At 57.1% G+C, this 57,263-nt stretch carries 52 protein-coding genes (1 of these 52 only partly in view); 27 read left to right on the top strand and 25 right to left on the bottom strand.

Annotation, left to right across the window (positions count from 1 at the left end; genetic code table 11):
* The 4 genes from ppx to purM form a co-directional block, all read right to left on the bottom strand.
* Positions 1-911 carry the 5' portion of an exopolyphosphatase gene (ppx, locus tag HB664_RS19735; RefSeq protein WP_023308773.1) on the bottom strand. It extends 628 nt beyond the left edge of the window, so only the first 911 of its 1,539 coding nucleotides appear in the window; it begins with the start codon at positions 909-911; the stop codon falls past the left edge of the window.
* A 3-nt stretch (positions 912-914) separates the two neighbouring features.
* Entirely contained in the window at positions 915-2,975 is a 2,061-nt protein-coding gene (gene ppk1 / locus HB664_RS19730) for a polyphosphate kinase 1 (RefSeq protein ID WP_033146179.1), read from the bottom strand.
* 207 nt (positions 2,976-3,182) lie between these two features.
* Positions 3,183-3,824 (bottom strand): phosphoribosylglycinamide formyltransferase, encoded by a 642-nt coding sequence (purN, locus tag HB664_RS19725; protein ID WP_023308771.1) that lies wholly within the window; start codon positions 3,822-3,824, stop codon positions 3,183-3,185.
* The gene (gene purM / locus HB664_RS19720) at positions 3,821-4,858 is read right to left on the bottom strand and encodes a phosphoribosylformylglycinamidine cyclo-ligase (protein WP_008501643.1); all 1,038 of its coding nucleotides are present in this window, start codon (positions 4,856-4,858) and stop codon (positions 3,821-3,823) included. The genes purN and purM overlap by 4 nt, the downstream gene beginning before the upstream one ends.
* A gap of 266 nt (positions 4,859-5,124) precedes the next feature.
* On the opposite strand from purM, the gene HB664_RS19715 reads away from it, so the two are divergent.
* The 4 genes from HB664_RS19715 to HB664_RS19700 all read left to right on the top strand — a co-directional run bounded on the left by HB664_RS19715 (position 5,125) and on the right by HB664_RS19700 (position 9,580).
* Entirely contained in the window at positions 5,125-6,555 is a 1,431-nt protein-coding gene (locus tag HB664_RS19715; RefSeq protein WP_219940074.1) for a 6-phospho-beta-glucosidase, read from the top strand.
* 227 nt (positions 6,556-6,782) lie between these two features.
* Positions 6,783-7,409 carry a uracil phosphoribosyltransferase gene (gene upp / locus HB664_RS19710; RefSeq protein ID WP_023308769.1) on the top strand — a complete coding sequence of 209 codons (627 nt, stop codon included), beginning with the start codon at positions 6,783-6,785 and terminating at the stop codon, positions 7,407-7,409.
* Between the two features lie 83 nt (positions 7,410-7,492).
* Positions 7,493-8,782: a uracil permease gene (gene uraA / locus HB664_RS19705; protein WP_023308768.1), complete on the top strand. Its 1,290-nt coding sequence runs from the start codon at positions 7,493-7,495 to the stop codon at positions 8,780-8,782.
* Between the two features lie 96 nt (positions 8,783-8,878).
* The gene (locus HB664_RS19700) at positions 8,879-9,580 is read left to right on the top strand and encodes a DnaA inactivator Hda (protein ID WP_211438414.1); all 702 of its coding nucleotides are present in this window, start codon (positions 8,879-8,881) and stop codon (positions 9,578-9,580) included.
* A gap of 41 nt (positions 9,581-9,621) precedes the next feature.
* Here HB664_RS19700 and HB664_RS19695 read toward each other — a convergent pair whose 3' ends face one another.
* From HB664_RS19695 to celB, 3 genes are read right to left on the bottom strand one after another with little or no spacing between them, the layout of a single operon-like run.
* The gene (locus HB664_RS19695) at positions 9,622-11,043 is read right to left on the bottom strand and encodes a M17 family metallopeptidase (RefSeq protein ID WP_219940852.1); all 1,422 of its coding nucleotides are present in this window, start codon (positions 11,041-11,043) and stop codon (positions 9,622-9,624) included.
* Positions 11,043-11,999 carry a N(4)-(beta-N-acetylglucosaminyl)-L-asparaginase gene (locus HB664_RS19690; protein ID WP_039263716.1) on the bottom strand — a complete coding sequence of 319 codons (957 nt, stop codon included), beginning with the start codon at positions 11,997-11,999 and terminating at the stop codon, positions 11,043-11,045. The genes HB664_RS19695 and HB664_RS19690 overlap by 1 nt, the downstream gene beginning before the upstream one ends.
* Before the next feature lie 3 nt (positions 12,000-12,002).
* Positions 12,003-13,322 (bottom strand): PTS cellobiose transporter subunit IIC, encoded by a 1,320-nt coding sequence (gene celB / locus HB664_RS19685; RefSeq protein WP_219940073.1) that lies wholly within the window; start codon positions 13,320-13,322, stop codon positions 12,003-12,005.
* Positions 13,323-13,468: 146 nt separating this feature from the next.
* Between celB and HB664_RS19680 the strand changes: the two genes are divergently transcribed.
* Positions 13,469-14,293 carry a helix-turn-helix domain-containing protein gene (locus HB664_RS19680; protein ID WP_219940072.1) on the top strand — a complete coding sequence of 275 codons (825 nt, stop codon included), beginning with the start codon at positions 13,469-13,471 and terminating at the stop codon, positions 14,291-14,293.
* Here the strand turns inward: HB664_RS19680 and arsC are convergent.
* Positions 14,290-14,646, bottom strand: coding sequence for an arsenate reductase (glutaredoxin) (arsC, locus tag HB664_RS19675; protein ID WP_219940071.1), 357 nt, complete (start codon positions 14,644-14,646; stop codon positions 14,290-14,292). The genes HB664_RS19680 and arsC overlap by 4 nt on opposite strands.
* Positions 14,647-14,664: 18 nt before the next feature.
* Complete coding sequence (gene bepA, locus HB664_RS19670) at positions 14,665-16,128, bottom strand: beta-barrel assembly-enhancing protease (protein WP_033146173.1); 1,464 nt, start codon at positions 16,126-16,128, stop codon at positions 14,665-14,667.
* A 221-nt stretch (positions 16,129-16,349) separates the two neighbouring features.
* Here bepA and HB664_RS19665 point away from each other — a divergent pair, with 221 nt between their 5' ends.
* Positions 16,350-17,414: an AI-2E family transporter gene (locus HB664_RS19665; protein ID WP_033146172.1), complete on the top strand. Its 1,065-nt coding sequence runs from the start codon at positions 16,350-16,352 to the stop codon at positions 17,412-17,414.
* 96 nt (positions 17,415-17,510) lie between these two features.
* On the opposite strand, the gene bcp is transcribed toward HB664_RS19665, so the two are convergent.
* Together bcp and HB664_RS19655 are read right to left on the bottom strand one after the other, a co-directional pair.
* Positions 17,511-17,981 carry a thioredoxin-dependent thiol peroxidase gene (gene bcp, locus HB664_RS19660; RefSeq protein ID WP_032659360.1) on the bottom strand — a complete coding sequence of 157 codons (471 nt, stop codon included), beginning with the start codon at positions 17,979-17,981 and terminating at the stop codon, positions 17,511-17,513.
* Positions 17,981-18,550, bottom strand: coding sequence for a glycine cleavage system transcriptional repressor (locus HB664_RS19655; protein WP_045888584.1), 570 nt, complete (start codon positions 18,548-18,550; stop codon positions 17,981-17,983). Before HB664_RS19655 ends, bcp begins: the two co-directional genes overlap by 1 nt.
* 145 nt (positions 18,551-18,695) lie before the next feature.
* Between HB664_RS19655 and dapA the strand changes: the two genes are divergently transcribed.
* The 6 genes from dapA (at position 18,696) to ypfH (ending at position 25,153) form a co-directional block, all read left to right on the top strand.
* Positions 18,696-19,574 carry a 4-hydroxy-tetrahydrodipicolinate synthase gene (dapA, locus tag HB664_RS19650; RefSeq protein WP_033146170.1) on the top strand — a complete coding sequence of 293 codons (879 nt, stop codon included), beginning with the start codon at positions 18,696-18,698 and terminating at the stop codon, positions 19,572-19,574.
* 16 nt (positions 19,575-19,590) lie between these two features.
* Positions 19,591-20,625 (top strand): outer membrane protein assembly factor BamC, encoded by a 1,035-nt coding sequence (bamC, locus tag HB664_RS19645; protein WP_033146169.1) that lies wholly within the window; start codon positions 19,591-19,593, stop codon positions 20,623-20,625.
* A gap of 109 nt (positions 20,626-20,734) precedes the next feature.
* Positions 20,735-21,448 (top strand): phosphoribosylaminoimidazolesuccinocarboxamide synthase, encoded by a 714-nt coding sequence (gene purC, locus HB664_RS19640; protein WP_023332985.1) that lies wholly within the window; start codon positions 20,735-20,737, stop codon positions 21,446-21,448.
* A gap of 120 nt (positions 21,449-21,568) precedes the next feature.
* On the top strand, positions 21,569-22,438 hold the full coding sequence (locus tag HB664_RS19635; RefSeq protein WP_196354953.1) for a neutral zinc metallopeptidase: 870 nt from the start codon (positions 21,569-21,571) through the stop codon (positions 22,436-22,438).
* Positions 22,438-24,384, top strand: a complete 1,947-nt coding sequence (locus HB664_RS19630) for a tRNA(Met) cytidine acetyltransferase TmcA (protein ID WP_219940070.1) — start codon at positions 22,438-22,440, stop codon at positions 24,382-24,384. Before HB664_RS19635 ends, HB664_RS19630 begins: the two co-directional genes overlap by 1 nt.
* Before the next feature lie 73 nt (positions 24,385-24,457).
* Positions 24,458-25,153 carry an esterase gene (gene ypfH, locus HB664_RS19625; protein WP_033146166.1) on the top strand — a complete coding sequence of 232 codons (696 nt, stop codon included), beginning with the start codon at positions 24,458-24,460 and terminating at the stop codon, positions 25,151-25,153.
* Positions 25,154-25,231: 78 nt separating this feature from the next.
* Here the strand turns inward: ypfH and HB664_RS19620 are convergent, their stop codons facing one another.
* The 3 genes from HB664_RS19620 to HB664_RS19610 are packed head-to-tail and all read right to left on the bottom strand — an operon-like array spanning position 25,232 to position 26,942.
* Positions 25,232-25,429 (bottom strand): YpfN family protein, encoded by a 198-nt coding sequence (locus HB664_RS19620; RefSeq protein WP_014171111.1) that lies wholly within the window; start codon positions 25,427-25,429, stop codon positions 25,232-25,234.
* A gap of 24 nt (positions 25,430-25,453) precedes the next feature.
* Positions 25,454-26,581: a succinyl-diaminopimelate desuccinylase gene (dapE, locus tag HB664_RS19615; RefSeq protein WP_033146165.1), complete on the bottom strand. Its 1,128-nt coding sequence runs from the start codon at positions 26,579-26,581 to the stop codon at positions 25,454-25,456.
* Between the two features lie 10 nt (positions 26,582-26,591).
* Positions 26,592-26,942: an ArsC family reductase gene (locus HB664_RS19610; RefSeq protein ID WP_033146164.1), complete on the bottom strand. Its 351-nt coding sequence runs from the start codon at positions 26,940-26,942 to the stop codon at positions 26,592-26,594.
* A 387-nt stretch (positions 26,943-27,329) separates the two neighbouring features.
* Between HB664_RS19610 and ypfM the strand changes: the two genes are divergently transcribed.
* The gene (gene ypfM, locus HB664_RS19605) at positions 27,330-27,389 is read left to right on the top strand and encodes a protein YpfM (protein ID WP_015572204.1); all 60 of its coding nucleotides are present in this window, start codon (positions 27,330-27,332) and stop codon (positions 27,387-27,389) included.
* A gap of 109 nt (positions 27,390-27,498) precedes the next feature.
* Here the strand turns inward: ypfM and acrD are convergent, their stop codons facing one another.
* On the bottom strand, positions 27,499-30,612 hold the full coding sequence (gene acrD, locus HB664_RS19600; RefSeq protein WP_219940069.1) for a multidrug efflux RND transporter permease AcrD: 3,114 nt from the start codon (positions 30,610-30,612) through the stop codon (positions 27,499-27,501).
* A gap of 142 nt (positions 30,613-30,754) precedes the next feature.
* Positions 30,755-32,449: a nitrate/nitrite two-component system sensor histidine kinase NarQ gene (narQ, locus tag HB664_RS19595; RefSeq protein WP_094934575.1), complete on the bottom strand. Its 1,695-nt coding sequence runs from the start codon at positions 32,447-32,449 to the stop codon at positions 30,755-30,757.
* Between the two features lie 152 nt (positions 32,450-32,601).
* Here narQ and aegA point away from each other — a divergent pair, with 152 nt between their 5' ends.
* The 3 genes from aegA to HB664_RS19580 all read left to right on the top strand — a co-directional run bounded on the left by aegA (position 32,602) and on the right by HB664_RS19580 (position 36,383).
* Positions 32,602-34,578 carry a formate-dependent uric acid utilization protein AegA gene (gene aegA / locus HB664_RS19590; RefSeq protein ID WP_094934574.1) on the top strand — a complete coding sequence of 659 codons (1,977 nt, stop codon included), beginning with the start codon at positions 32,602-32,604 and terminating at the stop codon, positions 34,576-34,578.
* 66 nt (positions 34,579-34,644) lie between these two features.
* Positions 34,645-35,238 (top strand): GDP-mannose pyrophosphatase NudK, encoded by a 594-nt coding sequence (gene nudK, locus HB664_RS19585; protein WP_033146160.1) that lies wholly within the window; start codon positions 34,645-34,647, stop codon positions 35,236-35,238.
* Between the two features lie 101 nt (positions 35,239-35,339).
* A complete protein-coding gene (locus tag HB664_RS19580) occupies positions 35,340-36,383 on the top strand; it encodes a DUF1176 domain-containing protein (protein WP_087823079.1) in 1,044 nt (347 codons plus the stop codon).
* 4 nt (positions 36,384-36,387) lie between these two features.
* Here HB664_RS19580 and tkt read toward each other — a convergent pair whose 3' ends face one another.
* Positions 36,388-38,376 (bottom strand): transketolase, encoded by a 1,989-nt coding sequence (gene tkt, locus HB664_RS19575; RefSeq protein ID WP_219940068.1) that lies wholly within the window; start codon positions 38,374-38,376, stop codon positions 36,388-36,390.
* A 19-nt stretch (positions 38,377-38,395) separates the two neighbouring features.
* Positions 38,396-39,346 carry a transaldolase gene (gene tal / locus HB664_RS19570; protein WP_033146157.1) on the bottom strand — a complete coding sequence of 317 codons (951 nt, stop codon included), beginning with the start codon at positions 39,344-39,346 and terminating at the stop codon, positions 38,396-38,398.
* Between the two features lie 289 nt (positions 39,347-39,635).
* On the opposite strand from tal, the gene maeB reads away from it, so the two are divergent.
* The gene (gene maeB, locus HB664_RS19565) at positions 39,636-41,915 is read left to right on the top strand and encodes an NADP-dependent oxaloacetate-decarboxylating malate dehydrogenase (protein WP_023308741.1); all 2,280 of its coding nucleotides are present in this window, start codon (positions 39,636-39,638) and stop codon (positions 41,913-41,915) included.
* Between the two features lie 35 nt (positions 41,916-41,950).
* On the opposite strand, the gene hemF is transcribed toward maeB, so the two are convergent.
* Positions 41,951-42,850 (bottom strand): oxygen-dependent coproporphyrinogen oxidase, encoded by a 900-nt coding sequence (gene hemF, locus HB664_RS19560; protein ID WP_219940067.1) that lies wholly within the window; start codon positions 42,848-42,850, stop codon positions 41,951-41,953.
* Positions 42,850-43,725 (bottom strand): N-acetylmuramoyl-L-alanine amidase AmiA, encoded by an 876-nt coding sequence (amiA, locus tag HB664_RS19555; protein WP_023308739.1) that lies wholly within the window; start codon positions 43,723-43,725, stop codon positions 42,850-42,852. Before amiA ends, hemF begins: the two co-directional genes overlap by 1 nt.
* A 212-nt stretch (positions 43,726-43,937) precedes the next feature.
* On the opposite strand from amiA, the gene HB664_RS19550 reads away from it, so the two are divergent.
* The 10 genes from HB664_RS19550 (at position 43,938) to pdxK (ending at position 52,275) form a co-directional block, all read left to right on the top strand.
* Positions 43,938-44,363: a GNAT family acetyltransferase gene (locus HB664_RS19550; protein WP_023308738.1), complete on the top strand. Its 426-nt coding sequence runs from the start codon at positions 43,938-43,940 to the stop codon at positions 44,361-44,363.
* A complete protein-coding gene (locus HB664_RS19545; protein ID WP_039263703.1) occupies positions 44,350-44,799 on the top strand; it encodes a DUF2919 domain-containing protein in 450 nt (149 codons plus the stop codon). The genes HB664_RS19550 and HB664_RS19545 overlap by 14 nt, the downstream gene beginning before the upstream one ends.
* Before the next feature lie 63 nt (positions 44,800-44,862).
* A complete protein-coding gene (locus HB664_RS19540) occupies positions 44,863-45,438 on the top strand; it encodes an RpoE-regulated lipoprotein (RefSeq protein WP_219940066.1) in 576 nt (191 codons plus the stop codon).
* Between the two features lie 92 nt (positions 45,439-45,530).
* Positions 45,531-46,430 (top strand): Dyp-type peroxidase, encoded by a 900-nt coding sequence (locus HB664_RS19535; RefSeq protein WP_181593602.1) that lies wholly within the window; start codon positions 45,531-45,533, stop codon positions 46,428-46,430.
* A gap of 172 nt (positions 46,431-46,602) precedes the next feature.
* Positions 46,603-47,616 (top strand): sulfate ABC transporter substrate-binding protein, encoded by a 1,014-nt coding sequence (locus tag HB664_RS19530; RefSeq protein ID WP_087823076.1) that lies wholly within the window; start codon positions 46,603-46,605, stop codon positions 47,614-47,616.
* Positions 47,616-48,449 (top strand): sulfate/thiosulfate ABC transporter permease CysT, encoded by an 834-nt coding sequence (gene cysT / locus HB664_RS19525; protein ID WP_004123378.1) that lies wholly within the window; start codon positions 47,616-47,618, stop codon positions 48,447-48,449. The genes HB664_RS19530 and cysT overlap by 1 nt, the downstream gene beginning before the upstream one ends.
* Positions 48,449-49,324 carry a sulfate/thiosulfate ABC transporter permease CysW gene (cysW, locus tag HB664_RS19520; protein ID WP_219940065.1) on the top strand — a complete coding sequence of 292 codons (876 nt, stop codon included), beginning with the start codon at positions 48,449-48,451 and terminating at the stop codon, positions 49,322-49,324. The genes cysT and cysW overlap by 1 nt, the downstream gene beginning before the upstream one ends.
* Entirely contained in the window at positions 49,314-50,408 is a 1,095-nt protein-coding gene (gene cysA, locus HB664_RS19515; RefSeq protein WP_219940064.1) for a sulfate/thiosulfate ABC transporter ATP-binding protein CysA, read from the top strand. The genes cysW and cysA overlap by 11 nt, the downstream gene beginning before the upstream one ends.
* Positions 50,409-50,521: 113 nt before the next feature.
* On the top strand, positions 50,522-51,433 hold the full coding sequence (gene cysM / locus HB664_RS19510; protein ID WP_094934566.1) for a cysteine synthase CysM: 912 nt from the start codon (positions 50,522-50,524) through the stop codon (positions 51,431-51,433).
* A 5-nt stretch (positions 51,434-51,438) separates the two neighbouring features.
* On the top strand, positions 51,439-52,275 hold the full coding sequence (gene pdxK, locus HB664_RS19505; RefSeq protein ID WP_219940063.1) for a pyridoxine/pyridoxal/pyridoxamine kinase: 837 nt from the start codon (positions 51,439-51,441) through the stop codon (positions 52,273-52,275).
* Positions 52,276-52,319: 44 nt separating this feature from the next.
* Here pdxK and crr read toward each other — a convergent pair whose 3' ends face one another.
* The 5 genes from crr to cysZ form a co-directional block, all read right to left on the bottom strand.
* Positions 52,320-52,829, bottom strand: coding sequence for a PTS glucose transporter subunit IIA (gene crr / locus HB664_RS19500; protein WP_219940062.1), 510 nt, complete (start codon positions 52,827-52,829; stop codon positions 52,320-52,322).
* Positions 52,830-52,869: 40 nt separating this feature from the next.
* Positions 52,870-54,597, bottom strand: a complete 1,728-nt coding sequence (gene ptsI / locus HB664_RS19495) for a phosphoenolpyruvate-protein phosphotransferase PtsI (RefSeq protein WP_023332954.1) — start codon at positions 54,595-54,597, stop codon at positions 52,870-52,872.
* A 44-nt stretch (positions 54,598-54,641) separates the two neighbouring features.
* Entirely contained in the window at positions 54,642-54,899 is a 258-nt protein-coding gene (gene ptsH, locus HB664_RS19490; RefSeq protein ID WP_000487600.1) for a phosphocarrier protein Hpr, read from the bottom strand.
* Between the two features lie 317 nt (positions 54,900-55,216).
* A complete protein-coding gene (gene cysK / locus HB664_RS19485) occupies positions 55,217-56,188 on the bottom strand; it encodes a cysteine synthase A (RefSeq protein WP_014884739.1) in 972 nt (323 codons plus the stop codon).
* Between the two features lie 163 nt (positions 56,189-56,351).
* Positions 56,352-57,113, bottom strand: coding sequence for a sulfate transporter CysZ (gene cysZ / locus HB664_RS19480; RefSeq protein WP_219940061.1), 762 nt, complete (start codon positions 57,111-57,113; stop codon positions 56,352-56,354).
* Positions 57,114-57,263: the final 150 nt, after the last annotated feature.

Genomic DNA, 57,263 nt, shown 5'->3' with positions numbered 1-57,263 from the left:
TCATACAGCACGCCTTCACGCAGCGCGCCGTCCGACAGACGCAGCTCTTTTATGGCGAGGGCATCAAACACGCCGCAGAGAATAGCCAGCCCCGGCACGAATACCGCTTTACGCTCGTCGGAAAGACCCGGCAGGCTTAAGGCGTCAAAGCTTTTATGCTTCAGCACTTCTTCGGTCAGCAACGTCAGGCGTTCGGGCGTGATAAACCCGTCTTTTTCACCCATCGCCAGCAGCACTTCATGCGCCGCCTTGATGGTGCCCGACGCGCCCAGCGCCACGTTCCAGCCCTGAATACGGTACTGCCAGGCCAGATTTTCCAGCTTCTGGACAGCGGCCATACGCGCGCGCTGGAAGTTCTCGCGGGTGATGGTGCCGCCAGGGAAATACATCTGCGCGAAGCTGACGCAGCCCATACGGCGGCTTTCCACCAGGCGCGGCTCAAAGTCTTCGCCGATCACCAGCTCCGTTGAGCCACCGCCGATATCGATAACCAGCTTGCGTCCTTTTTCCGGCTGGGTGTGCTCAACGCCCATGAAAATCAGACGCGCTTCCTCGTTACCGGAGATGATCTCAATCGGGTAGGGGATCACTTTTTCGGCCCGCTTGAGGAACTCCGGGGCGTTCAGGGCCTGGCGCAGGGTGTGAGTGCCCACGATGCACACGCTGGAGGGCGAGAAGCCCTGCAGGCGTTCAGCAAACAGCGACAGGCAGTTTAACCCGCGCTCCATCGCCTCTTCGCTGAGCATGCTGCGTTCATCAAGACCATCCGCCAGGTGTACGCGCTGCTTCAGACGACCGATGATCTGCAGCGCGCCATCCACCTCACGGGCGATGACCATGTGGAAACTGTTAGAGCCAAGGTCGACCGCGGCGAATTCCTGCGGGCGTGGGGTCTTATCATTTATCGGCATAGGTTAATCGGGTTGCTCGAGTGATTTGATATAGTCGTAAATCGCCAGTTGCGACCGCACTTTGCGGCGGTTGCCGCGCGGTACATAGCGGTTACTGAGTTCTTTGTCGATATAGCGTGCTTTCACGGTATCGCTGAACAGAATCTCGATGATGTCGAGGATCTGCTGCTTCAGACGCGGATCCAGCAGCGGTGCCGCGACTTCAATACGGTAGTCAATATTGCGCGTCATCCAGTCTGCCGAAGAGAGATAGACCTGTTTATCACCCGCATTATCAAAAATATAGATCCGATCGTGTTCCAGGTAACGGTCAACGATGCTGATCACACGAATATTGTCGCTGATGCCTTCCAGTTCCGGGATCAGCGAGCACATGCCGCGGATCAGCAGGTTAACCGGCACGCCTGAGCTGGACGCTGCATACAGCCTGTCCACCAGCCCTTTGTCGACAAGGTTGTTAAGCTTCAGCGTGATGCCGGACGACAGCCCTTTCTGGGCATTGGCGATCTCTTTATCGATCATATCGTACAGCAGGCGGCGCGAGTTCTGCGGCGAGACCAGCAGATAGTCAAAGCTCACCGGACGGTACGGGTTTTCGATAAAGTTAAAGACCCGGCGCACTTCGTTAGTGATGCGGGCGTCGGCGGTTAAGAGCGAGTAGTCGGTATAAATTCGCGCCGTTTTCTCGTTAAAGTTCCCGGTACCGATGTGGGCATAGCGCACTACATCGTCGCCCTCTTTACGGGAAATCAGGAACAGCTTGGCGTGAATTTTCAGCCCCGGCGCGGAGAAGATGACGTGCACACCGGCTTCCGTCAGACGGCGCGCCCAGTGGATGTTGGCCTCTTCGTCGAAGCGCGCCTGCAGCTCAACCACCACGGTGACCTTTTTGGCGTTGTGCGCCGCGTGGATCATCGCGTCGATGATGCGGGAATCTTTTGCCACGCGGTAGATGTTGATTTTGATCGCCAGCACGCTCGGATCGAACGAGGCCTGACGCAGCAGTTCGAGCACGTGCTCAAACGTGTGATACGGATAGTAAAGCAGCACGTCGCGTTCGCGAATGGCGTCGAATCCGTTGCGGAATTTATCGAACCACAGATGGCGCAGGCGCGGCAGCGGCTTGTTCACCAGATTGGCTTTGCCGACGTTCGGGAAGCCAATAAAGTCTTTAAAGTTGTGGTAACGACCGCCCGGCACGATGGAGTCATAGCGCGAAATGGTCAGTTTCTCGCGCAGCATCTCCACCATGGCGTCCGGCATATCGCGCTGATAAACAAAACGTACCGGTTCGGCCGTCAGGCGCTGTTTCAGGCTGGAAGACATCAGCTCCATCAGGCTGGCTTCCATCTCGTGCACCAGGTCATATTCGGCGTCACGGGTCATCTTCATCGAGTAGGCGTTTAACGCATCGTAATCGAAGAAGCCTTTGAAGATGTCGTCCAGGCAGTAGCGCAGGATGTTGTCCAGCAGGATCATCGGCTTGCGTCTGCGCGGGGTTTCCGGCGGCAGGTTCACAAAGCGCGGCACCTTGTCGGACGGGATCTCCAGCAGCGCGTAACGGATAGACTCACCGCGAATAATTTCCACCGCCAGGTAGGTGTAATCATCCTTCAGGAACTGAACCAGATCGGTTTCGCGGTTGATCAGAATCGGGGTAATGTGCTGGCGCAGATAGTGTTTGAAGTAGTGGCGCAGCCAGTTTTGTTGGTTAACGGAAAGCTGGCGTTCGTTAATCAGGAAGATTTGATTGCGCGCCATCTCCAGCAGCAGTTCGTTATACAGGCCGTCAAATTCCTGATCGGCTTTCAGCACGCGGGACTGGATTTTGCCCAGCAGATGCCGCGAGTGCGAGTTTAAGCCCTGTTCTTCGCTGATGATGATGCGTCTTTTCAGCTCGGCAAAGCGAACCTTGTAGAACTCATCCAGGTTGTTGGAATAAATGCCCAAAAAACGCATGCGCTCGATCAGCGGGTTACTTTTGTCTGCCGCTTCCTGGAGTACACGTTCGTTAAATGCTAACCAGCTTAGCTCTTTCTCGATATATAACTTTTCCTGACCCATTACAGCTCACACTCCAGTTCAATCACAGGACGTGGTAAATCCGTCTCGTCCTTATTATGGCGAGCATTTCCACGATATGTCCAACAGTGCCAGAAAAGTATGACAGTTATTTTTTTTGTTGGGGATTTTAGAAGGTTGGAGAAGGGAATATCGGGTAATGCAATGAACAGGTCGGGTAAGCGCAGCAGCGCCACCCGACGTAACAAACTACTCTTCCGCCGCATAACCCTGCGGGGGTAACTTCACGCCGTCCAGCCAGGCTGCGCCGTCGCGCATCTCGAGACGCCCATCGACAAACCAGCTGACCACCAGCGGGTAAATGGCGTGTTCCTGGGTCTGCACGCGTTCCGTCACGTCTTCTTCGCTGTCGCCGTCAAAGACCGGAACTTTGGCCTGCAGGATCACCGGACCGCCGTCCAGCTCGTCGGTAACGAAATGCACGGAGGTGCCGTGCTCCTCATCGCCGTTTTCCAGAACCTGACGATGGGTGTGCAGGCCGGGATATTTCGGCAGCAGGGAAGGGTGGATATTCAGCAGACGACCGGCGAAGTGTTCGACGAAGGCCGGGCTCAGAATACGCATATAGCCCGCCAGCACGACCACGTCCGGCGCGTAGGCATCAATCTCATGCACCAGCTCGCGGTCAAAGGCTTCACGCCCGGCGAACTGGCTGGCTTCCAGCGCGTGCGCGGGAATGTTCGCTTCCCGCGCGCGCTCAAGGCCGAACGCGTCGGCCTTGTTGCTGAAAACTGCCCGAATGGTGCCATTGATTTTCTTCTGCTTGCAGGCGTCTATGATGGCCTGCAAATTGCTTCCGTTGCCGGAAATGAGCACCACGATGTTTTTCATTCAATGACCACACGCTGTTCGGAATCGGAAGCTTTAATCGTACCGATTTTCCACGCGTTTTCACCTTTTTCAGTCAGCAGCTTAACCGCTTTATCCGCTTCGCTTGCCGGCAGGGCGATAACCATGCCCACGCCACAGTTAAAGGTGCGGTACATTTCGTGAGAGCTCACGTTGCCCGCGGTCTGCAGCCAGTTAAACACGGCCGGCCACTGCCATGAGGATTCGTCGATCACCGCCTGGGTGTTGTCCGGCAGGACGCGCGGGATGTTTTCCCAGAAGCCGCCGCCGGTCAGGTGAGCGATAGCGTGAACGTCGACGTTCTCGATAAGCTCAAGCACGTTTTTCACGTAGATGCGGGTCGGCGCCAGCAGATGGTCAGCCAGCGGTTTACCGTCCAGCTCGGTGGTCAGCGGATCACAGCCGCTCACTTCGAGGATTTTACGCACCAGGGAGTAGCCGTTGGAGTGCGGGCCGCTGGAGGCGAGCGCGATCAGCACATCGCCATCGGCCACTTTGCTGCCGTCGATAATTTCTGATTTTTCTACTACGCCGACGCAGAAGCCCGCGACGTCATAATCTTCGCCGTGATACATGCCCGGCATTTCTGCGGTTTCACCACCGACCAGCGCACAGCCGGACTGCAGGCAGCCTTCGGCGATACCGTTAATCACGCTGGCAGCGGTATCCACGTCCAGTTTGCCGGTTGCGTAGTAATCGAGGAAGAACAGCGGCTCTGCGCCCTGTACCACCAGGTCATTCACGCACATCGCGACCAGATCGATACCGATCGTGTCGTGACGTTTTAAATCCATCGCCAGGCGCAGTTTAGTGCCTACACCGTCAGTACCCGAGACCAGAACAGGTTCACGATATTTTTGCGGCAGCGCGCACAGTGCGCCGAAGCCACCCAGACCACCCATCACTTCCGGGCGGCGGGTTTTTTTCACCACACCTTTGATTCGGTCAACCAGCGCATTACCTGCGTCAATATCAACACCGGCATCTTTGTAGCTGAGAGAAGTTTTGTTGGTCACGGCTTAAATCCCCACGCGATTGCATAGCTAGTAAGAAAAATCGGCGCAATTCTAACAGTCCAGGCAAACGTTTGCGAGCCTATTCTGGACGTGGGGATCTTTTTTTCTGTGTACCTCGTGAATGCAGCCAAACTTGACTCTGTTCACGAAAATGAAACCGGTTTCTGAGAACTGCTTGCAACAGCTACGCCCTTTGCACATCATCGAAATGAAACCGGTTTCTGTAATTGTTTTTGCAGAAAATAACGCAGAATGAGGGAAAGCGAATGTCGGGATTTAAAGCAGGTTTTCTGTGGGGCGGGGCCGTTGCGGCGCACCAGCTGGAAGGCGGCTGGAAAGAGGGCGGCAAGGGCGTGAGCGTCGCCGATGTGATGACCGCGGGGGCGCACGGCGTGCCGCGTGAAATCACCAACGGCGTGCTGGAGGGGAAAAATTATCCTAACCATGAAGCCATCGATTTCTACCACCGCTATAAAGAAGACATCAGACTCTTTGCCGAGATGGGGTTCAAATGCTTCCGCACCTCTATTGCCTGGACGCGGATCTTCCCGAAAGGCGACGAGCTTGAGCCTAACGAGGCTGGCCTGAAATTCTATGACGATCTGTTCGACGAATGCCTGAAGTACGGCATCGAGCCGGTTATCACCCTGTCTCACTTCGAGATGCCTTTCCATCTGGTTACGGAATACGGCGGCTGGCGCAACCGTAAGCTGATCGACTTCTTCGTTCGTTTTGCAAAAGTGGTGTTCCAGCGCTACCAGCATAAGGTGAAGTACTGGATGACCTTCAACGAGATCAACAACCAGGCTAACTTCCACGAAGACTTTGCGCCGTTTACGAACTCCGGGCTGAAGTACGCGCCGGGTGAAGACCGTGAGCCGGTGATGTTCCAGGCGGCGCACTACGAGCTCGTGGCCAGCGCCCTGGCGGTGAAGGCGGGGCGCGAGATTAACCCGTCGCTGCAGATTGGCTGCATGATTGCCATGTGTCCTATCTACCCGCTGACCTGTGCGCCGGACGATATGATGATGGCGATGAACGCCATGCACCGCCGCTACTGGTTCACCGACGTGCACGTGCGCGGCAAGTACCCGCAGCACCTGCTCAACTACTTCGAACGTCGCGGCTTCGCGCTGGATATCACCGAAGAGGATAAAGCCGCGCTGAAGCAGGGCTGCGTCGATTACATCGGCTTCAGCTACTACATGTCCTTCGCCACCAAGGCGACGGCGGACAACCCGCAGCTGGATTACGACGAAAGCAAGAGCCTGGTCTCTAACCCCTACGTGCAGAAATCCGACTGGGGCTGGCAGATTGACCCGGTCGGGCTGCGTTACTCCCTGAACTGGTTCTGGGATCACTACCAGCTGCCGCTGTTTATCGTTGAGAACGGCTTTGGCGCGATCGACGTGCAGGAGAGCGACGGCACGGTGAACGACCAGTACCGTATTGATTATCTGGCCGCCCATATCCGCGAGATGAAAAAAGCGGTGGTGGAAGATGGCGTGGATCTGATGGGCTACACCCCGTGGGGCTGCATCGACCTGGTGTCTGCCGGCACGGGCGAAATGAAAAAACGCTACGGCTTTATCTTTGTGGATAAAGACAATGATGGAAACGGCACGCTGAACCGCAGTAAGAAAAAATCGTTCGACTGGTATAAGCAGGTGATTGCGAGCAACGGCGAGAACCTGTAATTGTCGGGTGGCGCTAACGCTTACCCGACCTACACTACACGTAGGCCCGCGTAAGCGCAGCGCCACCGGGCAGAACCCCGCACCCAAGCCGGAGTCTCGCCTCCGGTTTTTTTGTCTCTAAATCACTTTGCTTGATATACGTCAAGCAACATGGGTATGGCCTAATCCGAAAAAAGCGGTATAATCCCGCGATTTTTTTGCGGACGCCACCTCAGAGGAGAAAGAGAATGAAGATTGTGGAAGTGAAACACCCACTCGTTAAACACAAGTTGGGCCTGATGCGTGAGCATGACATCAGCACGAAGCGTTTTCGCGAACTGGCATCTGAAGTCGGCAGCCTGCTGACCTACGAAGCGACCTCTGATCTGGAAACAGAAAAAGTCACCATCGAAGGCTGGAACGGCCCGGTGCAGGTTGAGCAGATCAAAGGTAAGAAAATTACCGTGGTGCCAATTCTGCGTGCCGGTCTCGGCATGATGGAAGGCGTGCTGGAGCACGTGCCAAGCGCGCGTATCAGCGTGGTGGGTATCTACCGTAACGAAGAAACCCTTGAGCCGGTTCCTTACTTCCAGAAGCTGGTCTCTAACATCGACGAGCGTATGGCGCTGGTGGTTGACCCAATGCTCGCGACCGGTGGCTCAATGATCGCCACCATCGACCTGCTGAAAAACGCGGGCTGTAACAGCATTAAGGTGCTGGTACTGGTTGCCGCTCCGGAAGGGATCGCGGCGCTGGAAAAAGCGCACCCGGACGTTGAGCTGTATACCGCCTCTATCGACCAGGGCCTGAACGAGCATGGGTACATCATCCCGGGGCTCGGCGATGCCGGCGATAAGATCTTTGGTACGAAATAATCGAATAACGATAAATAAGCCGACTTTGATAGTCGGCTTTTTTTTGAATAAAACACCAACAATACTACACAGAGGAAAACACTATGACGCGCCGTGCTATCGGGGTGAGTGAAAGACCGCCGCTTTTACAGACTATCCCGCTTAGTTTGCAGCACCTGTTCGCCATGTTTGGCGCAACCGTGCTGGTGCCAATCCTGTTCCACATTAACCCGGCCACCGTGCTGCTGTTCAACGGCATTGGTACGCTGCTGTACCTCTTTATCTGTAAAGGCAAAATCCCGGCGTATCTCGGGTCGAGCTTCGCCTTTATCTCGCCGGTGTTGCTGCTGCTGCCGCTGGGTTATGAAGTCGCGCTGGGCGGCTTTATCATGTGTGGCGTCCTGTTCTGCGTGGTGTCCTTCATTGTGAAGAAAGCCGGTACCGGCTGGCTGGACGTGATGTTCCCGCCTGCGGCGATGGGTGCCATCGTTGCGGTCATCGGTCTGGAGCTGGCGGGCGTGGCGGCGAATATGGCCGGTCTGCTGCCTGCTGACGGCCAGTCACCGGATTCCAAAACCATTATCATCTCGCTGGTAACGCTGGGCGTGACGGTGTTTGGCTCCGTGCTGTTCCGCGGCTTCATGGCGATTATCCCGATCCTGATCGGCGTGCTGGCGGGCTATGCGCTATCCTTTGCGATGGGCGTAGTGGACACCACCCCGATTGCTCAGGCGCACTGGTTCGCGCTGCCAACCTTCTATACGCCGCGCTTTGAATGGTTTGCTATTTTCACCATTCTGCCTGCGGCGCTGGTGGTGATTGCGGAGCACGTCGGCCACCTGGTGGTGACGGCGAACATCGTTAAGCGCGATTTAATCCGCGACCCGGGCTTGCACCGCTCCATGTTTGCGAACGGTTTCTCCACCATCATCTCCGGTTTCTTCGGCTCGACGCCAAACACCACTTACGGTGAGAACATCGGCGTGATGGCGATTACCCGCGTCTACAGTACCTGGGTTATCGGCGGCGCGGCGATTATCGCCATTCTGCTCTCCTGCGTCGGTAAACTTGCGGCAGCGATTCAGATCATTCCGGTGCCGGTAATGGGCGGCGTTTCTCTGCTGCTGTACGGCGTGATCGGCGCCTCCGGTATTCGCGTGCTGATTGAATCCAAAGTGGATTACAGCAAGGCGCAAAACCTGATCCTGACCTCCGTTATCCTGATCATCGGCGTGAGCGGCGCGAAGGTGCACATCGGTGCGGCCGAGCTGAAGGGCATGGCGCTGGCGACCATCGTCGGCGTGGGCCTGAGCCTGATCTTCAAGCTGATCTCGGTCATTCGCCCGGAAGAAGAAATTCTGGACGCGGACGACAGCGAAAAAGCGTCACATTGATCGAAAAGTCGGGCGAAGGATCGCCCGGTTCTCTCCTTGCAGGTTCCGTGTTAAACTCCATTCCGATTTTACGTAGGATCTCTGGTTGAGGTATTTCTGAACGGACCGGCACAGCTCTCTCTGCCACTCTATCTCCCTGACGACGAAACTTTCGCGAGTTTCTGGCCGGGTGATAACCCCTCTTTACTGGCTGCACTGCAAAACGTGCTGCGCCAGGATCACAGCGGATACATCTATATCTGGTCACGCGAAGGCGCGGGGCGCAGCCATCTGCTGCATGCCGCCTGCGCGGAGCTTTCGGCGCGCGGTGATGCGGTAGGCTACGTGCCGCTGGATAAACGCACCTGGTTCGTGCCTGAGGTGCTGGAGGGAATGGAACATCTCTCGCTGGTCTGCATCGATAATATCGAATGCGTGGCGGGGGACGAGCCGTGGGAAATGGCGATCTTTAACCTCTACAACCGCATTCTGGAATCGGGTAAAACCCGGCTGCTGATCACCGGCGATCGTCCGCCGAGACAGCTCAATCTGGGGCTGCCGGATCTGGCATCTCGTCTGGACTGGGGGCAAATCTACAAGCTCCAGCCGCTGTCGGATGAAGATAAGCTTCAGGCGTTACAGCTGCGCGCAAAGCAGCGCGGGTTTGAGCTGCCGGAGGACGTGGGGCGTTTCCTGCTTAAACGACTGGATCGCGAAATGCGCACGCTGTTTGACACGCTCGATCAGCTCGATCGCGCCTCCATTACCGCCCAGCGCAAGCTGACCATTCCGTTTGTGAAAGATATTCTCAAGCTGTAGTTGTGCCGGGTGGCGGCTGCGCCTTACCCGGCCTACGAAAACTAGACATCCCCCAGCAGGTGTTCAACCAAAAGTGGAATTGGTCTTCCCGATGCCACGCTCCTTCCGCTCTCTCGCCACAGCGCCGTACCGCTGATATCCAGATGCGCCCACGGAATGGTCGGCGGGCAAAAGTGGTGCAGCAGCCACGCCGCTGACGCACTGATTGCCGCATTGTTGGTCGGCGTGTTGCACAGATCGGCAATGGCGCTGTCGGTCTGTTTTTTCAGCCGCGCATCCAGCGGCAGGGACCACACTTCATCGCCACTTTGCTTACCCGCCAGCGTCAGCGCCGCACGCAGCGGTTCATCCTGCGTCATCAGCCCGCTCAGCTCATACCCCAGCGCCTTCACGACCGCACCGGTTAAGGTCGCCATATCAATAATATAGCGCGCCTGCGGATGGCGCTGGCTGGCCCAGGCGATGGCGTCCGCCAGCACCAGCCGGCCTTCGGCATCGGTGTTGTTGATTTCAACCGTGGTGCCGTTGCAGGCCGTCGCCACCGTTCCGGGCTGCATGGCGTCCGGGCCGATGGCGTTTTCCGCCAGCGCCAGCACGCCCATGATGCGTACGGGCAGCGCCAGCTCTGCCACGGTCTGCATCAGGCCCAGCACGTTAGCCGCACCGCACATGTCGTATTTCATGGTGTACATGCCCGCGCCTTCCTTCAGCCACAGGCCGCCGGTATCGAAGGTAATACCTTTTCCCACATAGCAGCGCACCGGGCCGTCGTTGACGCCGTCATAATGGATCGCCAGCAGGCGCGGCGGACAGGTCGCCCCTTTGCCAACGGCGTGCAGCAGCCCCAGACCCTGCTCAGCAATAGCCTTTTCGTTCAGCACTTCGCAGCGCAGGGCGGGGAAGGCGGCACAGAGCCTTTGCGCCTCTTCCACCACAAACTGCGGCGTGCATCGGTCGGACGGGATATCCGCCAGACGTCGCGCCGCGACCATGCCGCGGGCGATGGCCTGCTGCTGGCGGAAGACACCCTCCAGTTTTGCCTGCTGTTCCGGCAGGCAGAGGGCGGTGATGTGCGTAAGGCGCACCGCCGATTCATCCGTTTTCTTCAGCTTCAGGTCGCTCAGCCTGTGCGCCTGATTAAAGAGAAAACGCAGCACCTGCGCCTGCACCACATCGTTGATATCGGTAACGTCCAGTATCAGCTCGGGGCTGACGGGCGAGGCCAGCAGCGGGCGCAGCGCCGTCAGCAATCCTTCGGTCAGGCTATCCTGCCAGAGGGCATCCGGCAGCAGAGTGATCCGGGCAAACGGGGCGCAGCCAAAGCGGGTGTCAGCGATGCTGGCAGACTCGCGCATTTCCGCGACAAGCGCCGTTTCGGGCAAATGCGTACAGGAGGCGGACGCAATCAAATGGCTTTGCGGAGCCGCGTCAGAAAGCGCGGTGATAAACTGATACGTAATCATCATGACTCCTCAATCGGCGCGCGGATCCGCGCGGCGTAGGCCTGCATCCATTCATCGTCTACGGCGTAATAATGCGTTTTCTCCCGCAGGCGTTCGGTACGAAAAACGGTGAGGGGCTGGCGAGCCGTCGCCACCACAAACGAGAAGGTTTTGATGTTGGTGGCGGCCCCGAATTCGCCCCTGTTGTTCATGCACACCACGGAAAGATCGCCCGCGCGGCCAAAGCGCGACATCAGCTTATCTTCCAGCTCGAACACCACCGAATCCGCCGCCTGCTGGGGCGTCATACCCTGCGCCATGCGGCGGACAATTTCGTAGCTGGTGCAGCCTTTCATCAGATCTTCACCGACGCCCGTGGCGGTGGCCGCGCCGGTTTCACTGTCGCAGTAAAAGCCGGAACCAATAATGGGCGAATCGCCGAGTCGACCGCGTTTTTTCATGAACAGGCCGCTGGTGGAGGTGGCGACGCTCATTGATCCCTGTTTATCAAGGCCGATAATGCCGACGGTGTCATGCCCGTCGTAAGGGCTTAAGCCCTTATCCAGCGTTTCGCGGCAGCGTTTGCGGTAGTGCTGCATGGCGCGGTCAGTGAGCATAGTTTTGTCGGCAAAGCCCTGGCTCAGCGCCCATTCCCGCGCGCCCTGGCCGACCAGCAGGCTGTTGTAGCGCTGGCGGCTTAACGCATGCGCCACGCGCACCGGGTTGGCGATATCCACCAGGTTGCCCACGGCACCAAACGCCAGCGTATCGCCGTCCATGTAGGCGGCGTCCAGCTCCACTTCGCCATTTTCGGTGGGCAGCCCGCCGTAGCCGACGGATTTATAAAACGGAAAGTCTTCGACGGCGGCGACGGCATCCACCACCGCTGCAGAGACCGGTTTACCCGCAGCCAGCGCAGACGCAGACTCCGTAACGCCTTCAAGCGCCATTCTCCAGGTCGCGATAATTCCCCACATGCTTTACTCCTGTTTTGCAAGGGTGGTGTCGGTTTGCGTAACGGTGGCCATTTCCGCCGCGCGGTACTGTTTGTCCACGATACGCATAAAAGGCAGGTACAGCATGGCGCCAATCAGCAGGTTGATAAGCTGCATGACGCTGCCGCTCAGGTGTCCGGTAACGATAAAGCCGCTGATAACGGGCGGCAGCGTCCAGGGAATAAACACCCCGGTGGTGACGGCAACCGCGCCAATCTTCATCGCTACATACTGCACGGTGACCAGCACCAGCGGCACCAGGTTGAACGGGATAAGCATGATCGGGTTCATGATCACCGGCAGGCCAAACAGGATCGGTTCGTTGATGTTAAACACCGATGCCCCGGCGCCGAGGCGCGCCACTTCACGCATGTTTTTGCTGCGGGCGAAAATCAGCATCGCAATCACCAGCGACAGCGTGGCCCCTGCGCCGCCCATCCAGATCATGTCAAAAAACTGTTCGGTGATAATGTGCGGCGGCGTCGTGCCTGCCTGAATCGCGGCGATGTTGTCGGTCTGGTTCTCCATCCACAGCGGGCGAATGATGCCGTTGATCATCGAGCCGGAGTTAATGCCCACTGACCACAGAATGGTGATGCTGAACACCGTCATCAGCGCGCCAAAGTAAGAGGTGCCGTAGTGGCGCACCGGCGTGGCAACCACTTCGTAAATAAACTGGTGGATGGTGTTGTAGTGGGTGTTTTCAAACACGATGCGGATACCGAGCACCAGAATCATCACCAGCAGGGCCGGGATCAGCGCGGCGAACGACTCCTGCACCGCCGGAGGCACGCCGTCCGGCATTTTGATCACCAGTTTTTTGCGCTTGAGCCAGCAGAACAGTTCCGTCCACAGCAGGGAACCGATCATCGCCACGAACAGCCCTTTGCTGCCAATCCACTCCACCGGAATGACGGTAATACCGCCGTTTTCCGCCACTTTGATAAAGGGCGTCAGGATGAGAAAGGCGACCAGCGCCAGGATACCGCAGGAGATGCGGTCTTCACCGTAGTGTTCCGCCAGGCGGAAGGCCACCAGGAAGCTGATGAACAGCGACATGGTGGAGAACACCGCGTTGAACGGGATTTCAATGATGGCGCTCCAGCTCTCACCAAAGGCCTGAGACATAAACTGCTGATAGGCTTGATTCGGGAACGACGAGATCACCAGCAGAATAGAGCCGACGATGATAAATGGCATGAATGACACGTAGGCGCCACGAATGGCCCCGAGATGACGCTGCTGAGCCGTTTTGGCCGCCAGCGGCATCAGTTTTGCTTCAAGAAATCCCAGAACATTGTTCATTGTGAACTCCGTACAAGATTGAGGGGTGTTGTTTGTGTTATGTCTTAGGATTATCAGTGAAGCGCGGCGAGCGAAAGGTGAAATCGGTCACAAAGCAATCGCTGATGTAATATAAATCTCATAAGATTGGTTCAGAGGATCCTGCGATGGAAATTAAACTGCATGCTAATGCCACCACGACGCCGCGCATCCGTCGCTATCTACAGCAGTCAGATAAAAGCGACAGAGAGCTGGCTGCCGAGCTGGGTATTTCGGTCACTACCGTCAGGCGCTGGCGCAACCGCGAGCAGGTTTCGGATAATCACACGACGCCAAAAGTGATACACAAAGCATTGAGACAGGAGCAGGTTGCGCTGGTCAATGTCCTGCGGGATATCACTGGCGCCCCGCTGGACGAACTGCTGCAGATGGTCAATAGCGAACTCGGGATCGCCGTATCCCGCGCGACCCTGAACCGCTATCTCAAACCGGCTTCGGTAAGGCAGAAGGGCGCGACGTTGCAGGGAAAAAAGGCGCTGAAGGCAGGTATCGTGCCGCAAAAACTCCTGTTACATCATCAGCCTCTGTCGCTGCATATGGACGATGGCGGGGAACAGCATCTGCTCTGCGCGCGTGAACCCGTGAGCGGCTGGTGCTACGCCCGGCTGTACGCGGGCATTTCTCCGCAGCTGCTGGCCCACTGGACGAATGACGCGCTGGCAGCCTGTCCGGCTGATATTCAATCTGTTGAGACTTTTGGTTTCGAGGTGAAGCTTGAGGAGCGCAATGCCACCGTAACGGCGCATCCACAGCAATACCGCGCCGTTCAGGTTGATCTACCGCTATGTGAAATCATCCCACGTCTGAACAGTGAACCGGCAGGCGAGCTGTTGATCCAGCTGTGCGAATTTTACAACCGGGGAAAAGCGCAGAAAAAGCTGGGAGAGAGTACGCCGCAGGCCTTTCTGGAAGCGCTGCGGCATAAGGACTAGAGGATCTCGAGCACGTCTTCCGGCGGGCGTCCAATGCGCGCCTGGCCGTTCGCCACCACAATCGGGCGCTCAATCAGCTTTGGATTTTCAACCATCGCCTGGATCAGCTCAGCCTCGGTGAGACGGCTGTCATCCAGGTTAAGCGACTTATACAAATCTTCTTTCTGACGCATCAGCTCTCTTGCACTGCCCATTCCCAGCATGTGCAGCAGCTGGCGGAGGGTTTGCGCGTCAGGTGGGGTGTCGAGGTACAGCACCACTTCCGGCTCAACGCCGTTAGACTTCAGCAGGCTCATGGTATCGCGGCTCTTGGAGCAGCGAGGGTTGTGATAAATTTTTACGGCGTCTGTCATGACGTGAATTCTCCTTTATTACATCTTTTCGTACGGCTTAAAGCGCTGCTGCAGGCCGCGCAGCTGATCGATACGCGCGTCGTAACGGGCCTGCTGGAGGCTGCCGAGCTTGACCTGCGCGCTGGCGCTGCTGAGCGTGGAAATCGCCTGATCGAGGCGGCCCACCAGGGCAAAACCTTCGGCACGCGCCGCCAGCTCCTGATCGCGGTTGCCGAGCTGGGCTTCCGCCTGAGCGAGCAGATCCCAGCCGTTTTGATCGTCTTTATTGTTAAAGGTATAGCGGTTCAGAATGGTCGCCGCTTCGCCAGGCTGACCGCCCTGTAAGTAAGCGTTCGCCAGGTTAAGCTGCAGCACCGGGTTGGTACGGACGTCTTTCGCCCCCTTCAGACGGTTAATCGCATCGGCCGTTTTCTTCTGGCCCAGATCGATATCCGTCGACAGATCGAGGTACCACGGGTTGTTAGGGTCGGCAGCCAGAAGCGGTTGCAGCGCTTTGCGCGCCTCGTCGTATTTGCTGGCTTCCATCGCCTGGAGCGCCTGACCATACTGCGCGGCGTTTTTCTCACGCACGTTGCCTTTCGCCAGGGTATCCAGCAGGTCGCTGGTGAGCTGGTTACGCCCGGAATTGTACATCCCCAGCGTTCTCACCTTCGCCATGTAGAAATCCTGCGAAGACTGGACCACCACCGGACGCATCTGGTTGGCACGGTTACGCGCGTCCGACAGGCGGCTTTCCGGCAGCGGGTGGGTCAACAGAATTTCCGGTGGACGGGAAGAGTAACGCGCCTGATCGAGCAGTTTTTCCAGGAAGCTCGGCATGGCCTGCGGGTCAAAGCCCGAACGCTGCAGCACCTGAATCCCGATGCGGTCCGCTTCCTGTTCGTTTTGCTGGGTAAAGCTGATCATCCCCTGGCGCGTTCCCGCCAGCGTACCGGTCAGGGCCGCCATCCCGGCCTGCGGGCTGGCCATCGCCAGCAGAATGGAGCCCAGCGCGCCCACCCAGGTGAGGGGGGCGTTACGTTTCTGGTCTTCCATGGCGCGCGCCAGGTGGCGCTGGGTGACGTGCGAAATTTCGTGCGCCATTACCGAGGCCAGCTGGCTTTCGTTGTCGGAATAACGGAATAACGCCGAGTGCAGCACCACGTTTCCGCCAAAGAAGGCGAAGGCGTTGATTTCGTCGTTATTAATTAAATAGAAGTGGAAGGGCGTTTTTACCGAGTCGGCGTGCGAAACCAGGCGCATCCCCAGCCCGTTAATGTACTGTACCAGCAAAGGGTCGTTGATCAGCGGGGCGCTGCCGCGCAGCTGGCGAACATAGTAATCCCCCATTTGCATCTCTTGTCCAATAGAGAGCGTGCTTCCTGCTGTGGTGCCCATGTCCGGCAATGAATCGGACGAGTCAGCAAAAGCGGGCAACACCTGACCGACCGTCACCGCGGCAATCAGTGTTGCAACCAGTGTTTTTCTCAACTGCCTGAACATAACCACTGTCCTGTATGTTGGATGTGCTAATTTGACCGATGAACCGGCATAACGTTCATCTCTGCTGCTCTGCGAGTGTAGCCGTGTTACAGCATGAAGAAAATCCCATTCATCAGGCTTTTGCGGATTGCGATCGGGATACAAAAAGCGAAAGTCTTTTTTGTGACAGTTAGATACAATTCACCGTCTCACTCCCGCCATTCGATTCAGGGAAGGGTTGTATGCTCGAAATGTTAATGCAGTGGTACCGGCGTCGGTTCAGCGACCCGGAAGCCATTGCTTTGTTGGTTATTCTGGTTGCCGGGTTCGGTATTCTGTTCTTCTTCAGCGGCCTGCTCGCGCCACTGCTGGTGGCGATTGTGCTGGCGTATCTGCTGGAGTGGCCGACGGCGCGCCTGGAACACATCGGCTGTTCCCGCCGCTGGGCGACCAGCATCGTACTGGTGCTGTTTGTCGGCATCCTGCTGCTAATGGCCTTTGTGGTGATGCCGGTCGCCTGGCAGCAGGGAATTAACCTGATCCGCGACATGCCCGGCATGTTGAACAAGCTGTCTGATTTTGCCGCCACGCTGCCGCGCCGTTACCCGGCCCTGATGGATGCCGGGATTATTGACGCGATGGCCGAAAATATGCGCGCCCGCATCATGACGATGGGCGATTCGGTGGTGAAGTACTCTCTGGCCTCGCTGGTCGGACTGCTGACGCTGGCGGTTTACCTTGTGCTCGTGCCGCTGATGGTTTTCTTCCTGGTGAAAGATAAAGATCAGATGCTCAACGCCGTGCGCCGTATTCTGCCGCGCAACCGCGGGCTGGCAGGGCAGGTCTGGGAAGAGATGAACCAGCAGATCACCAACTACATTCGCGGCAAGGTGCTGGAGATGATTGTCGTGGGGGTCGCCACCTGGATTGGCTTCCTGATTTTCGGCCTGAACTACTCGCTGCTGCTGGCGGTGCTGGTGGGGCTGTCGGTCCTGATTCCATACATCGGCGCGTTTGTGGTGACCATTCCGGTTGTTGGCGTCGCGCTGTTCCAGTTTGGGCTGGGGACAGAATTCTGGAGCTGCTTTGCGGTGTACCTGATTATTCAGGGCCTGGACGGTAACCTGCTGGTACCGGTGCTGTTCTCCGAAGCGGTGAACCTGCATCCGCTGGTAATTATCTTATCCGTGGTGATTTTCGGCGGGCTGTGGGGATTCTGGGGCGTGTTCTTTGCGATTCCGCTGGCGACGCTGATTAAGGCCGTGGTCCACGCGTGGCCGGATGTGCCGGCGGTGGAAGAGAAGTAGTTTTTGTGCGGCCTGATGCCCTCACTCCGACCCTCTCCCATGGGGAGAGGGGGAAAACATTAAAAACGGCAACCTGGGTTGCCGTTTTGCTGTTTATCAGGCGCTTGCTTTCAGCCAGTTCAACACCACGTCGTGGTGGTTGCTGGTTTTGAAGTCGTCAAACACATGTTCAACTTTACCGTCAGCGTCAATCAGGAAGCTGATGCGGTGAATGCCGTCGTAGGTTTTACCCATAAACGTCTTCTCGCCCCAGACGCCGAACTGCTCGCACACCTGATGATCTTCATCAGAAAGCAGCGTGAAGTTCAGCAGCTCTTTTTCAGCAAATCGTGACAGCTTTTCTGGTTTATCCGTGCTGATACCCAGCACTTCCACACCGACTTTTTTCAACTCGTCCATGTTGTCGCGTAAGCCGCAGGCCTGTACGGTGCAGCCGGGGGTCATGGCTTTCGGGTAGAAATAGACCAGAACACGCTGTCCCTGGAAGTCGGTCAAATTTACTTGCTCGCCGTCTTGATCCGGTAAGCTAAATTTCGGTGCGATGTCACCGGCTTTCAGTGGGTTCATTACTCAACTCCATCCTGTTCGTGCTGCGAATAATTGACGACGCTTATACTGCCCTGCGCGTTTAATTCTGTACAGAGGGCTTTGAACGCTTGCTCGATATTTGACGCATCCTGTGAGGCAGGGCTGTGCGCGGTAATTTGAATAAACAGCACCGGAAGACCCTGGTCATCGCTTGTCTGCGTACGGGAAACCAGTTCGGCAATATTCATCTGATGATTGTCAAAAAGCGCGGTGAAACGCTCAATCAGATGCGGTGAATCAGGCACTTCAACCTGCACCCAGACGGTAGAAGGCAGTGCCGGACGCGGACGCGCGGTGGTGCGCTTCATGACAATCAGCAAATCCAGTTCGGCCCCCTTCAGCGGCAGGGTCGATTCAATCAACGTAATGGCGTTCCATGTCCCGGAAAGCAACATAATAAATGTGAACTCTTCGCCAAGCATCGCCAGACGGCTGTCTTCGATATTACAGCCGCAGCTGCTTACGTGACGGGTGATGGTGTTCACGATACCCGGCCTGTCGGCACCCAGCGCAGTGATAACCAGGTAATGTTGTGATGAGGTTGTCAAACCTGTTCTTCCTTTGCATGGTTAAGTCTTCCTAAGGAAAGCATAAAAAAAACATGCATACAACCGCCTGCGAGCCTCAGGTCGCTTGCTTTTATTACAGTTCCAAACGTAACATTGAGGCTCTTGTTCGCACAGAGGATGGCTCATGTTCACGGGAAGTATTGTCGCGCTTGTTACACCGATGGATGAAAAAGGTAATGTCTGCCGGTCAAGCATGAAGAAGCTCATTGATTACCATGTCGCCAACGGAACCTCGGCGATCGTTTCGGTAGGGACTACCGGTGAATCCGCAACGCTGAGCCACGACGAGCACGGCGATGTGGTGATGCTGACCCTAGAACTGGCGGACGGACGTATTCCGGTCATCGCGGGGACAGGGGCTAATGCAACCGCAGAAGCTATCAGCCTGACCAAGCGTTTTAACGACAGCGGCATCGTGGGCTGTCTGACGGTGACCCCTTATTACAACCGTCCTACTCAGGAAGGTTTGTTCCAGCACTTCAAAGCCATCGCTGAACATACTGACTTGCCACAAATTCTGTATAATGTGCCGTCCCGTACCGGTTGCGATATGCTGCCGGAAACCGTTGGTCGTCTCTCGGAAGTAAAAAATATTATCGGTATTAAAGAGGCGACAGGGAACTTAAGCCGCGTTCATCAGATCAAAGAGCTGGTTTCAGACGACTTTATCCTGTTGAGTGGTGATGATGCGACCGCGCTGGACTTTATGCAGCTCGGTGGTCATGGCGTGATCTCCGTAACGTCAAACGTTGCGGCGCGCGATATGGCTGAAATGTGCAAACTGGCCGCAGCCGGTCACTTTGATGAAGCGCGCGTCATTAATCAGCGTCTGATGCCGCTGCACAATAAATTATTTGTCGAACCCAATCCGATCCCAGTGAAATGGGCATGTAAGGAGTTGGGGCTTGTAGCAACCGATACGCTGCGTCTGCCAATGACACCGATTACCGACCACGGTCGTGACATCGTCAGGGCGGCGCTGAAGCATGCCGGTTTGCTGTAGAGTTTAGGGAGATTTGATGGCTTATTCAGTACAGAAGTCGCGCCTGGCGAAGGTTGCGAGTGTTTCGCTTGTTATGCTGCTCGCTGCCTGTAGTTCAGATTCGCGCTACAAGCGCCAGGTGAGCGGTGATGAATCCTATCTGGATGCGACCCCGCTTGCTGAACTTCACGCACCGGCTGGTATGATCCTGCCGATTCAGAACGGCGATTATAATATTCCCGTGACCAACGGCAGCGGCTTGGTCGGTAAAGCGCTTGATATTCGTCCGCCAGCACAGCCTCTGGCGCTGGTCAGCGGGGCGCGTACCCAGTTCACCGGTGATACGGCGTCTCTGATGGTTGAGAGCGCGCGCGGTAGCACGCTGTGGCCGCAGGTTGTCAGCGTCATTCAGTCGAAGAACTACACCATCGATAAACGCGATGACGCCAGCCAGACGTTAACCACCGACTGGATCGAATGGAACCGCCTGGATGAAGACCAGCAGTACCGCGGTCGTTATCAAGTCTCCGTTAAACCACAGGGTTACCAGCAGGCGGTTAACGTTAAGCTGTTGAACCTGGAGCAGGCGGGTAAACCGGTTGCGGATGCCGCGTCCCTGCAGCGTTACAGTACCGAAATGCTGAACGTGATTGCCGCGGGTCTGGATAAGACCGCTACCGATGCCGCCAACGCCGCGCAGAGCCGCAACGGCGCGACCTTCGATGTGCAAAGCGGTGCGGATGATACCGGCCTGCCAATGCTGGTGGTGCGTGCACCGTTTAACCAGACCTGGCAGCGTCTGCCAGCGACGCTGGAAAAAGTGGGCATGAAAGTGACCGACAGCACGCGTTCAACCGGCAGCATGACGGCAACGTATAAGCCGCTCTCCGACAGCGCATGGCAGGAACTGGGCGCGAAAGATCCTCAGCTTGCCTCCGGTGACTACAAGATTCAGGTAGGCGACCTTGATAACCGCAGCAGTCTGCAGTTTATCGATCCAAAAGGTCATACGCTGACCCAGTCGCAGAACGATGCGCTGGTCGCTGTCTTCCAGGCAGCATTCAGCAAATAAATACGAGGGCTGGTGAATCCAGCCCTTTTTATTTTAGTGCTACGCAAACGTGTGCGTGGCATAATATCCCCAGTTTTGAACACAAATCATCACACCAGGAGTAATGAAGATGCAGAAGCAAGCTGAGTTGTATCGTGGCAAAGCGAAGACCGTATACAGCACGGAAAACCCGGATCTGTTGGTGCTCGAGTTCCGCAATGATACGTCAGCAGGGGATGGCGCACGCATTGAGCAGTTCGATCGTAAAGGCATGGTGAACAACAAGTTCAACCACTTCATTATGACCAAACTGGCCGAAGCGGGCATCCCGACCCAGATGGAAGCGTTACTGTCCGATACGGAATGTCTGGTGAAAAAACTGGATATGGTTCCGGTTGAGTGCGTTATTCGTAACCGTGCGGCGGGCTCCCTGGTGAAGCGTCTGGGCATTGAAGAAGGTATCGAACTGAATCCACCGCTGTTCGACCTGTTCCTGAAAAACGATGCCATGCACGACCCGATGGTCAACGAATCCTACTGCGAAACCTTCGGCTGGGTGAGCAAAGAGAACCTGGCGCGTATGCAGGAGCTGACCTACAAAGCCAACGACGTGCTGAAAAAACTGTTTGATGACGCGGGCCTGATCCTCGTCGACTTCAAGCTGGAGTTTGGTCTGTTCAAAGGCGAAGTGGTGCTGGGCGATGAGTTCTCACCAGACGGTAGCCGCCTGTGGGATAAAGAAACCCTGGATAAAATGGACAAAGACCGTTTCCGTCAGAGCCTGGGTGGCCTGATTGAAGCGTACGAAGCGGTTGCTCACCGTTTAGGCGTTAAGCTCGACTAACTCCCTCACTTGCCAAAGGATGTTCCCATCCTTTGGCGTCTTACCTTTGTTTCCTATGGTAATCTTGCCGTTAACCGCCTACGATCATAGCTATTATAAATGGAATAGTTCGAGGTGGTTATGCGCTGGCAAGGGCGTCGTGAAAGTGACAATGTAGAAGACAGACGCAGTGATGGCGGCGGCGGTCCTTCAATGGGAGGACCAGGCTTCCGGTTACCCAGCGGCAAGGGCGGGATAATCCTGCTGATTGTCGTGCTGGTTGCGGGATATTACGGCGTTGACCTCACCGGGTTGATGACCGGTCAGCCGCTGCAGCAGCAGGAGCATTCTCAGCGCTCCATCAGCCCGAATGAAGATGAAGCGGCCAAATTTACCTCCGTTATTCTCGCCACAACAGAAGACACCTGGGGTCAGCTATTTGAGAAGATGGGGCGTACCTACCAGCAGCCGAAACTGGTGATGTACCGGGGGGCAACCCGCACCGGATGCGGTACCGGGCAATCTGTGATGGGGCCGTTCTACTGCCCGGCAGACGGCACCGTCTATATCGATCTCTCTTTTTACGATGACATGAAACGCAAGCTTGGCGCTGACGGTGATTTTGCCCAGGGCTACGTGATCGCGCATGAAGTCGGTCATCACGTGCAAAAGCTGCTGGGGATTGAGCCCAAAGTGCGCCAGCTCCAGCAAAATGCGTCTCAGGCTGACGTGAACCGCCTTTCCGTTAAAATGGAGCTGCAGGCGGACTGCTTCGCGGGCGTCTGGGGCCACAGCATGCAGCAGCAGGGCGTGCTGGAATCCGGCGATCTTGAAGAGGCGTTAAATGCCGCTCAGGCTATCGGTGACGACCGTCTTCAGCAGCAAAGCCAGGGGCGCGTCGTGCCGGACAGCTTCACACACGGTACTTCACAGCAGCGCTATAGCTGGTTCAAACGCGGCTTCGACAGCGGCGATCCGGCGCAGTGTAATACCTTCGGCAAAACGATGTAATGCTGGAGTTTGAACAGCTGATAAGAGAGCTTGAGCGCACCGGCCATCGTCGGCTGGTGGTGCTCAGCGGTGAGGCGCAGTGGACGTTAACCCAGGCGCTGACCCTGCGTGACGCCTTGCCCGGAGACTGGGTAAGGCTTGACGAACATCCTTCAAAAGCCATCAGCGGCCTGCTGGGACGCGAGTTCCGGCACGCTGTTTTTGACGCCAGCGCCGGGTTTGATGTCGCCGCATTTGCCGCCCTGAGCGGAACGCTGAGCGCCGGAAGCCTTCTGGTGCTGCGGGTTCCGCCGCTTGATGCGTGGCCCGGGTTGCCAGACAGCGATTCACTGCGCTGGAGCGACAGCGCCGAAGCGATAGCCACGCCGCATTTTGTCCACCATTTCTGCCGCACGATTGCCGCCGATCCCGACGCTATTGTCTGGCTTCAGGGCTGCGGGTTATCCCTTCCGCCTTTACCCGACGCGCCAGACTGGCAGCCTGCCAGCGGCGCACCGCAGCGCGAGCAGGCTGAGATCCTGGATGTGCTGCTGGGGATGCCGGAGGGCATCGTGGCCGTCACCGCCGCGCGCGGGCGAGGAAAATCAGCCCTGGCGGGAATGCTGCTGAACCGCATTGCCGGCAGCGCCGTGGTTACCGCACCGTCGAAGGGGGCGACGGATATCATCGCCCGCTTTGCCGGAGAGCGTTTTCATTTTATGGCCCCGGACGCGCTGCTTGCCTCTTCATACCAGGCTGACTGGCTAATTGTCGATGAAGCCGCTGCGATCCCCGGACCTCTGCTGGAAAAGCTAGCTGTCCGTTTCCCTCGCGTGCTGTTGACCACCACGGTGCAGGGATATGAAGGGACGGGTCGGGGATTCTTGCTTAAATTCTGCGGTCGGTTTACCGGGCTGCAGCGCTACAGCTTATCTACACCGGTACGCTGGGCGGCGGGCTGCCCGCTTGAGCGGGTTGTTGCCAGCGCGCTGCTGTTTGACGATACGCTGATTGACCGACGCCCGGAAGGGGAGGTGCGTTTAACGTCTCTGACGCCGACGGCATGGGAAAGCCGCCCGGCGCTTGCAGCGAGCGTATATGAGCTTCTCTGCGCGGCGCATTATCGCACCTCGCCGCTCGATTTACGCCGCATGATGGACGCGCCCGGGCAGCAGTTTGCCGTTGCCGAAACGAATCCGGTTATCGCCGGGGCGCTCTGGCTGGTGGAGGAGGGCGGGCTCTCCCCTGAGCTTAGCCGCGCCGTGTGGGCAGGATACCGGCGTCCGCGCGGTAACCTGGTGGCGCAGTCTCTGGCGGCGCACGGCGGCTCTCCGCTGGCGGCGACGCTCAGAGGACGACGGGTGACCCGCATTGCCGTACATCCTCACCGTCAGCGGGAAGGGATTGGCCAGGCGCTTGTTCGCGGCGCCAGCGGCGAAGACTATCTGTCGGTGAGCTTTGGTTATACCGATGAGCTGTGGCGTTTCTGGCAGCAATGTGGGTTTGTGCTGGTGCGGATGGGCAGCCATCGTGAAGCCAGCAGCGGCTGCTACACCGCGATGGCGTTGCTGCCGCAGAGCGAGGCCGGGCGCCAGCTGTGCGAGCAGGCGCAGCAGCGTCTGAAGCGCGATGCGCGGGTGCTATCGGCCTGGAACGGTGAAAAGATCCCCGTGGAAGACGGCTGGGAAGCTACCCTTAATAATGACGACTGGCTGGAGCTGGCGGGGTTTGCTTTTGCGCATCGGGCGTTTTCAACCTCGGTTGCCGCACTGACGCGGCTGTTGTTAACCGTGGATATGCCGCTTCCGGCCCTGCGCGGGAAAATGGACGGAAAAACGGAAGACGTCGGGCGAAAAGCGTTGCTGGCAACGTTGCGGAATGAAACCGCGCAAGCGATTGAAAGTCTTGATTATCTCCGTAGCCAGCAGTTGAAAGAAGACATTTTGCAATGGCAATTTTTTCAATGACTTCTTCAGTAAAGTGGCATGGTCATTCACGTCGGGAGGCGTAGAATCCAGGTCATCTATTAAGGAGACCACCATGAAACACGACCATTTTGTTGTTCAAAGCCCTGACAAACCGGCTAAACAGTTACTGCTTCTGTTTCATGGCGTTGGCGATAATGCCGTCAATATGGGTCAGATTGGCAGCTGGTTTGCGCCCGTGTTTCCGGAAGCATTGATTGTCAGCATCGGTGGCGTAGAGCCATGTGGTCCGAACGGACGCCAGTGGTTCTCTGTTCAGGGCGTGACGGAAGAGAATCGTCAGGCTCGCATCGACGCCATCATGCCGACCTTTATCGACGTCGTCCGCTACTGGCAGCAGCAGAGCGGCGTGGGTGCTGACGCGACCGCGCTGATAGGCTTCTCGCAGGGGTCAATCATGTCGCTGGAAAGCGTAAAAGCGCAGCCGGGTCTGGCGTCACGCGTCATTGCGTTTAACGGCCGTTTTGCGACGTTACCGACAAGCGCGACCACGCAGACCACGATCCACCTGATCCACGGTGGCGAAGACCGGGTGATTGAGCTCTCGCATGCGGTTGCCGCTCAGGAAGCGCTGATTCGCGAAGGTGGAGACGTGACGCTGGATATCGTTGACGATCTGGGCCACGCGATTGACGACCGTAGCATGCAGTTCGCGCTCGATCGTTTGCGCTATACCGTACCGAAGCACTACTTTGATGAAGCGCTCAGCGGCGGCAAGCCGGATAACGATGATATTGTAGAGTTTATGTGATTATTTCCCCTCACCTCTAAGGGGGAGGGAACATGGCTCCCCTCGCCCCTCTGGGGAGAGGGGCTGGGGGTGAGGGGATTACTTCTTCTGGTCCTTCTTCGGCCAGTCGTCGTCATCGTCCCACTTGTCGTTAAAATCACGGTGCGGGGGAAGATCCGGTTTATTGGCGAGAAATTTTTTATGGTCAACGCGCTTAAGATCTTTAATCACGTTCAGCAGTACGCCGACCAGAAAAACCAACACCAGAATCCACCAGTACTTTGAAAGCCAATCCATTCGCTATTCCTCTCAGAGCGTTCGTCAGGCGACGAGTTGCTCCATAATACGTTGATACATACGGGCCAGCAGTTGCAAATCTGCCGCATTGACACACTCATTGATTTTATGAATGGTTGCGTTCACTGGACCCAGTTCGACAACTTGGGCACCCATACGGGCGATAAAGCGTCCGTCTGAGGTGCCACCCGTTGTCAGCAGCTGTGGCTTAATTTCATTATAGTGCTCGATGGCGTTCACCACCGCATCCACCAGCTTACCGCGATGCGTCAGGAACGGCTGGCCGGAAAGCCACCACTCCACGGTGTAGCGCAGGTGATATTTTTCCAGCAGCGCGATAACGCGCGCCTTGATCATCTCATCGGTCAGTTCGGTGCTGAAGCGGAAGTTAAACTGGACGAAGTAATCGCCCGGGATCACGTTGTTGCTGCCGGTTCCGGCCTTGACGTTCGCAATCTGCATGCTGGTCGGCGGGAAGAATTCGTTGCCTTTATCCCACTCGATGCCCACCAGCTCGCTCAGCATCGGCGCAGCGCGATGGACCGGGTTATCGGCCAGATGCGGGTATGCAACGTGCCCCTGAACGCCGTGAATGGTCAGGTTACAGGTCAGCGAGCCGCGGCGCCCGTTTTTGACGACATCGCCCACCACTTCGGTACTGGACGGCTCACCGACCAGGCAGTAGTCGAGACGCTCGTTACGCGCCATCAGCGCTTCAACGACCTTCACGGTACCGTTATGGGCGCTGGCTTCTTCGTCGGAGGTGATTAAAAACGCCAGACGGTTTTTGTGGTTTGGATGCTGAGCCACAAAGCGCTCTGCCGCCACGACCATCGCCGCCAGGGAGCCTTTCATGTCTGCCGCGCCGCGACCAAACAGCATGCCGTCGCGGATGGTCGGCTCAAACGGCGGGTTAATCCAGCGATCCGCGTCACCGGCGGGAACGACGTCAGTATGCCCGGCAAAGGCCAGCGTTTCGCCCTGTCCGCGCCACGCCCAGAAGTTCTGGGTATCGCCAAAATCCATGCGTTCAACGGTAAAACCGATGGCACGCAGGCGCTCAATCATAAGTGCCTGACAACCTGCGTCGTCCGGGCTAAGGGAAGGACGGCGAATAAGCTGCTGAGTCAGCTCAATGACCGGGCATGACATAAACTACACCTCAACGAAAAAAGTCGGAATAAAGGGTTTCACTGAAACCCAGCAGCATAGGCTGCCCTGGCGCGCAGAGCAATGGGCGTTTGATAATTGCCGGCATGTCGAGCATCAGTTTTGCCGCGCTGTCGGCGTTGTTGATGCTGGCGCGCAGAGATTCGTCCAGCTTACGCCAGGTGGTGCCGCGCGTGTTCAGCAGGGCTTCCCACCCCAGTTCGCCGATCGCGCTATGCAGAAATTCTGCATCAAGCCCGTCGGCTCGGTAATCGTGGAAACGGTACTCCACGCCGTTTGCTTCCAGCCAGCGACGGGCTTTTTTTATGGTGTCGCAATTTTTAATGCCGTACATCACAACCATGGTGAATCCTTTTGACCTAATGATGATTAAACGTTCAGTAAATTCGAAGATATATCCTTAAGTGGAATATAACACATTCAGGAATCGTCTGGATTTACGCTTCTTCTTAATTCAACTCACATCTGTACGCTGAATATTCTTTCACCCTTTAAGCATAGATGTCCATAAAGTTTAAATTTCGAATAAACTCAGCGGGTAAAATAAAACTCACCCGTTCGGAGGGTTATTTCAAAATATTGCTAGCCGTCACAAAAAATTGAGGCCTCTCCGTTCATATTTATCATAAATCCCCGCAGGACGTGGGGTACAATCACAGCAATTGGTTAAATAGTCTTCACAATGATGGTCCGTTTTTGTAGAATGCGCATAATAATAAGAGAGGTTGTTATGATTGAACGTGAACTGGGGAACTGGAAAGATTTTATCGAAGGCATGCTTCGTAAATGACATTCAGTAAGAATTGCAAGAGCACTAAAATAAGTAAAATAACCATAGTGTGAATTAATCACACAATAAAAAGGCGGCCGATAAAACCGCCTTTTTTTATTTCAATCACTTACTCAGCCCGTTCCTTTAGCGGGAAGCGACGACGGACCAGCACAAAGAACAACGGCACGAAGTAAATGGCCAGGATGGTTGCCGAAATCATGCCGCCCATCACTCCCGTCCCGACGGCATGCTGGCTGCTGGAGCCTGCGCCCGTACTGGTTGCCATCGGCAGTACGCCAAAGACAAACGCCAGCGACGTCATCAGGATCGGGCGTAAGCGCTGACGGCAGGCGTGCAGCGTGGCGGCCATCAGCTCGTGGCCTTTGGCATTCATCTCGTTGGCAAATTCAACGATCAGAATGGCGTTTTTCGCCGATAGCCCAATCACGGTGAGCAGACCCACCTGGAAGTAAACATCGTTCTCGAGGCCGCGCATCCAGGTCGCCAGCAGCGCACCGATGACGCCAAGCGGCACGACCAGCATGACCGAGAACGGTACCGACCAGCTTTCATACAGTGCGGCTAGGCAGAGGAAGACCACCAGCAGAGAGAGCGCGTAAAGTGCGGGAGCCTGTGCCCCGGAGAGTCGCTCCTGGTAGGACATGGCCGTCCACTCCAGACCAAAACCGGCGGGCAGCTGCTGGACCAGTTTTTCCATGGTATCCATAGCGGTACCGGTACTGACGCCCGGCGCAGCTTCCCCGACGATTTCAACCGCAGAGTAGCCGTTATAGCGCTCCAGACGCGGCGAACCGCTCTCCCAGTGCGAGGTGGCAAACGCGGAGAACGGCACCATGCCGCCAGCGTTATTCCTGACAAACCAGCGGTTTATATCATCCGGCAGCATGCGGAACGGCGCGGCGGACTGGACATACACTTTTTTCACGCGGCCGCGATCCATAAAGTCATTCACATAGCTCGAGCCCCACGCCGTCTGCAGGGTATCGTTGATATCGTTGATCGACACGCCCAGCGCCTGCGCCTTACGCTGATCGATATCCACCTGGAGCTGCGGGCTGTCGTCAAGACCGTTATGGCGGACGCGGGTCAGGCCAGGACCGTTGCCCGCCAGCGCTAGCAGCTTATCGCGTGCCGCCATCAGCGCCGTGTGGCCCGCGCCGGCGTGATCCTGCAGCTCCATATCAAACCCGGCGGAACTGCCCAGACCGCTTATCGCCGGCGGGCTGCTGGCGAAGACGCGCGCCTCTTTAATATGCGCAAAGGCTTTGGTTGCGCGTTCAATAATGGCAAATGACGTTCCCGTTCGGGTATCGCGCTCGTCCCAGTCCTTCAGGCGGACGAACATGCGGGCGACGTTCTGCCCGTTTCCGCCCGGGCCAGAGCCCACGGTGGAGAAGACCGACACAACGTTATCTTTCTCTTTGGTGAAGAAGTACTGCTCCACTTTCTGGACCACTTTCAGCGTCTGCTGCTGCGTTGCGCCGCTCGGGAGCTGCACCGAGGTGGTGAACATGCCGCGGTCTTCCATCGGCAGAAAAGAGGTGGGGAGATGCATAAACAGCCAGACCATGCCGCCCAGCAGCACAACGTAAATCATCATCCAGCGCAGGCTGCGATGGAGCACGCCACCGACGGCAGATTCATACCGCGCGGCATTGCGGTTGAACATCCGGTTAAACCAGCCGAAGAACCCTTTTTGCCCGTGCTGCTCCCCTTTGTGCAGCGGTTTTAGAATGGTGGCGCACAGCGCGGGGGTGAGGATCAGCGCCACCAGCACGGAGAGCACCATCGCCGAGACGATGGTTATTGAGAACTGACGGTAAATCGCCCCTGTTGTGCCGCCAAAGAAGGCCATCGGGATAAAGACGGCCGACAGCACCATCGCGATACCGACCAGCGCCCCCTGAATTTGCCCCATGGATTTGCGCGTCGCCTGGCGCGGCGAGAGTCCTTCTTCGCTCATGATGCGCTCGACATTTTCAACCACCACGATGGCATCATCCACCAGAAGGCCAATCGCCAGCACCATCGCAAACATCGTCAGGGTGTTAATGCTGTACCCGAACGCGTAAAGCACCGCAAAGGTCCCCAGCAGCACCACGGGGACGGCAATGGTTGGGATCAGCGTCGCGCGGAAGTTTTGCAGGAACAGGTACATCACCAGGAATACCAGCGCGATGGCTTCCAGCAGGGTCTTCACCACGTCCTCGATCGACGCTTTAACGAAGGAGGTGGTTTCGTAGGCGACTTTGTACTCCAGCCCGTGCGGAAAATACTGTGAAAGTTCGTCCAGACGGTCTAACACCAGTTTTGCCGTGGCCATTTCGTTTGCGCCGGACGCAAGCTTTATCCCCAGACCGGAGGCCTGATTGCCGTTAAAGCGGCTCAGGTAGTCGTATTTTTCCGCCCCCATTTCCACCGTGGCGACATCGCCCAGACGCACTTCCGACCCATCCTGATTCACGCGCAGGGTGATGTTGCGGAACTGGTCCGGCGTCTGCAGCAGGGATTGCGAATTGATGGTGGCGTTCAGGGCCTGCTTATCGACGGACGGCGTTCCCCCCAGCTGCCCCACCGCAATCTGGGCGTTCTGGGCCTTGATGGCATTCGTCACGTCGGTTGCCGTCATCTGGACGCTGTTCAGCTTGTTGGGGTCGAGCCAGATGCGCATAGAGTATTGTGAGCCATAGGCGTCGATATCCCCGACGCCGTTGATACGGCTGATGGGATCCTGAATATTACTGGCGACGTAGTCCGCAATGTCCTGTTTATCCATCGAGCCATCTGTCGAGACAAACGCGATGGTCAAAATGTTGGTATCACCGGTTTTACGCACGGTCACGCCCTGATTCTGCACCGCCTGGGGCAGCTTGCGCATGGCCGACTGCAGCTGGTTTTGCACCTGCTGCACCGCTTCGTCCGGGTCCGTGCCCGCCTTAAAGCTCAGGGTAACCGTCGCCTGGCCCGTGGCGCTACTTTGTGAGGACATGTACATCAGGTTATCCAGACCCGTCATGTTCTGCTCGATAACCTGCGTCACGGTGTTTTCCAGCGTTTGTGCGGAAGCGCCGGGGTAGTTTGCCGTTACGCGCACGTTAGGCGGCGCCAGATCGGGGTATTGCTCAACAGGCAGTGAAGTAATCGCCAGGACACCTGTCAGACACAACAGGATGGCAAGCACCCAGGCAAAAATGGGGCGATCGATGAAAAAATTCGCCATGAAAGAGTGACCTCGTTTTGCTGCACGTCATTATTGTTTATTGCCCGCATAACTTTAGCGGTAAGGCCCAGGTCAAACGTGGAGAAATAAAGGAGATAATGTAAATTATCATGCGCTTTTCCCTGCGCTTCCCTCTTTACCGTTATTTACCCGTTAACGGCGTGGGCGCCGGGAACGTCACGCTGACCAGCGTGCCGCCGTTTTGCGGCTGCGAGAAGTGCAGCATCCCGCCGAGCCGTTGCGCGCGTTCGCGCATAATGTTCAGGCCGTAGTGTCCCGGCGGCTCGCTGGCTTCGCCAATCCCGATGCCGTTATCGCGTATGCTGACGCTGTGCGTACCGTCCACGGCGGTCACGCAGCTGACGGTGATCTCGCTGGCCTGCGCGTGCTTAATGGCGTTCAGCACGGCCTCACGCACGATCTGCAGCAAATGCACCTGCTTTTGCGCGTCCAGCGCCAGCGAGGAGAGGCGGCAGTCGAGATGCAGCTTCGCCTGCGTCTGGCTCTGCAGGACGTCGAGGGACTCCTGCAGCGCCGCGGGTAAGTTCGCGTGGTTGAGCGTCAGGCGGAAGGTGGTAAGCAGCTCGCGAAGCTGCTGCCAGGCATTGTTCAGCTCGCGGGAAAAGTCGGTGATGATGGTCTGCGCCGGGATATTTTCCTCGGGCACGGCGCGTTTGAGCAGCGCAAGCTGAATGCGCAGATACGACAGCACCTGCGCCAGCGAATCGTGCAGCTCGCGTGCAATGGTGGCGCGCTCTTCCATCAGCAGCAGCTGCTGGTAATGTTTTTGCGCCTGGTTAAAGTACAGCCCGCGCCCGAGCATGGTCGCCACGCTTCTCATCAGCGGAAGGGGAACGCTGTCCGTCTCGCTTTGCCAGCGCAGCTCGCCATAAAGGGTGTCCTGCATCAGTACCGGCAGGTGCTGCAAAGGAATGCCATGTGACTCCGTCCCTTCAGACAGCCGCCAGTCGTCGCTGGTGCGCAGTTCGAGATAATTCATTTGCGTATAGTCATGGACAATCTGCAGGATATGCCGAAAGCAGTGGCTGTCTATCTGGCCGGTATTCAGCGCCTGAGAGCATTTGAACAGCATGTCGAGCTGCTGGTGGGCTTCATGCAAATGCCGAGTCTTTTCCGCGACCGAGGCTTCGAGCGAACGGTAGAGCGTAGCCAGCTCGGCGGACATGTGGTTGAAGGCGCGGGAGAGTTGGCCCAGCTCGTTCGGCAGGGCGGTATCGGGCGCCGGGGTTGCAAATTCCCCTCGCTCAACCCGTTCGCTGGCCGCCACCAGATTGTTAAGCGGCAACACCACCTGGCGACGGATGCCTCGCAGGGTAAATAGCGTCAGCAGCAGGATCCCGAGAGCGCCCGCCAGCGAGAGCAGGGTCACCGTCTGAATTTTATGTTCGGTGTAGTGCTGGAGGACGAGCACAAAGGCATCAATACGGCCGACAAAATCCTCAATGTGGGTTTGATACCACGCGCTGTCGCCGCGGGCGATGCGCGCATCCATCTCCAGCCAGGCCACGTGCAGCTGCTGGTAGCGCGCTTTAACATTGTCCGGGACGTACCAGCGGTTCAGCTTCTGCAGGGCAGGCGCGCTCAGCGTCCGTTGCCAGCTGTCGCGATGCGCGGCAAGGGAAGGGCTGTTGCGCTGCATCTCGTAGCCCAGACGATAGCTCTGCATGCGCAGTGAACCCGCGATATTAATGGCTTCGGCGTCACGCTGGCTGCTGGCTAGCGTCAGCAGCGCGACGGTGCTGGTCAGCACGGATAAGGCAATTATCGAAAAGAAAGCCCAGGCAAGGCTTCCGGAAACGGGTCGTTTGACGGTCACAGAACGGCTCTCTGAATAAAATTGATCTGCTACAGGTTCACTGTAAATAATTCGGCATTCCGGGCATTTGAACATTGCCCGATCGCGCCGTGATGCGTAAATACCATATTCATACAAAGAATAAGGTTATTGAACCAAAAACAGGTGTGGTTATGAATCGTTTTATTATGGCTAACAGCCAGCAGTGCATCGGGTGTCGCGCCTGCGAAGTGGCCTGCGTGATGGCGCACAACGATGAGCAGCACGTCCTGAGCGAGCGCCATTTTCATCCCCGCATTACGGTCCTGAGGTCCGGCGAGAAGAGTAGCCCCGTCACCTGCCATCACTGTGAAAATGCGCCCTGCGCGCAAAGTTGCCCGAACGGCGCCATCAGCAAATGCGATGACAGCGTACAGGTGAATCAACAAAAATGCATCGGCTGTAAGGCCTGCGTGGTGGCCTGCCCGTTTGGCACGATGGAGATTATCGTCACCCCGCTCGACAGCGGCGGCGTGAAGGCCTCGGCGAATAAATGCGATCTCTGTCTGACGCGGCTACACGGCCCGGCCTGTATCGAAAATTGCCCGGCAGATGTCCTCTCACTGGCGACGCCTGCTGTCCTTGATACTCTGGCGAAATCGCGCCGCCAGCGCACGGCCTGCCTGGAGGCGCAGCCCTGGCACGCGGAAGCCGTCAGAGAAGACGCTTCGCGCACCAAACTGCATCAGATGCAAACAACCCCGCCACGCGGCGAGCCCGACAAGCTGGCTGCCGCAGAACGCGTGAGCCATTTTAACGAAATTTACCTGCCGTTCCGGGACGAGCAGGCCGCCCGCGAGGCGTCGCGCTGCCTGAAATGCGGAGAGCACAGCATTTGCGAATGGACCTGCCCGCTGCATAACCACATCCCGCAGTGGATCGAGCGCCTCAACGCGGGGGATATCGCCGACGCGGTCGAGCTTTCACATCAGACCAACTGTTTACCTGAAATTACCGGCCGCGTCTGTCCGCAGGACCGATTATGCGAGGGTGCCTGCACAATACGTGAAGAGGCGGGATCCGTGACCATCGGTAACATTGAGCGCTATATCTCCGATCGGGCGCTGGCGATGGGCTGGCGGCCAGATATGTCCGCCGTCACGCCGACAGGTAAACGTGTCGCGATCGTCGGCGCGGGGCCCGCCGGGCTGGCGTGCGCCGACGTGCTGGCGCGCAGCGGCGCGAGTGTGACGGTCTATGACCGGCATCCGGAAATTGGCGGATTGCTGACCTTTGGCATCCCGGCATTCAAGCTGGACAAATCGCTGCTCGCGCGGCGCAGAGAGATATTTACCGCGATGGGGATCCGCTTCGAGCTGAACTGCGAGGTGGGCCAGGACGTGTCGATGTCGCAGTTAAAGAACGAGTACGACGCCCTGTTTATTGGCGTGGGAACCTATCGCTCGATGAAGGCGGGTATCCCGCATGAAGACGCGCCAGGGGTCTATGACGCGCTGCCTTTCCTTGTAGGTAACACGCGGCACGTTATGGGGCTGGAGTCGACGGCCAGCGAACCGTTTATCGACACCCATGGCTTAAACGTGGTGGTGCTTGGCGGGGGCGATACCGCGATGGACTGCGTCCGCACCGCGTTACGCCACGGCGCGGCAAAGGTGACCTGCGCCTATCGTCGGGATGAGGCCAATATGCCTGGCTCGAAGAAAGAGGTGAAGAACGCCCGAGAAGAGGGTGCGGCGTTTGAATTTAACGTCCAGCCGGTTGAGCTGACGCTGGATCCGAACGGTAAGATCAACGGTATCCGGATGCTGCGTACCGAGCTCGGTGAACCGGACGCGCAGGGACGGCGTCGACCGGTTCCCATGGCGGGCAGCGAGTTCGTGATGGCGGCTGATGCGGTCATCATGGCGTTTGGTTTTAACCCGCACGCGATGCCGTGGCTGCAGGCGCAGGGTGTCGAAACGGACGACCGGGGGCGGATCGTTGCCTCCGTCGAGAGCCGCTACCGTTACCAGACGACTAACCCACAAATCTTCGCCGGGGGCGATGCGGTACGCGGCGCGGATCTGGTGGTGACCGCAATGGCGGAAGGGCGTCATGCGGCGCAGGGGATACTCGACTGGCTTGGGGTTAACGCGCCAAATCATCATTAAACCGGCGGGCGACAAAGCGGGATTCACGGCGTAGTATAAGACGACTCATTGTGTTGTGGAGCCCGTATGACCCTGAAAATTGACGTTATCAAAGACAAAATTCTCTCTGAAAACTACTTTGTCCTGCGTAACATCACCTATGATCTTACACGTAACAACGGTGAGGTGATCCGCCACAAGCGCGAGGTCTACGACCGCGGCAACGGGGCAACCATTCTGCTCTATAACCGTGAAAAGCAGAGCGTGGTGCTGATCCGTCAGTTCAGGGTGGCGACATGGGTTAATGGCAACCCTGACGGACGTCTGATTGAAACCTGCGCGGGCCTGCTCGATGATGATGAGCCGGAAGTTTGTATCCGCAAAGAGGCCGTGGAAGAGACCGGCTTCGAAGTGGGCGAGGTCAAAAAGGTCTTCGAGCTGTTTATGTCGCCGGGCGGCGTAACGGAAATTGTGCATTTCTTCATTGCGGAATACAGCGACGCGCAGCGCACTCACCGCGGCGGTGGCGTGGAGGATGAAGATATCGAAGTGCTGGAGCTTCCTTTTGCCCGGGCGGTGGAGATGGTGCGTTCAGGCGAAATCAGGGATGGTAAAGCGGTGATATTACTGCAGTATTTACAGACAACCGGGCTGATGAACACCACTTTCGAACGGATATAGCCTGTTTTTCGGGTATATCTGATAAATCCGATTGAGCAACCCCGGCGGGAACACGAAGATACTGCCCAGTTAAGCGTTTTCGTTCCGGGATTGTGTCATTCATGCGCTACAGCGTCTTTTTGTTTTACCTGTTTTGTGTGCTCCTCGCGCCGCAGGTGCGGGCTGCACCTGCCCAGCAAGCCTTCTCCGACTGGCAGGTAACCTGCAACAACCAGAATTTTTGCCTCGCACGCAACACGGGTGAACACCGTGGTCTGGTCATGACGCTCACCCGTAGCGCCGGCGCGAAAACGGACGCCACGCTGCGTATCGATCTCGGCGGCCTTGATACGCCCTCGGTAAAAGAGCCAGAGATTGCCCCCCGGCTGCTGCTGGATAACGTTCCCCTGAAGCTGGACAAACAGCGCTGGCAGCTCACGCCCTGGCATCTTAAAACGGACGATGCGGCTACCATCACCGCCTTTCTGAAAAACATCCAGGAAGGGAAGGCCCTGACCCTGCGCGACGGTAAGCAGGTTATTTCGCTGAGCGGTCTGAAAGCCGCGCTGCTGTTCATTGATGCGCAGCAAAAGCGCGTCGGCAGTGAAACCGCGTGGATCAAGAAAGGTGACGATCCGCCGTTAAGCGTTCCGCCTGCTCCTGCCCTTAAAAAGGTGGCGGTCGTCAACCCGACCCCGACGCCGCTCTCCCACGCCGAACTGAACGACCTGCTGGACTATGGTACCGGGCGGATGAACGCAAGCCAGTGCTCGCTGGATCCTAACCGTCGGGAAGTGCGCGTCACCGCGTTAACCGATGACAAAGCGCTGCTGATCGTCAGCTGCGAGGCGGGGGCCTATAACACGGTCGATCTGGCGTGGCTGGTATCGCGTAAAAAACCGTTCACCGCGCGCAGCGTCAGGCTGCGTCTGCCGTTTACGCCGTCAGGCGACGGGAGCGAAATGGAGTTGATGAACGCCAGCTTCGATGAAAAGACGCGCGAGCTGACAACGCTCGCGCTGGGGCGCGGTTTGGGCGATTGCGGGATCCAGACGCGCTGGCGTTTTGACGGCCAGCGCTTCCGCCTGGTGCGCTACGCCGAGGAGCCCAGCTGCGACAACTGGAACGGGCCAGATGCCTGGCCCACGCTGTGGATCACGCGGTAAAACACTACAGTACGCTCAGCGCCTTCTCCACCACGTTCTCAACGGTAAAGCCGAAGTACGGGAACAGCTTATCGGCAGGGGCGGACTCGCCGTAGCCCCGCATGCCGACAATCGCCCCTTTGAGCCCGACATATTTGTACCAGTAGTCGGCAATACCGGCTTCCACCGCTACGCGAGCCGCGACGCTGGACGGCAGGACCGATTCCCGGTACGCCTCGTCCTGGGCGTCAAAAATATCCGTTGAGGGCAGGGACACCACGCGCACCGCGTGTCCTTCGGCAGTCAGTTTCTCCGCCGCTTTCACCGTGATTTCCACCTCGGACCCGGTCGCAATCAGGATCACGTCCGGCTTGCCGCCGCTGTCCTTCAGGATGTAGCCGCCGCGGGCGATGTTTTTCACCTGCTCCGGGGTTCGCTCAATCTGCGCCAGGTTCTGGCGTGACAGGATCAGTGCCGTTGGGCCATTGTGGCGTTCTACCGCCAGCTTCCAGCCCACCGCCGCTTCGACCTGATCGCACGGACGCCAGGTGCTGAAGTTGGGCGTCAGGCGCAGGCTCGCCAGCTGTTCAACCGCCTGGTGCGTAGGCCCGTCTTCCCCCAGCCCGATGGAGTCGTGGGTGTAGACCATAATCTGCCGCGCCTTCATTAAGGCCGCCATGCGCGCCGCGTTACGGGCGTACTCGACGAACATCAGGAAGGTGGCGGTGTACGGCACAAACCCGCCGTGATGGGCGATGCCGTTGGCAATCGCGGTCATCCCAAACTCGCGCACGCCGTAGTGGATGTAGTTCCCGGCAATGTCCTCTTTCAGCGATTTCGAGCCCGACCAGATGGTCAGGTTGCTGGGCGCCAGATCCGCCGAGCCGCCGAGCAGTTCGGGCAGAAGAGGGCCGATTGCGTTCAGGGTATTTTGCGACGCCTTGCGGGTGGCGATTTTCGCCGGGTTGGACTGCAGGTTTTCAATCAGCGCCTGGGTTCTATCGTCCCAGTCCTCCGGCAGGCCACCGCTCATGCGGCGGGAAAACTCGGCGGCGAGATCCGGGTGCGCTTTTTTGTAGGCGGCAAACTTCTCGTTCCAGGACTGCTGGGCCTTTTCACCCGTCTCACGGGCATCCCAGGCTCTGTAGATCTCTTTCGGGATCTCAAACGGTGGATGTTTCCACCCCAGCTTTTGCCGGGTCAGCGCGATTTCCTCCTCGCCCAGCGCCGCGCCGTGCGCCTCCTCTTTGCCCGCCTTATTCGGCGAGCCGAAGCCGATGACCGTGCGGCAGATAATCAGGGACGGTTTATCCTTCACGCTCTGCGCTTCCTGAATCGCTTTTTTCACCGCCTCAGGATCGTGACCGTCGATCTCGTGCACCACGTGCCAGTGGTAGGCTTCAAAGCGTTTTGCCGTGTCGTCGGTAAACCAGCCTTCGGTCTCCCCGTCGATGGAGATGCCGTTGTGATCGTAGAAGCCAATCAGCTTGCCGAGCCCCAGCGTGCCCGCCAGGGAGCAGACCTCATGGGAGATCCCCTCCATCAGACAGCCGTCGCCCATAAACACGTAGGTGTAGTGGTCGACAATCTCGTGGTCCGGCTGGTTAAACTGCGCCGCCAGCGTGCGTTCGGCAATCGCCAGCCCAACCGCATTGGCCAGCCCCTGACCGAGCGGCCCGGTGGTGGTCTCCACCCCTGGCGTATAGCCAATCTCAGGGTGCCCCGGCGTTTTGGAGTGCAGCTGGCGGAAGTTTTTCAGCTCCTCAAGCGGCAGATCGTAGCCGGAAAGGTGCAGCAGGCTGTAGAGCAGCATTGAGGCGTGACCGTTGGAGAGAATAAAGCGGTCGCGATCGTACCAGGTGGGATCGTTGGGGTTGTGCTTCAGAAAGTCGTTCCACAGCACTTCGGCAATATCAGCCATGCCCATCGGCGCGCCGGGGTGGCCGGAATTGGCTTTTTGCACGGCATCCATGCTGAGGGCGCGAATGGCATTGGCTAGCTCTTTACGGGACATAGTTCACTCCGTGGCAAGGTTAAAGTTTGGCGGCGAGAAGATCTTCAAGTTTGCGCTGGTCGACGGCGAACTGGCGGATGCCGTCCGCCAGTTTTTCCACGGCCATGGCGTCCTGATTGTGCTCCCAGCGGAACTCCGCTTCGGTCATGGCTTTCGGTTTTGGCAGAACGGTGGAGGTCGGCACCAGCTTGCGGATCACCGTTTCTTCTTTGTCCTGTAGCTCCTGAAGCAGGTTAGGGGAGATGGTCAGACGGTCGCAGCCTGCCAGGGCGAGGATCTGCTCGGTACGGCGGAAGCTGGCCCCCATCACGATGGTTTCGTAGCGGTGCTGTTTGTAGTAGTCGTAGATATTACGGACCGATTTCACGCCCGGATCCTCATCCACCACGTACGGATCCATCGGCTGTTTCGCCTGATACCAGTCGTAGATGCGCCCGACAAACGGCGAGACGAGGAACACGCCCGCTTCAGCGCAGGCGCGCGCCTGGGCAAACGAGAACAGCAGGGTCAGGTTGCAGTGGATACCTTCTTTCTCCAGGACCTCTGCCGCGCGGATGCCTTCCCATGTGGACGCCAGCTTGATCAGAATGCGTGATTTATCAATCCCCTGCTCCTCGTACAGTTCCACCAGGCGACGCGCCTTATTAATGCTCTTTTCTTTATCGAACGAGAGGCGGGCGTCGACTTCGGTCGAGACGCGGCCCGGGATGCTTTTAAGAATTTCCGCACCAAAATTAACCGCCAGCTTGTCGCTGGCTTCGGCGACCTGCTGCTCCTGCGTTTTCCCGCGCTGTTTACCGTAGGCAATGGCGTCATCAATCAGATGGCTAAAATGGGCAAGCCCTGCAGCTTTGAGCAGTAGCGAAGGGTTAGTGGTCGCGTCCTCCGGCTGATAGTGGCGAATCGACTCGATATCGCCGCTGTCTGCAACCACGGTGGTGAATTTTTTGATGCCGTCTAGCTGGTTCATAAATGATTACTCCTTGGAAATAAAAGAGTTAGATGAGTGCGTTAGTTCACACTTCTGGAAAAATCATGATGGACTTAACAAAAAAGCATAGCAGACGGGGGAGGCATTGCTTTTGAGACGGGTAACATGGCTGTTATAAATTGATAACAATTTTTAATGTGTGATGGTGAGAGTTTGGCTGCCTTCAAAGTTTAGGAGGCGGCCTGAGGCGATACTAGGCGGCACACCAGGGTGTGCATCAGGATCGCTTACGTCACCCTTTTGACCGATACGTGAAAGGAAAAATAAGATGGATGAGCAGTTGAAACAGAGTGCCCTCGATTTTCACGAGTTCCCTGTCCCGGGCAAAATCCAGGTCTCCCCAACCAAGCCGCTGGCAACCCAGCGCGATCTGGCGCTGGCCTATTCGCCGGGCGTCGCAGCCCCGTGTCTGGAAATCGAAAAAGACCCGCTGGCGGCCTACAAATACACCGCGCGCGGCAACCTTGTCGCCGTGATCTCTAACGGCACGGCGGTGCTGGGGCTGGGCAACATTGGCGCGCTGGCCGGTAAGCCGGTGATGGAAGGGAAGGGGGTGCTGTTCAAGAAATTCGCCGGTATCGACGTGTTCGATATCGAGGTGGACGAACTCGATCCTGACAAATTCATCAACGTGGTGGCCGCGCTGGAGCCGACCTTCGGCGGGATTAACCTGGAAGACATCAAAGCGCCGGAATGTTTCTATATCGAGCAGAAGCTGCGCGAGCGTATGAACATTCCCGTGTTCCATGATGACCAGCACGGAACCGCGATTATCAGCACCGCCGCGATCCTCAACGGCCTGCGCGTGGTAGAGAAAAATCTCTCCGACGTGCGCATGGTGGTCTCTGGCGCAGGCGCCGCGGCCATCGCCTGTATGAACCTGCTGGTGGCGCTGGGTATGCAGAAACACAACATTGTGGTCTGCGACTCCAAAGGCGTTATCTATAAAGACCGCGAGCCGAACATGGCTGAAACCAAAGCGGCGTACGCGGTCGACGACGACGGTAAACGCACCCTGGACGACGTGATTGACGGCGCGGATATCTTCCTCGGCTGCTCCGGTCCGAAAGTGTTGACCCAGGAGATGGTGAAGAAGATGGCGCGTGCGCCAATGATCCTGGCCCTGGCGAACCCTGAGCCGGAAATCCTGCCGCCGCTGGCGAAAGCGGTGCGTGAAGACGCCATTATCTGTACCGGCCGTTCGGACTACCCGAACCAGGTCAACAACGTGCTCTGCTTCCCGTTCATCTTCCGCGGCGCGCTGGACGTCGGCGCAACGGCGATCAACGAAGAGATGAAGCTTGCCGCCGTTCACGCCATCGCGGAGCTGGCCCACGCCGAGCAGAGCGAAGTGGTTGCGTCCGCGTACGGCGATCAGGATCTGAGCTTTGGTCCGGACTACATCATTCCAAAACCGTTCGACCCGCGTCTGATTGTTAAGATTGCCCCAGCGGTGGCCAAAGCGGCGATGGACTCCGGCGTGGCGACGCGTCCGATTCACGATTTCGACGCTTACGTCGATAAGCTCACCGAGTTTGTCTATAAAACGAACCTGTTCATGAAGCCGATCTTCTCTCAGGCCCGCGCCGACGCGAAGCGCGTGGTGCTGGCGGAAGGGGAAGAGGCGCGCGTGCTGCACGCCACCCAGGAGCTGATCACCTTAGGCCTGGCGAAGCCGATCCTGATTGGTCGTCCGAGCGTGATTGAAATGCGTATCCAGAAGCTGGGCCTGCAGATTAAGCCGGGCGTCGACTTCGAGATCGTTAACAACGAATCCGATCCGCGCTTCAAAGAGTACTGGAGCGAATACTACGCGATCATGAAGCGCCGGGGGATCACCCAGGAGCAGGCACAGAAAGCGGTGATCAGCAACACGACGGTGATCGGCGCGATCATGGTGCATCGCGGCGAGGCGGACGCGCTGATCTGCGGCACCATCGGCGACTACCACGAGCACTTTAGCGTGGTGCAGGAGATCTTCGGCTATCGCGACGGCGTCCATACCGCCGGGGCGATGAACGCGCTGCTGCTGCCGAGCGGTAACACCTTTATTGCGGACACCTACGTTAACGACGATCCGACCCCGGACGAGCTGGCGGAAATCACGGTGATGGCCGCCGAGACCGTGCGTCGCTTTGGTATTGAGCCGAAGGTGGCGCTGCTGTCGCACTCTAACTTTGGTTCGTCTAAATCCGCGGCGGCCTGCAAAATGCGTCAGACGCTGGAGCTGGTGCGCGAGCGTGCGCCGGAGCTGATGATTGACGGGGAAATGCACGGCGATGCCGCGCTGGTGGAAAGCATCCGTAACGAACGTATGCCGGACAGCCCGCTGAAGGGATCGGCCAACATTCTGATTATGCCGAACGTGGAAGCGGCGCGTATCAGCTATAACCTGCTGCGCGTCTCCAGCTCTGAAGGGGTGACCGTAGGACCGGTACTGATGGGCGTGGCGAAACCGGTGCACGTGTTAACGCCGATTGCCTCTGTGCGTCGTATCGTGAATATGGTGGCGCTGGCGGTGGTTGAGGCGCAGACGCAGCCGCTGTAATTTTTACCCTCTCCCAAAGGGAGAGGGCATAAGGGCTACACCCAGTCCCGAACCTGAATAAACTCACGCAAGGCAGCCTCCGGGCTGCCTTCTTTTGGTTCGTAGCAGTACTCCCAGCGCACCAGCGGCGGCATCGACATCAGAATCGACTCCGTGCGCCCCCCGGTCTGCAGACCGAACAGCGTCCCGCGATCCCACACCAGGTTGAACTCCACGTAGCGCCCGCGGCGGTAAAGCTGGAACTCTCGCTCGCGCACGCCGTAGTCGGTATTTTTACGGCGCTCGACGATGGGCAGATAGGCGTCGGTATAGCCTTCGCCTACCGCGCGCATAAAGCTGAACGCGGTATCAAAATCAGGCGTGTTGAGATCGTCAAAGAACAGCCCGCCGATGCCGCGCTGCTCGTCGCGGTGCTTCAGGTAAAAGTAGTCGTCGCACCACTTTTTAAATTTCGGGTAGACGTCTTCGCCAAACGGCAGGCAAAGATCCCGCGCGGTGGTGTGCCAGTGCACGGCATCTTCTTCGAAGCCGTAGTAGGGCGTTAAATCGAAACCGCCGCCGAACCACCAGACCGGGTCGGCGCCTGGTTTTTCCGCAATGAAAAAGCGCACGTTGGCGTGGCTCGTCGGCACGAACGGGTTGTGCGGGTGCACTACCAGCGAAACGCCCATCGCCTCGAAGCTACGGCCCGCGAGTTCAGGACGATGCGCCGTCGCAGATGCTGGCATGGAGTCGCCGTGAACGTGGGAAAAATTCACGCCTGCCTGTTCGAAGATGCCGCCGTTTCGCAGCACGCGGCTGCGCCCGCCGCCTCCGGCCTCGCGCTGCCAGTTATCTTCCTGAAATTCACCGCCGTCTGCGGCAGCCAGTTTCTGGCAGATCTCATCCTGCAGCTGCAGCAGGAAGGTTTTGACCAGTTGAGCATCGGGTTTCATCAACGTTTCCTGGAGTGCGCTTTTTGGTTATCGAACCAGTTGAAGTAACTGATAATGCCGGAGGCGATAGCGTTGGCGATCTTCTGACGAAACGCCGTGGTGCCGAGGAGCCGCTCTTCTTCCGGGTTGGTAATAAAGGACGTTTCCACCAGCACGGACGGGATGGACGGCGACTTCAGCACCACGAATGCCGCCTGCTCGGTGCCTTTACTGTGCAGACGATGCACTGGCTTAATCTTCTTCAGAATATGCGAGCCGAGCGTCAGGCTGTTTTTAATCGTATCCGTCTGCACGAGGTCGAACAGCACCTGCTGTAGCAGATGATCTTTGTCGGTGGCTTTTTTCCCGGCGACTTCATCCGCCCGGTTTTCGCGGTCGGAGAGGTATTTTGCCATGGCGCTACTGGCGCCACGGTTAGAGAGTGCAAACACCGAGGCGCCGGCCGCAGAAGGGTTGGTAAAGCCGTCGGCGTGAATCGACATAAACAGATCCGCACCGTGCTGGTGGGCGATCTCAACGCGGTCATACAGCGGAATAAAGGTGTCGCCAGAGCGCGTCAGACGGGCGTCAATGCCGTTGCTGCGTAAAATTGCGCGCACATTTTTTGCAATTGCCAGCACGACGTGTTTTTCTTTTGACCCGTTTTTGCCGATGGCGCCGGTATCAATACCGCCGTGGCCCGGGTCGAGCATTACCAGACGCTTCGCGCCCGGCTTTTTGGTTTTCGGTTTGCTGTGTCCGTTACTGGTTTTGAGCGTGCTCTCGTCTTTCGCCTGAGCCTGCTTTGCGATGCCCGTTAACGTTAAGGCCGCCAGCCCCGCTTTGAGAACCTGACGACGCGATGTGAGTGCTTTTAATGGTTTGAATGTGCTCATGCGGCCTGAATACTAAAAAATGGGGTCCTGGTGTTATATCGTATCGTGTTTCCCGTTACGACAGTCCATGTTGAGAATTGTTTTACTTTTCATTTCAATACGTGACAAAGTGACATTATGCCAAATTTTGGCGAGATTTTCCCCGGTTATTGGCGAAAGGCGAGCTTCGCGCCATAATCACTGTTTTTAAACCCGAAAAGGCGGTTAATACCATGGAGATACGCGTTTTTCGCCAGGAAGATTTCGAAGAGGTGATCACCCTTTGGGAGCGCTGCGATCTGCTGCGTCCGTGGAACGATCCGGAAATGGATATCGAACGTAAGGTGAATCACGACGTCAGTCTGTTTCTGGTCGCGGAAGTCAACGGCGAGGTTGTGGGGACTGTCATGGGCGGTTATGACGGCCACCGCGGCTCGGCCTATTATCTGGGCGTCCACCCGGAATACCGTGGCCGCGGCATCGCCAATGCGCTGCTGAACCGGCTCGAGAAGAAGCTGATCGCCCGCGGCTGCCCGAAAATCCAGATCATGGTGCGGGAAGATAACGACGTGGTGCTCGGCATGTATGAGCGTCTGGGCTATGAGCATTCCGACGTGCTGAGTTTAGGAAAGCGTCTGATCGAAGATGAAGAGTACTGAGATCCATCCGGCAGACTATGACGCGCAGGGCCGCGTCAGGCTGCCCTTTTTATTCTGGTGCGTTCTGCTGCTCCAGGCCCGAACCTGGGTGCTGTTTGTGATGGCCGCCGCGTCGCGCGGGCAGGGTGACACGCTGCTGAATCTCTTTTATCCCGATCACGACGCCTTCTGGCTCGGCTTGCTGCCGGGCGTACCGGCGGTGGTCGCTTTTTTGTGCAGCGGACGACGGCATGCGATCCCACGTTTCTGGCGCGCGCTTCGCTGGCTGCTGATCCTCGCCCAGGTTGCGCTGCTCTTCTGGCAGCCGGTACTCTGGTGGTACGGTGAGCCGCTGACGGGCACCGGCGTTGCGCTGGTGGTTGCCGATATTGTGGCGCTGCTGTGGCTGCTGACCAATCCGCGTCTTCGCGCCTGTTTTGCGCATCAGGATGATTAATCCGGCACTTTTTGCCGATGTCGCACTCCAACAAGCGTTGATTTAACAAGAAAGGACGTTTCAATGAAATCGCTGCGTTTACTTTTATGCGCTCTCCCGCTGGCGTTGACCGGCTGTTCGACGCTCTCCTCCATTAACTGGTCCGCCGCGTATCCGTGGAACTGGTTTGGCTCATCAACGGAAGTCACCGAGCAGGGCGTGGGGAAAATTACCGCCGCGACGGCGCTGGATCAGGACGCTATTCAGGATGCGCTCAGCGGCGATTACCGCCTGCGTAGCGGCATGAAAACGGAGAATGGCAATATTGTTCGCTATTACGAAGCGCTGAAGGGCGACAAGCTGGCGCTGGTGATTAACGGTGACAAAGGCACCGTAAACCGTATCGCTGTGATGGATGAAGATATTCCGTCGGCGAGCGGTGTGAAGGTGGGTACGCCGTTTAGCGACCTTTATAAGCAGGCCTTTGGCAACTGCACCAGCCTGCCGTCTGACGACAAGGTCGCGGTGGAATGTAAGGCTGAAGGCAGCCAGCACATCAGCTATGTCTTCACCGGAACCTGGAGCGGCCCGGAAGGTCTGATGCCGTCTGACGACACGCTTAAGAGCTGGAAAGTGAGCAAAATACTCTGGAAGCAGTAATTTGCGCCTGAACAAACCGCCTCGCTGAAATCCGGGTATAATAGCCGCCATCAATGCCACGCTGACGTGGCATCTTTATTTCAGGAGGAGCGATGTCTCAGGTTCAGAGTGGCATTTTGCCAGAACATTGCCGCGCGGCGATTTGGATTGAAGCCAATGTTAAAGGGGACGTGGATGCCCTGCGTGCGGCCAGTAAAGCGTTTGTTGATAAGCTGGCCACCTTCCAGGCCAAATTCCCTGAAGCCCACCTCGGCGCGGTTGTTGCCTTTGGCAATAACGTCTGGCGTCAGCTGAGCGGTGGCGAAGGGGCGGAAGAGCTGAAAGACTTCATCCCTTACGGCAAAGGTCTGGCTCCGGCAACCCAGTACGACGTGCTGATCCACATTCTCTCCCTGCGTCACGACGTGAACTTCTCCGTTGCCCAGGCGGCAGTAGCGGCCTTTGGCGACAGCATTGAGGTGCAGGAAGAGGTTCACGGCTTCCGCTGGGTGGAAGAGCGCGATCTGAGCGGCTTCGTCGACGGCACCGAAAACCCGGCGGGTGAAGAGACGCGTCGTGAAGTCGCGGTAATCAAAGACGGCGTGGACGCGGGCGGCAGCTACGTGTTCGTGCAGCGCTGGGAGCACAATCTCAAGCAGCTTAACCGCATGAGCGTGCACGATCAGGAGATGATGATTGGCCGCACTAAAGAAGCCAACGAAGAGATCGACGGCGACGACCGTCCTGTAACCTCTCACCTGTCCCGCGTTGACCTCAAAGAAGACGGCAAAGGGCTGAAGATTGTTCGCCAGAGCCTGCCGTACGGTACCGCAAGCGGCACGCACGGCCTCTACTTCTGCGCCTACTGCGCGCGCCTGTATAACATTGAGCAGCAGCTGCTGAGCATGTTTGGCGATACCGACGGCAAGCGCGACGCCATGCTGCGCTTCACCAAACCGGTAACCGGCGGCTACTACTTTGCGCCGTCCGTTGAGCGTCTGCTGGCGCTGTAATGGCCTTTCTCCCTCTCCCTGTGGGAGAGGGCCGGGGTGAGGGCATCAGGCCTCACCCTTATTCCCTTTTCTGCTTCTAAATCACCAAACGGTATATAAAACCGTTACTCCTTTCATCCCCGTTATAAATATTATGACTATAAGATAGTCATCACATTTATAAGGGTGCGCAATGGCCGTTACTGTACTGAAAAAAGGAACTCTGGCGCTGGCAGGTTTACTGCTGGTGGCACAGGCGCAGGCGACTGAACTGTTAAACAGTTCGTATGATGTCTCCCGCGAGCTGTTTGCCGCCCTTAATCCACCGTTTGAACAGCAGTGGGCGAAAGACAATAACGGCGACAAGCTGACCATCAAGCAGTCCCACGCCGGGTCGTCCAAGCAGGCGCTGGCGATTTTGCAGGGCCTGAAAGCGGATGTGGTGACCTACAACCAGGTGACTGACGTGCAGATCCTGCACGACAAAGGCAAGCTGATCCCGGCAGACTGGCAGAGCCGACTGCCGAACAATAGCTCCCCGTTCTATTCCACCATGGGCTTCCTGGTGCGTAAGGGCAACCCGAAGAATATCCACGACTGGAGCGACCTGGTGCGTTCCGACGTGAAGCTGATTTTCCCGAATCCAAAAACTTCCGGTAACGCGCGTTATACCTATTTAGCTGCGTGGGGCGCGGCGGACAAGGCTGACGGTAACGATAAAGCCAAAACTGAGCAGTTCATGACCCAGTTCCTGAAAAACGTCGAAGTGTTTGATACCGGCGGCCGCGGGGCGACAACGACCTTCGCGGAACGCGGTCTCGGCGATGTTCTGATCAGCTTTGAATCGGAAGTGAATAACATCCGCAAACAGTACGAAGCGCAGGGCTTCGAGGTCGTTATCCCGAAAACCAACATCCTGGCCGAGTTCCCGGTGGCGTGGGTGGATAAAAACGTGCAGGCAAACGGTACCGAGAAAGCGGCAAAAGCCTATCTCAACTACCTGTACAGCCCGCAGGCGCAGACCATCATTACCGATTACTACTACCGCGTGAACAACCCGGACGTGATGAACAAGCTGAAAGATAAGTTCCCGCAGACCGATTTGTTCCGCGTGGAAGATCGTTTCGGCTCCTGGCCTGATGTGATGAAAACGCATTTTGCCAGCGGCGGTGAGTTAGACAAACTGCTGGCGGCGGGGCATAAGTAATGTTTGCAGTTTCGACAAAACGCGTGCTGCCGGGCTTTACCTTAAGCCTCGGGACCAGCCTGCTGTTCGTCTGCCTGATCCTGCTGTTGCCGCTCAGCGCGCTGGTGATGCAGCTTGCTCAGATGAGCTGGGCGCAGTACTGGGACGTGGTCACCAACCCGCAGGTGGTGGCGGCCTATAAGGTGACGCTGCTGTCGGCGTTTGTCGCCTCCATTTTTAACGGCGTGTTTGGCCTGCTGATGGCGTGGATCTTAACCCGCTATCGCTTCCCGGGCCGCACGCTGCTTGACGCCCTGATGGATCTGCCGTTTGCGCTGCCGACGGCGGTGGCGGGCTTAACCCTCGCGTCGCTCTTCTCCGTGAACGGGCTGTACGGCGAGTGGCTGGCGAAATTCGACATCAAAGTAACCTACACCTGGCTCGGTATCGCGGTGGCGATGGCTTTTACCAGCATCCCGTTTGTGGTCCGTACCGTGCAGCCGGTGCTGGAAGAGTTGGGTCCGGAATACGAAGAAGCGGCGGAAACGCTGGGCGCCACGCGCTGGCAGAGCTTCCGCAAGGTGGTTCTGCCGGAGCTCTCTCCGGCGCTGATGGCGGGCGTCGCGCTGTCGTTTACCCGCAGCCTCGGTGAGTTCGGCGCGGTGATTTTTATCGCCGGGAACATCGCCTGGAAAACAGAAGTCACCTCGCTGATGATTTTCATCCGTTTGCAGGAGTTTGATTATCCGGCGGCGAGCGCGATTGCCTCGGTGATCCTGGCGGCCTCGCTGCTGCTGCTGTACTCGATTAACACTCTGCAAAGTCGCTTTGGTCGACGTGTGGTAGGTCACTGATGGCGGAAGTTACGCAATTGAAGCGATACGATGCACCCCGCATTAACTGGGGTAAATGGTTTCTGATTGGGGCGGGCGTGCTGGTTTCCGCCCTCATTCTCGTCGTGCCGACGGTTTATATCTTCGTTCAGGCATTCAGCAAGGGCCTGATGCCCGCGCTGGAAAACCTGGCGAACCCGGATATGCTGCATGCCATCTGGCTGACCATGCTGATTGCGCTGATCACCGTGCCGGTGAACCTCGTGTTCGGGACCCTGCTGGCCTGGCTGGTAACCCGCTTTAACTTCCCGGGACGTCAGCTGCTGCTGACCCTGCTGGACATTCCTTTCGCCGTATCGCCGGTGGTGGCGGGTCTGGTGTACCTGCTCTTTTACGGCTCCAACGGCCCGTTGGGCGGCTGGCTGGATGAGCATAACCTGCAGATCATGTTTGCCTGGCCGGGCATGGTGCTGGTCACCATCTTCGTGACCTGTCCGTTTGTGGTGCGTGAGCTGGTGCCGGTGATGTTAAGCCAGGGGAGCAACGAAGACGAAGCGGCGGTGCTGCTGGGCGCGTCTGGCTGGCAGATGTTCCGTCGCGTGACGCTGCCAAATATCCGCTGGGCGCTGCTTTACGGCGTGGTGCTGACCAACGCCCGCGCGATTGGTGAGTTCGGTGCCGTTTCCGTCGTCTCCGGCTCCATCCGGGGTGAAACCCTGTCGCTGCCGCTCCAGATTGAGCTGCTGCAGCAGGACTACAACACCATCGGCTCGTTTACTGCCGCAGCGTTGCTGACGCTGATGGCCATCTTGACCCTGTTTTTGAAGAGTGTGGTGCAGTGGCGTTTAGAAAATCAGGAAAAACGTCAGCATCAGGAGGGAAATCATGAGCATTGAGATTGCCAATATTAAGAAGTCTTTTGGTCGCACCCAGGTGCTGAATGATATTTCGCTGGATATCCCTTCCGGACAAATGGTGGCGCTGCTGGGGCCGTCCGGCTCGGGCAAAACCACGCTGCTGCGTATTATCGCCGGGCTTGAGCATCAGACCAGCGGGCACATCCGCTTTCACGGCACCGACGTGAGCCGCCTGCACGCCCGCGATCGTAAAGTAGGTTTTGTGTTCCAGCACTACGCGCTGTTCCGCCACATGACCGTGTTCGACAACATCGCGTTTGGCCTGACCGTGCTGCCGCGTCGCGAACGTCCGGATGCGGCAACCATTAAGGCGAAAGTGACCAAACTGCTGGAGATGGTGCAGCTGGCTCACCTGGCGGATCGTTTCCCGGCCCAGCTGTCCGGCGGGCAGAAACAGCGCGTGGCGCTGGCGCGCGCGCTGGCCGTTGAGCCGCAAATTCTGCTGCTGGATGAACCCTTCGGCGCGCTGGATGCGCAGGTGCGTAAAGAGCTGCGCCGCTGGCTGCGTCAGCTCCATGAAGAGCTGAAATTCACCAGCGTCTTCGTGACCCACGATCAGGAAGAGGCGATGGAAGTTGCGGATCGCGTGGTGGTCATGAGCCAGGGCAACATTGAGCAGGTTGACGAGCCGGAGCAGCTCTGGCGTGAACCGGCGACCCGCTTCGTGCTGGAGTTTATGGGCGAGGTAAACCGTCTGCAGGGCACTATTCGCGGCGGACAGTTCCACGTTGGCGCGCATCGCTGGCCGCTGGGCTATACCTCCGCGCATCAGGGGTCGGTCGATCTGTTCCTGCGTCCGTGGGAAGTGGACGTGAGCCGCCGAACCAGCCTGGATTCACCGCTGCCGGTGCAGGTGCTGGAAGCTAGCCCTAAAGGTCACTACACCCAATTAGTGGTACAGCCGCTGGGCTGGTATACCGAGCCGCTGACCGTGGTCATGCGCGACGACGTGCCGCCGCACCGGGGTGAGCGCCTGTTTGTTGGGTTGCAGCACGCCCGTATTTATCACGGGAAGGAGCGCATCGAGACGCGCGAGGATATTGCTCTGGCGGAGTCAGCCTGATAGGTTAGGATTACGTAGTTTTGCCGGGTGGCGCTGCGCTTACCCGGCCTACAATATGACGTCTGTAGGCCCGGTAAGCGAAGCGCCACCGGGCTTTTTATTGGACAGCGATCATGAATACATTAGAAAACACCATCGGCAACACTCCTCTGGTCAAGCTTCAGCGCACGGGTCCGGACAACGGCAGCGAAATCTGGGTCAAACTCGAAGGCAATAACCCGGCGGGGTCGGTGAAAGACCGCGCGGCGCTGTCGATGATTGTCCAGGCCGAAAAACGCGGAGAAATTAAGCCAGGCGACGTGCTGATAGAGGCCACGAGCGGCAACACCGGTATCGCCCTGGCGATGATCGCCGCGCTGAAAGGCTACCGCATGAAGCTGCTGATGCCGGACAACATGAGCCAGGAGCGCCGCGCCGCGATGCGTGCCTACGGGGCCGAGCTGATTCTGGTGACCAAAGAGCAGGGAATGGAAGGCGCGCGCGACTTAGCGCTGGAGATGGCCGGACGCGGTGAAGGTAAACTGCTGGATCAGTTCAACAATCCGGACAACCCGTACGCGCACTACACCACCACCGGCCCGGAAATCTGGCAGCAAACCGACGGGCGTATCACCCATTTTGTCTCTAGTATGGGCACCACCGGCACCATTACCGGGGTATCGCGTTTTCTGCGCGAGCAGGAAAAAACCGTCACCATCGTTGGCCTCCAGCCGGAAGAGGGGAGCAGCATTCCGGGTATTCGCCGCTGGCCGGCGGAGTATATGCCCGGCATTTTTAATGCGCAGCTGGTGGATCAGGTGCTGGATCTTCACCAGCGCGAGGCGGAAAATACCATGCGTGAGCTGGCCGTGCGCGAAGGTATCTTCTGCGGCGTCAGTTCGGGCGGCGCGGTAGCGGGTGCGATTCGGGTAGCGCAGGCAAACCCGGGGGCGGTAGTGGTGGCGATTATTTGCGATCGCGGCGATCGCTATCTGTCTACCGGCGTCTTTGGTGAAGAGAGTTATTCGCAGGGGGCGGGGATTTAAGCGTCATGGAGATGATTCTATTCCGGGATAACACCCGGGCGCAGCAAACCGACATTGTCGCAGTGCAGTCACAGGTGGTTTACGGCAGCGTGGGGAACAGCATTGCGGTACCGAATATTCGTACCCACAGGCTGAACGTCACCGCCGTGCCGACGGTTCTGTTTAGCAACACGCCGCATTACGACACGTTTTATGGTGGGGTGATCCCCGACGAGTGGTTCAGCGGCTATCTTAAGGCACTGGAAGAGCGCGAGATCCTGCGCGAGCTTAAAGCGGTCACCACCGGCTATATGGGCAGCGCCAGCCAGATCGTCCTGCTGGCTCAATGGCTGAAGGCGGTCAAAGCGCAGCATCCTGACCTTCTGGTGCTGGTCGACCCGGTTATCGGAGATATCGACAGCGGAATGTACGTCAAGCCCGAGATCCCGCAGGCGTATCGGGAGCACCTGCTGCCGCTGGCGCAGGGGATCACACCAAACGTCTATGAGCTGGAGGTGTTAAGCGGCAAACCGTGCCGTACGCCCGAAAGCGCCATCGCGGCTGCGCAGGGACTGCTCTCCGATAGCCTGAAATGGGTGGCTATCACCAGCGCGCCGGTGGCCGATGACCCGGAAAACATCCACGTGGTGCTGGTGACGAATGAAGGCGTGACCGTCAGCGCGCATCCGCGCGTAGAAACCGATCTGAAAGGGACGGGCGACCTGTTCTGTTCAGAGCTGGTGAGCGGAATTGTTGAGGGGAAAACCGTTGCCGATGCCATTCGCATGGCCGGCGATCGGGTGACTGACGTGATGCTCTATACCCAGTCGAAGGGCTACGACGAGCTTATCCTACCGGTATAAACAAAAATGGCGCCCGAAGGCGCCATTTTTCTGTGCGGCAAGAATTACTTCTTGATGCGGATAACCGGGGTTTGACCCACGGTGACGCTGCCAGACAGTTTGATCAGTTCTTTGATTTCGTCCATGTTGGAGATAACAACCGGCGTCAGGGTAGACTTGGCTTTTTCTTCCAGCAGTGGCAGATCGAATTCAATTACCGGGTCGCCAACTTTAACACGCTGGCCTTCTTCCGCGATACGTTTGAAGCCTTCGCCTTTCAGTTCAACGGTGTCGATACCGAAGTGAACGAACAGTTCGATACCGCTATCAGATTCGATAGAGAACGCATGGTTGGTTTCAAAAATTTTACCGATGGTGCCGTCAACTGGAGCAACCATTTTGTTGCCAGTTGGTTTGATAGCAATGCCATCACCAACGATTTTCTCAGCAAACACTACATCCGGCACGTCTTCGATGTTGACGATCTCGCCGGAGAGCGGAGCAACAATCTCAATAGTTCCGGAGTCTTTCTTATCATCAGAAACCAGAGATTTCAGTTTATCGAACAAACCCATGATCTTCTCCTAAGCAGTAATTTGGGCCGCATCTCGTGGATTAGCAGATTGTTTTTTCTTCAATGAACTTGTTAACCAGCGTCATTAACTCGTCCGTTGTCGGTTGAGCAAGAGCCTGCTCTGCTAACACCTTCGCATCTTCGAAGTTCGTGTTACGGATAATCTTCTTAATGCGCGGGATGGAAATGGCGCTCATAGAGAATTCGTCCAGACCCATACCCAGCAACAGAAGTGTAGCACGTTCGTCGCCTGCAAGCTCACCACACATGCCAGTCCATTTACCTTCTGCATGAGAAGCATCAATAACTTGCTTGATCAAGTTCAGTACGGACGGTGACATTGGCTGGTAGAGATGTGAAATCATATCATTACCACGGTCAACTGCCAGGGTGTACTGCGTTAAATCATTGGTGCCGATACTAAAGAAATCAACTTCTTTGGCTAAATGACGCGCAATGGTCGCCGCCGCAGGTGTTTCCACCATTACGCCGATCTCGATTGACTCGTCAAACGCTTTACCTTCGTCGCGCAGTTCCTGTTTGTAGATTTCGATCTCTTTCTTCAGTGCACGCACTTCTTCAACAGAGATGATCATCGGGAACATGATGCGCAGTTTACCGAAAGCAGAGGCACGCAGGATCGCGCGAACCTGGTCACGCAGGATCTCTTTACGATCCATCGCGATACGGATTGCACGCCAGCCCAGGAACGGGTTCTCTTCTTTCGGGAAGTTCATGTACGGCAGCTCTTTGTCGCCGCCGATGTCCATGGTACGGACGATAACCGCCTGAGAACCACACGCTTCAGCCACGGCTTTATAGGCAGCAAACTGCTCTTCTTCCGTTGGCAGCGCGTCGCGGTCCATGAACAGGAATTCTGTACGATAGAGACCTACGCCTTCCGCACCGTTGCGCTCAGCGCCATCAACGTCGCGGACGGTACCGATGTTTGCGCACACTTCTACCTGATGGCCGTCCAGGGTGATGGCTGGCAGGTCTTTCAGCTTAGCGAGTTCAGCTTTTTCAGTCGCAACCTGCTCCTGAACCGCGCGCAGTTTATCGATCTCTTCATTGGTTGGGTTGACGTAAACCAGATTGTTTACGGCATCCAGAATCAGATAGTCGCCGTTTTTCACCTGAGAGGTGACGCTACCGGTACCCACGATGGCAGGCAGTTCCAGAGAGCGCGCCATGATAGAGGTGTGAGAGGTACGGCCACCCGCGTCGGTGATGAAACCGAGGACCTTTTTCAGGTTCAGCTGTGCAGTTTCAGACGGGGTGAGGTCAGCGGCAACCAGGATAACTTCATCCTGAATCGCGCTCAGGTCGATAATGGCCAGACCCAGGATGTTGCGCAGCAGGCGCTTACCGATGTCACGTACGTCAGCCGCACGTTCTTTCAGGTATTCATCATCCAGTTCTTCCAGGGCAGTTGCCTGACCTTCGATAACTTCATGCGCAGCCGCGTCGGCCGTCATGCCTTTATCTTTAATCAGGGCTATGATTTCCTGCTCCAGCTCCTCATCTTCGAGCAGCATGATGTGCCCTTCGAAGATGGCTTCTTTTTCTTCACCGAAAGTTTCGCCAGCTTTAGTTTTGATTGCTTCCAGTTGCGCAGATGCCTTGGCACGACCGCTCAGAAAACGTTCAACTTCCTGATCAACCTTGTCGGCAGAAATTTTTTTCCGGTCGATGACGATCTCGTCTTCTTTCAGCAGCAGTGCTTTGCCGAAAGCGATACCCGGGGATGCTAAAATGCCTGAAATCATAACCCTACCTTACTTGTGACTGATATTTAAAAGAACCCGGAAACTTACTCGAGCTCAGCCATCAGTTTTACCAGATGCTCAACTGCTTTCTGCTCGTCTTCACCTTCTGCAGAGATGGTGACAACGGTGCCCTGAGTCAGGCCCAGAGTCTGCAGTTTGAACAGGCTTTTTGCGCTCGCGCTTTTGCCGTTGGAAGTCACAGTGATTTCAGAAGTGAAGCCTTTTGCTTCTTTAACAAACTGAGCAGCAGGGCGGGTGTGCAGACCGTTCGGAGCGGTAATGGTAACTTCTTGCTGGAACATTGTATTTCCCCAACTTATAGGTTTAGTGTTGTGGAACTAAAGTCTAGCCTGGCGACTGAACTTTAGCCTGTATTGTTAGCGCTGACGTTTCGATCGTCATTAAACATTATGCAGCGAAAGCAAGACTTGAACCAAATCATAAAATCGATTCAGCAAGGCTATTTCATTCACCGATTAATTTCACGCATCAAAATAATTGCTGGTTTAAATACCAGACCCAACGGGGTGAAGCAATGCCAGGAGGGGCAAAAGTTTGAAGCAGGCCACAAAAAAGCACCTGAAAAGGTGCTTTTTTACGCGTTATTAACATGCTGGCACTACTGTTGCAGCTCTTTTTCGGTAAACAGATCGGCAAACAGTGCGGTGCTCAAGTAACGCTCGCCCGAAGAAGGAAGGATAACCACAATATTCTTGTTGGTAAAGGCTTCATCTTCCTGAAGCTTGAGCGCTGCCGCAACGGCGGCACCGGAAGAGATACCCGCCAGAATGCCTTCTTCATCCATCAGGCGACGCGCGGTAGAAATGGCTTCTTCGTTAGTGATAGTCACCACTTTATCGATCAGCTTTAGATCCAGGTTGCCCGGAATGAAGCCTGCGCCAATACCCTGAATTTTATGCGGGCCTGGCTTAAGCTCTTCACCCGCCAGTGCCTGGGTGATAACCGGTGAGTCAGTTGGCTCAACGGCAACGGTGATCAGGTCTTTTTTACCCTTTGTGCCTTTAATATAGCGTGACACGCCGGTCAGCGTACCGCCGGTACCCACGCCGGAGATAAAGACGTCAACCTGGCCATCGGTATCTTCCCAGATTTCCGGACCTGTGGTCTTCTCGTGAATTTCCGGGTTAGCCGGGTTGCTGAACTGCTGAAGCAGCAGATATTTCGCCGGATCGCTGGCCACAATCTCTTCAGCTTTCTGAATGGCGCCCTTCATGCCCTTCGCGCCTTCGGTCAGCACCAGGTTCGCGCCCAGCGCTTTGAGCAGCTTACGACGCTCAATGCTCATGGTTTCTGGCATGGTCAGCGTCAGCTTGTAGCCACGCGCGGCGGCCACATAGGCCAGAGCGATACCGGTGTTACCGCTGGTCGGTTCCACCAGTTCAACGCCAGGCTTCAGTACGCCACGTTTTTCAGCATCCCAAATCATGTTTGCACCGATACGGCATTTTACGCTGAAGCTCGGGTTACGTGATTCGACCTTCGCCAGAATGCGTCCATTACCGATACGGTTCAGTCGAACCAGGGGCGTATGACCGATAGTCAGCGAGTTGTCTTCATAAATCTTACTCATGGCCTGTCCTTAACTGTATGAAATTGGGATACCGACCCAGCATACCTGTTGAGCAGGTAGGGGGAAGTAAGGAATTCGCATATCTATATACTGCAAGGAAATAATGGGGATCAGTATGGAATAAGGGGCGGCATAAGCCACCCCTGCTTTACACATTTTTGCATTATTTCCATAACGCGTGCTTAGCACGGTAGCAGTCGACCCACATCGCCGTCGCGCCGCAGACGGCGACGGGCATGATGAACAGATTCAGGAAGGGAATCATGGTGAACAGGCTGGTCAGCGCGCCAAACTGCATATTGGCGACCTTCTGGCTGCGCAGGGCGGTGCGCATCTCTTTAAACGGCACCTTGTGGTTATCGAACGGATAGTCGCAGTACTGGATGGCCAGCATCCAGGCGCTGAACAGGAACCACAGCACCGGCGCCACCGTCTGGCCAATGCCTGGCACAAAATAGAGGATAAGCAGCACGACCGCGGGGGGCAGGTACCAGGCAAACTTCTGCCACTCGCGCTTCATGATGCGTGGCAGGTCTTTCATGATCCCCAGCACGCCCGTGTCCGGTGGCGTCACACCGGTAAGCCGCGCTTCCAGCTGTTCCGCCAGCAGACCGTTGAACGGTGCGGCTATCCAGTTGGCAATCGTCGAAAAGAAGTACCCAAACATCAGCAGCACGGAGATCACCGCCACCGGCCAGAGCAGGTAGTTAAGCCACTGCAGCCAGTCCGGCACGTAACTCATCAGCGACGGGATCCAGCTCTCCAGCTTTGTGAATAGCCACCAGAACGCGCCGCCCATCAGAATAATGTTGATCAACAGCGGCAGAATCACGAAGCGTCGAATCCCCGGCAGGGAGACCAGTTTCCAGCCCTGAGAAAAATACCATACGCCGCTGCGCGGGGGAGAAGAAGATGTTGAAACCATAGCCAGGCTGTACTCCTTTTTACACAACCAGTGGAATTGCCCGCCTATATTATCCACTTACGGAGCAATGACCAGTTCGGAAATGTTCGAAAAACCAGCAAAAAGCACGATTTCCTTCATCTTTATGCTGTGAATGCTCTGCACACACTT

Origin of the sequence: Enterobacter sp. DNB-S2 (genome assembly GCF_019443845.1) — a bacterium.
GTDB lineage: Bacteria > Pseudomonadota > Gammaproteobacteria > Enterobacterales > Enterobacteriaceae > Enterobacter > Enterobacter asburiae_B.
The sequence above is the reverse complement of the archived record's forward strand: the minus strand, read 5'-3'. Positions and strand labels throughout refer to the sequence as shown.

What these genes read in the sequence shown, in the direction of transcription:
- HB664_RS19610 (WP_033146164.1), bottom strand. Translation starts at nt 26,942, where the DNA reads ATGGTTGTGATGTACGGCATTAAAAATTGCGACACCATAAAAAAAGCC.
- dapE (WP_033146165.1), bottom strand. Translation starts at nt 26,581, where the DNA reads ATGTCATGCCCGGTCATTGAGCTGACTCAGCAGCTTATTCGCCGTCCT.
- HB664_RS19630 (WP_219940070.1), top strand. Translation starts at nt 22,438, where the DNA reads ATGCTGGAGTTTGAACAGCTGATAAGAGAGCTTGAGCGCACCGGCCAT.
- ptsH (WP_000487600.1), bottom strand. Translation starts at nt 54,899, where the DNA reads ATGTTCCAGCAAGAAGTTACCATTACCGCTCCGAACGGTCTGCACACC.
- cysK (WP_014884739.1), bottom strand. Translation starts at nt 56,188, where the DNA reads ATGAGTAAGATTTATGAAGACAACTCGCTGACTATCGGTCATACGCCC.
- celB (WP_219940073.1), bottom strand. Translation starts at nt 13,322, where the DNA reads ATGAACAATGTTCTGGGATTTCTTGAAGCAAAACTGATGCCGCTGGCG.
- cysW (WP_219940065.1), top strand. Translation starts at nt 48,449, where the DNA reads ATGGCGGAAGTTACGCAATTGAAGCGATACGATGCACCCCGCATTAAC.
- crr (WP_219940062.1), bottom strand. Translation starts at nt 52,829, where the DNA reads ATGGGTTTGTTCGATAAACTGAAATCTCTGGTTTCTGATGATAAGAAA.
- aegA (WP_094934574.1), top strand. Translation starts at nt 32,602, where the DNA reads ATGAATCGTTTTATTATGGCTAACAGCCAGCAGTGCATCGGGTGTCGC.
- bcp (WP_032659360.1), bottom strand. Translation starts at nt 17,981, where the DNA reads ATGAACCCACTGAAAGCCGGTGACATCGCACCGAAATTTAGCTTACCG.
- pdxK (WP_219940063.1), top strand. Translation starts at nt 51,439, where the DNA reads ATGGAGATGATTCTATTCCGGGATAACACCCGGGCGCAGCAAACCGAC.
- uraA (WP_023308768.1), top strand. Translation starts at nt 7,493, where the DNA reads ATGACGCGCCGTGCTATCGGGGTGAGTGAAAGACCGCCGCTTTTACAG.
- amiA (WP_023308739.1), bottom strand. Translation starts at nt 43,725, where the DNA reads ATGAGCACATTCAAACCATTAAAAGCACTCACATCGCGTCGTCAGGTT.
- HB664_RS19665 (WP_033146172.1), top strand. Translation starts at nt 16,350, where the DNA reads ATGCTCGAAATGTTAATGCAGTGGTACCGGCGTCGGTTCAGCGACCCG.
- bamC (WP_033146169.1), top strand. Translation starts at nt 19,591, where the DNA reads ATGGCTTATTCAGTACAGAAGTCGCGCCTGGCGAAGGTTGCGAGTGTT.
- arsC (WP_219940071.1), bottom strand. Translation starts at nt 14,646, where the DNA reads ATGACAGACGCCGTAAAAATTTATCACAACCCTCGCTGCTCCAAGAGC.
- HB664_RS19715 (WP_219940074.1), top strand. Translation starts at nt 5,125, where the DNA reads ATGTCGGGATTTAAAGCAGGTTTTCTGTGGGGCGGGGCCGTTGCGGCG.
- hemF (WP_219940067.1), bottom strand. Translation starts at nt 42,850, where the DNA reads ATGAAACCCGATGCTCAACTGGTCAAAACCTTCCTGCTGCAGCTGCAG.
- purC (WP_023332985.1), top strand. Translation starts at nt 20,735, where the DNA reads ATGCAGAAGCAAGCTGAGTTGTATCGTGGCAAAGCGAAGACCGTATAC.
- dapA (WP_033146170.1), top strand. Translation starts at nt 18,696, where the DNA reads ATGTTCACGGGAAGTATTGTCGCGCTTGTTACACCGATGGATGAAAAA.
- acrD (WP_219940069.1), bottom strand. Translation starts at nt 30,612, where the DNA reads ATGGCGAATTTTTTCATCGATCGCCCCATTTTTGCCTGGGTGCTTGCC.
- purN (WP_023308771.1), bottom strand. Translation starts at nt 3,824, where the DNA reads ATGAAAAACATCGTGGTGCTCATTTCCGGCAACGGAAGCAATTTGCAG.
- HB664_RS19580 (WP_087823079.1), top strand. Translation starts at nt 35,340, where the DNA reads ATGCGCTACAGCGTCTTTTTGTTTTACCTGTTTTGTGTGCTCCTCGCG.
- nudK (WP_033146160.1), top strand. Translation starts at nt 34,645, where the DNA reads ATGACCCTGAAAATTGACGTTATCAAAGACAAAATTCTCTCTGAAAAC.
- maeB (WP_023308741.1), top strand. Translation starts at nt 39,636, where the DNA reads ATGGATGAGCAGTTGAAACAGAGTGCCCTCGATTTTCACGAGTTCCCT.
- tal (WP_033146157.1), bottom strand. Translation starts at nt 39,346, where the DNA reads ATGAACCAGCTAGACGGCATCAAAAAATTCACCACCGTGGTTGCAGAC.
- cysM (WP_094934566.1), top strand. Translation starts at nt 50,522, where the DNA reads ATGAATACATTAGAAAACACCATCGGCAACACTCCTCTGGTCAAGCTT.
- HB664_RS19680 (WP_219940072.1), top strand. Translation starts at nt 13,469, where the DNA reads ATGGAAATTAAACTGCATGCTAATGCCACCACGACGCCGCGCATCCGT.
- upp (WP_023308769.1), top strand. Translation starts at nt 6,783, where the DNA reads ATGAAGATTGTGGAAGTGAAACACCCACTCGTTAAACACAAGTTGGGC.
- HB664_RS19540 (WP_219940066.1), top strand. Translation starts at nt 44,863, where the DNA reads ATGAAATCGCTGCGTTTACTTTTATGCGCTCTCCCGCTGGCGTTGACC.
- HB664_RS19545 (WP_039263703.1), top strand. Translation starts at nt 44,350, where the DNA reads ATGAAGAGTACTGAGATCCATCCGGCAGACTATGACGCGCAGGGCCGC.
- HB664_RS19695 (WP_219940852.1), bottom strand. Translation starts at nt 11,043, where the DNA reads ATGATTACGTATCAGTTTATCACCGCGCTTTCTGACGCGGCTCCGCAA.
- ypfH (WP_033146166.1), top strand. Translation starts at nt 24,458, where the DNA reads ATGAAACACGACCATTTTGTTGTTCAAAGCCCTGACAAACCGGCTAAA.
- HB664_RS19550 (WP_023308738.1), top strand. Translation starts at nt 43,938, where the DNA reads ATGGAGATACGCGTTTTTCGCCAGGAAGATTTCGAAGAGGTGATCACC.
- HB664_RS19690 (WP_039263716.1), bottom strand. Translation starts at nt 11,999, where the DNA reads ATGTGGGGAATTATCGCGACCTGGAGAATGGCGCTTGAAGGCGTTACG.
- cysZ (WP_219940061.1), bottom strand. Translation starts at nt 57,113, where the DNA reads ATGGTTTCAACATCTTCTTCTCCCCCGCGCAGCGGCGTATGGTATTTT.
- bepA (WP_033146173.1), bottom strand. Translation starts at nt 16,128, where the DNA reads ATGTTCAGGCAGTTGAGAAAAACACTGGTTGCAACACTGATTGCCGCG.
- HB664_RS19535 (WP_181593602.1), top strand. Translation starts at nt 45,531, where the DNA reads ATGTCTCAGGTTCAGAGTGGCATTTTGCCAGAACATTGCCGCGCGGCG.
- ppk1 (WP_033146179.1), bottom strand. Translation starts at nt 2,975, where the DNA reads ATGGGTCAGGAAAAGTTATATATCGAGAAAGAGCTAAGCTGGTTAGCA.
- cysT (WP_004123378.1), top strand. Translation starts at nt 47,616, where the DNA reads ATGTTTGCAGTTTCGACAAAACGCGTGCTGCCGGGCTTTACCTTAAGC.
- cysA (WP_219940064.1), top strand. Translation starts at nt 49,314, where the DNA reads ATGAGCATTGAGATTGCCAATATTAAGAAGTCTTTTGGTCGCACCCAG.
- HB664_RS19620 (WP_014171111.1), bottom strand. Translation starts at nt 25,429, where the DNA reads ATGGATTGGCTTTCAAAGTACTGGTGGATTCTGGTGTTGGTTTTTCTG.
- ptsI (WP_023332954.1), bottom strand. Translation starts at nt 54,597, where the DNA reads ATGATTTCAGGCATTTTAGCATCCCCGGGTATCGCTTTCGGCAAAGCA.
- tkt (WP_219940068.1), bottom strand. Translation starts at nt 38,376, where the DNA reads ATGTCCCGTAAAGAGCTAGCCAATGCCATTCGCGCCCTCAGCATGGAT.
- HB664_RS19530 (WP_087823076.1), top strand. Translation starts at nt 46,603, where the DNA reads ATGGCCGTTACTGTACTGAAAAAAGGAACTCTGGCGCTGGCAGGTTTA.
- HB664_RS19635 (WP_196354953.1), top strand. Translation starts at nt 21,569, where the DNA reads ATGCGCTGGCAAGGGCGTCGTGAAAGTGACAATGTAGAAGACAGACGC.